At 60.4% G+C, this 56148-nt stretch carries 56 protein-coding genes, 1 tRNA gene and 2 riboswitches (1 of these 59 running past the window's edge); of the genes, 33 read left to right on the top strand and 24 right to left on the bottom strand.

Features of this window, described 5'->3' with window-relative positions; all coding sequences use genetic code 11:
• Window positions 1–190: the 5' end (the start) of a thiamine/thiamine pyrophosphate ABC transporter permease gene (thiP, locus tag PZ897_RS08020; RefSeq protein ID WP_275751488.1), read on the bottom strand. It extends 1433 nt beyond the left edge of the window; only the first 190 of its 1623 coding nucleotides appear in the window; the start codon lies at window positions 188–190; its stop codon lies off the left edge, out of view.
• Between the two features lie 10 nt (window positions 191–200).
• Window positions 201–1172, bottom strand: coding sequence for a thiamine ABC transporter substrate binding subunit (gene thiB, locus PZ897_RS08015; protein ID WP_275751599.1), 972 nt, complete (start codon window positions 1170–1172; stop codon window positions 201–203).
• 78 nt (window positions 1173–1250) lie between these two features.
• Window positions 1251–1358, bottom strand: a riboswitch (TPP riboswitch).
• Between the two features lie 62 nt (window positions 1359–1420).
• On the opposite strand from thiB, the gene PZ897_RS08010 reads away from it, so the two are divergent.
• A complete protein-coding gene (locus PZ897_RS08010; protein ID WP_275751487.1) occupies window positions 1421–2074 on the top strand; it encodes a thiamine diphosphokinase in 654 nt (217 codons plus the stop codon).
• Between the two features lie 2 nt (window positions 2075–2076).
• Window positions 2077–3909: an ABC-F family ATP-binding cassette domain-containing protein gene (locus tag PZ897_RS08005; RefSeq protein ID WP_275751486.1), complete on the top strand. Its 1833-nt coding sequence runs from the start codon at window positions 2077–2079 to the stop codon at window positions 3907–3909.
• A 1-nt stretch (window position 3910) separates the two neighbouring features.
• Here the strand turns inward: PZ897_RS08005 and PZ897_RS08000 are convergent, their stop codons facing one another.
• On the bottom strand, window positions 3911–4285 hold the full coding sequence (locus PZ897_RS08000; protein ID WP_275751485.1) for a hypothetical protein: 375 nt from the start codon (window positions 4283–4285) through the stop codon (window positions 3911–3913).
• Between the two features lie 166 nt (window positions 4286–4451).
• On the opposite strand from PZ897_RS08000, the gene PZ897_RS07995 reads away from it, so the two are divergent.
• From PZ897_RS07995 to PZ897_RS07960, 8 genes are all read left to right on the top strand, one after another.
• Window positions 4452–5294 (top strand): MoxR family ATPase, encoded by an 843-nt coding sequence (locus PZ897_RS07995; protein ID WP_275751484.1) that lies wholly within the window; start codon window positions 4452–4454, stop codon window positions 5292–5294.
• Between the two features lie 75 nt (window positions 5295–5369).
• Window positions 5370–6551 carry a diguanylate cyclase gene (locus PZ897_RS07990; protein ID WP_275751483.1) on the top strand — a complete coding sequence of 394 codons (1182 nt, stop codon included), beginning with the start codon at window positions 5370–5372 and terminating at the stop codon, window positions 6549–6551.
• A gap of 109 nt (window positions 6552–6660) precedes the next feature.
• A riboswitch (SAM riboswitch) is annotated at window positions 6661–6738 on the top strand.
• Between the two features lie 58 nt (window positions 6739–6796).
• A complete protein-coding gene (gene metA, locus PZ897_RS07985; protein WP_275751482.1) occupies window positions 6797–7744 on the top strand; it encodes a homoserine O-succinyltransferase in 948 nt (315 codons plus the stop codon).
• Entirely contained in the window at window positions 7741–8205 is a 465-nt protein-coding gene (locus PZ897_RS07980; RefSeq protein ID WP_275751481.1) for a GNAT family N-acetyltransferase, read from the top strand. Before metA ends, PZ897_RS07980 begins: the two co-directional genes overlap by 4 nt.
• Before the next feature lie 186 nt (window positions 8206–8391).
• Complete coding sequence (locus PZ897_RS07975; RefSeq protein WP_275751480.1) at window positions 8392–8895, top strand: hypothetical protein; 504 nt, start codon at window positions 8392–8394, stop codon at window positions 8893–8895.
• A gap of 42 nt (window positions 8896–8937) precedes the next feature.
• On the top strand, window positions 8938–10119 hold the full coding sequence (locus tag PZ897_RS07970) for a VWA domain-containing protein (protein ID WP_275751479.1): 1182 nt from the start codon (window positions 8938–8940) through the stop codon (window positions 10117–10119).
• Window positions 10120–10298: 179 nt separating this feature from the next.
• Window positions 10299–11309: an aldose epimerase family protein gene (locus PZ897_RS07965; RefSeq protein ID WP_275751478.1), complete on the top strand. Its 1011-nt coding sequence runs from the start codon at window positions 10299–10301 to the stop codon at window positions 11307–11309.
• A gap of 137 nt (window positions 11310–11446) precedes the next feature.
• On the top strand, window positions 11447–12352 hold the full coding sequence (locus PZ897_RS07960) for a PfkB family carbohydrate kinase (RefSeq protein WP_275751477.1): 906 nt from the start codon (window positions 11447–11449) through the stop codon (window positions 12350–12352).
• A gap of 132 nt (window positions 12353–12484) precedes the next feature.
• Here the strand turns inward: PZ897_RS07960 and PZ897_RS07955 are convergent, their stop codons facing one another.
• On the bottom strand, window positions 12485–13066 hold the full coding sequence (locus PZ897_RS07955) for a histidine phosphatase family protein (RefSeq protein ID WP_275751476.1): 582 nt from the start codon (window positions 13064–13066) through the stop codon (window positions 12485–12487).
• A 214-nt stretch (window positions 13067–13280) separates the two neighbouring features.
• Window positions 13281–14042, bottom strand: coding sequence for a GntR family transcriptional regulator (locus PZ897_RS07950; RefSeq protein ID WP_275751475.1), 762 nt, complete (start codon window positions 14040–14042; stop codon window positions 13281–13283).
• 105 nt (window positions 14043–14147) lie between these two features.
• On the opposite strand from PZ897_RS07950, the gene PZ897_RS07945 reads away from it, so the two are divergent.
• From PZ897_RS07945 to PZ897_RS07930, 4 genes are read left to right on the top strand one after another with little or no spacing between them, the layout of a single operon-like run.
• The gene (locus tag PZ897_RS07945) at window positions 14148–14435 is read left to right on the top strand and encodes a UxaA family hydrolase (protein WP_275751474.1); all 288 of its coding nucleotides are present in this window, start codon (window positions 14148–14150) and stop codon (window positions 14433–14435) included.
• A 10-nt stretch (window positions 14436–14445) separates the two neighbouring features.
• Complete coding sequence (locus PZ897_RS07940) at window positions 14446–15627, top strand: UxaA family hydrolase (RefSeq protein ID WP_275751473.1); 1182 nt, start codon at window positions 14446–14448, stop codon at window positions 15625–15627.
• Between the two features lie 19 nt (window positions 15628–15646).
• Entirely contained in the window at window positions 15647–16579 is a 933-nt protein-coding gene (locus PZ897_RS07935) for a hydroxyacid dehydrogenase (RefSeq protein ID WP_275751471.1), read from the top strand.
• A complete protein-coding gene (locus tag PZ897_RS07930; RefSeq protein ID WP_275751469.1) occupies window positions 16576–17580 on the top strand; it encodes an Ldh family oxidoreductase in 1005 nt (334 codons plus the stop codon). The genes PZ897_RS07935 and PZ897_RS07930 overlap by 4 nt, the downstream gene beginning before the upstream one ends.
• A gap of 142 nt (window positions 17581–17722) precedes the next feature.
• Here PZ897_RS07930 and PZ897_RS07925 read toward each other — a convergent pair whose 3' ends face one another.
• The 4 genes from PZ897_RS07925 to PZ897_RS07910 all read right to left on the bottom strand — a co-directional run bounded on the left by PZ897_RS07925 (window position 17723) and on the right by PZ897_RS07910 (window position 21987).
• Window positions 17723–19045 (bottom strand): TRAP transporter large permease, encoded by a 1323-nt coding sequence (locus PZ897_RS07925; protein WP_275751467.1) that lies wholly within the window; start codon window positions 19043–19045, stop codon window positions 17723–17725.
• Window positions 19042–19572, bottom strand: a complete 531-nt coding sequence (locus PZ897_RS07920; protein WP_275751466.1) for a TRAP transporter small permease — start codon at window positions 19570–19572, stop codon at window positions 19042–19044. Before PZ897_RS07920 ends, PZ897_RS07925 begins: the two co-directional genes overlap by 4 nt.
• Window positions 19565–20860 carry a flavin-dependent oxidoreductase gene (locus tag PZ897_RS07915; protein ID WP_275751464.1) on the bottom strand — a complete coding sequence of 432 codons (1296 nt, stop codon included), beginning with the start codon at window positions 20858–20860 and terminating at the stop codon, window positions 19565–19567. Before PZ897_RS07915 ends, PZ897_RS07920 begins: the two co-directional genes overlap by 8 nt.
• A gap of 77 nt (window positions 20861–20937) precedes the next feature.
• A complete protein-coding gene (locus tag PZ897_RS07910) occupies window positions 20938–21987 on the bottom strand; it encodes a TRAP transporter substrate-binding protein (RefSeq protein WP_275751462.1) in 1050 nt (349 codons plus the stop codon).
• Between the two features lie 537 nt (window positions 21988–22524).
• On the opposite strand from PZ897_RS07910, the gene PZ897_RS07905 reads away from it, so the two are divergent.
• The 3 genes from PZ897_RS07905 to PZ897_RS07895 all read left to right on the top strand — a co-directional run bounded on the left by PZ897_RS07905 (window position 22525) and on the right by PZ897_RS07895 (window position 26366).
• On the top strand, window positions 22525–23016 hold the full coding sequence (locus tag PZ897_RS07905; RefSeq protein ID WP_275751460.1) for a (2Fe-2S)-binding protein: 492 nt from the start codon (window positions 22525–22527) through the stop codon (window positions 23014–23016).
• 182 nt (window positions 23017–23198) lie between these two features.
• Window positions 23199–25547 (top strand): xanthine dehydrogenase family protein molybdopterin-binding subunit, encoded by a 2349-nt coding sequence (locus PZ897_RS07900; RefSeq protein ID WP_275751459.1) that lies wholly within the window; start codon window positions 23199–23201, stop codon window positions 25545–25547.
• 18 nt (window positions 25548–25565) lie between these two features.
• Complete coding sequence (locus PZ897_RS07895) at window positions 25566–26366, top strand: xanthine dehydrogenase family protein subunit M (RefSeq protein WP_275751458.1); 801 nt, start codon at window positions 25566–25568, stop codon at window positions 26364–26366.
• 118 nt (window positions 26367–26484) lie between these two features.
• Here the strand turns inward: PZ897_RS07895 and dxr are convergent, their stop codons facing one another.
• The 3 genes from dxr to PZ897_RS07880 all read right to left on the bottom strand — a co-directional run bounded on the left by dxr (window position 26485) and on the right by PZ897_RS07880 (window position 29517).
• Window positions 26485–27672 carry a 1-deoxy-D-xylulose-5-phosphate reductoisomerase gene (gene dxr / locus PZ897_RS07890; protein ID WP_275751456.1) on the bottom strand — a complete coding sequence of 396 codons (1188 nt, stop codon included), beginning with the start codon at window positions 27670–27672 and terminating at the stop codon, window positions 26485–26487.
• 72 nt (window positions 27673–27744) lie between these two features.
• A complete protein-coding gene (locus tag PZ897_RS07885) occupies window positions 27745–28638 on the bottom strand; it encodes an NAD(P)-dependent oxidoreductase (RefSeq protein ID WP_275751454.1) in 894 nt (297 codons plus the stop codon).
• Window positions 28639–28755: 117 nt separating this feature from the next.
• Complete coding sequence (locus PZ897_RS07880; protein WP_275751452.1) at window positions 28756–29517, bottom strand: SapC family protein; 762 nt, start codon at window positions 29515–29517, stop codon at window positions 28756–28758.
• A 169-nt stretch (window positions 29518–29686) separates the two neighbouring features.
• Here PZ897_RS07880 and PZ897_RS07875 point away from each other — a divergent pair, with 169 nt between their 5' ends.
• From PZ897_RS07875 to PZ897_RS07860, 4 genes are all read left to right on the top strand, one after another.
• Entirely contained in the window at window positions 29687–30907 is a 1221-nt protein-coding gene (locus PZ897_RS07875; RefSeq protein ID WP_275751450.1) for an MFS transporter, read from the top strand.
• 673 nt (window positions 30908–31580) lie between these two features.
• A complete protein-coding gene (locus tag PZ897_RS07870; protein ID WP_275751448.1) occupies window positions 31581–32564 on the top strand; it encodes an ABC transporter substrate-binding protein in 984 nt (327 codons plus the stop codon).
• 190 nt (window positions 32565–32754) lie between these two features.
• Entirely contained in the window at window positions 32755–33783 is a 1029-nt protein-coding gene (locus PZ897_RS07865; protein ID WP_275751446.1) for an ABC transporter permease subunit, read from the top strand.
• A 12-nt stretch (window positions 33784–33795) separates the two neighbouring features.
• Window positions 33796–34878 (top strand): ATP-binding cassette domain-containing protein, encoded by a 1083-nt coding sequence (locus PZ897_RS07860; RefSeq protein ID WP_275751445.1) that lies wholly within the window; start codon window positions 33796–33798, stop codon window positions 34876–34878.
• Window positions 34879–34929: 51 nt separating this feature from the next.
• Here PZ897_RS07860 and PZ897_RS07855 read toward each other — a convergent pair.
• A tRNA-Arg gene (locus PZ897_RS07855) sits at window positions 34930–35005 on the bottom strand.
• 153 nt (window positions 35006–35158) lie between these two features.
• Window positions 35159–36325, bottom strand: coding sequence for a M20 aminoacylase family protein (locus PZ897_RS07850; RefSeq protein WP_275751443.1), 1167 nt, complete (start codon window positions 36323–36325; stop codon window positions 35159–35161).
• Window positions 36326–36524: 199 nt separating this feature from the next.
• Between PZ897_RS07850 and PZ897_RS07845 the strand changes: the two genes are divergently transcribed.
• Together PZ897_RS07845 and PZ897_RS07840 are read left to right on the top strand one after the other, a co-directional pair.
• Window positions 36525–37718, top strand: a complete 1194-nt coding sequence (locus PZ897_RS07845) for a D-alanyl-D-alanine carboxypeptidase family protein (RefSeq protein ID WP_275751441.1) — start codon at window positions 36525–36527, stop codon at window positions 37716–37718.
• 21 nt (window positions 37719–37739) lie between these two features.
• Window positions 37740–38894, top strand: a complete 1155-nt coding sequence (locus PZ897_RS07840) for a GTP-binding protein (protein WP_275751439.1) — start codon at window positions 37740–37742, stop codon at window positions 38892–38894.
• A 112-nt stretch (window positions 38895–39006) separates the two neighbouring features.
• On the opposite strand, the gene PZ897_RS07835 is transcribed toward PZ897_RS07840, so the two are convergent.
• The 5 genes from PZ897_RS07835 to PZ897_RS07815 form a co-directional block, all read right to left on the bottom strand.
• Window positions 39007–39240 (bottom strand): sulfurtransferase TusA family protein, encoded by a 234-nt coding sequence (locus PZ897_RS07835; protein ID WP_275751437.1) that lies wholly within the window; start codon window positions 39238–39240, stop codon window positions 39007–39009.
• Window positions 39237–40481, bottom strand: coding sequence for a murein L,D-transpeptidase family protein (locus PZ897_RS07830; protein ID WP_275751435.1), 1245 nt, complete (start codon window positions 40479–40481; stop codon window positions 39237–39239). The genes PZ897_RS07835 and PZ897_RS07830 overlap by 4 nt, the downstream gene beginning before the upstream one ends.
• 238 nt (window positions 40482–40719) lie before the next feature.
• Window positions 40720–41676, bottom strand: coding sequence for an acetyl-CoA carboxylase carboxyltransferase subunit alpha (locus tag PZ897_RS07825; RefSeq protein WP_275751434.1), 957 nt, complete (start codon window positions 41674–41676; stop codon window positions 40720–40722).
• Between the two features lie 102 nt (window positions 41677–41778).
• A complete protein-coding gene (locus PZ897_RS07820) occupies window positions 41779–42720 on the bottom strand; it encodes a site-specific tyrosine recombinase XerD (protein ID WP_275751433.1) in 942 nt (313 codons plus the stop codon).
• Window positions 42721–42737: 17 nt separating this feature from the next.
• A complete protein-coding gene (locus PZ897_RS07815; protein ID WP_275751432.1) occupies window positions 42738–42881 on the bottom strand; it encodes a histidine kinase in 144 nt (47 codons plus the stop codon).
• A gap of 148 nt (window positions 42882–43029) precedes the next feature.
• On the opposite strand from PZ897_RS07815, the gene PZ897_RS07810 reads away from it, so the two are divergent.
• The 3 genes from PZ897_RS07810 to PZ897_RS07800 are packed head-to-tail and all read left to right on the top strand — an operon-like array spanning window position 43030 to window position 46042.
• Window positions 43030–43629, top strand: coding sequence for a shikimate kinase (locus tag PZ897_RS07810; RefSeq protein ID WP_275751431.1), 600 nt, complete (start codon window positions 43030–43032; stop codon window positions 43627–43629).
• The gene (gene aroB, locus PZ897_RS07805) at window positions 43626–44750 is read left to right on the top strand and encodes a 3-dehydroquinate synthase (protein WP_275751429.1); all 1125 of its coding nucleotides are present in this window, start codon (window positions 43626–43628) and stop codon (window positions 44748–44750) included. The genes PZ897_RS07810 and aroB overlap by 4 nt, the downstream gene beginning before the upstream one ends.
• A complete protein-coding gene (locus PZ897_RS07800) occupies window positions 44750–46042 on the top strand; it encodes an HlyC/CorC family transporter (protein ID WP_275751598.1) in 1293 nt (430 codons plus the stop codon). Before aroB ends, PZ897_RS07800 begins: the two co-directional genes overlap by 1 nt.
• A gap of 51 nt (window positions 46043–46093) precedes the next feature.
• On the opposite strand, the gene PZ897_RS07795 is transcribed toward PZ897_RS07800, so the two are convergent.
• Window positions 46094–46396: a BolA family protein gene (locus PZ897_RS07795; protein WP_275751427.1), complete on the bottom strand. Its 303-nt coding sequence runs from the start codon at window positions 46394–46396 to the stop codon at window positions 46094–46096.
• 145 nt (window positions 46397–46541) lie between these two features.
• Between PZ897_RS07795 and PZ897_RS07790 the strand changes: the two genes are divergently transcribed.
• The 4 genes from PZ897_RS07790 to PZ897_RS07775 all read left to right on the top strand — a co-directional run bounded on the left by PZ897_RS07790 (window position 46542) and on the right by PZ897_RS07775 (window position 51159).
• The gene (locus PZ897_RS07790; protein ID WP_275751426.1) at window positions 46542–47159 is read left to right on the top strand and encodes a DnaJ domain-containing protein; all 618 of its coding nucleotides are present in this window, start codon (window positions 46542–46544) and stop codon (window positions 47157–47159) included.
• A gap of 72 nt (window positions 47160–47231) precedes the next feature.
• Complete coding sequence (gene cobS, locus PZ897_RS07785) at window positions 47232–48227, top strand: cobaltochelatase subunit CobS (RefSeq protein WP_275751425.1); 996 nt, start codon at window positions 47232–47234, stop codon at window positions 48225–48227.
• An 11-nt stretch (window positions 48228–48238) separates the two neighbouring features.
• Window positions 48239–50137: a cobaltochelatase subunit CobT gene (cobT, locus tag PZ897_RS07780; protein ID WP_275751424.1), complete on the top strand. Its 1899-nt coding sequence runs from the start codon at window positions 48239–48241 to the stop codon at window positions 50135–50137.
• Window positions 50134–51159: an esterase-like activity of phytase family protein gene (locus PZ897_RS07775; RefSeq protein WP_343217448.1), complete on the top strand. Its 1026-nt coding sequence runs from the start codon at window positions 50134–50136 to the stop codon at window positions 51157–51159. Before cobT ends, PZ897_RS07775 begins: the two co-directional genes overlap by 4 nt.
• Window positions 51160–51180: 21 nt before the next feature.
• Here the strand turns inward: PZ897_RS07775 and PZ897_RS07770 are convergent, their stop codons facing one another.
• On the bottom strand, window positions 51181–51807 hold the full coding sequence (locus PZ897_RS07770; RefSeq protein WP_275751423.1) for a queuosine precursor transporter: 627 nt from the start codon (window positions 51805–51807) through the stop codon (window positions 51181–51183).
• An 88-nt stretch (window positions 51808–51895) separates the two neighbouring features.
• On the bottom strand, window positions 51896–52192 hold the full coding sequence (gene rpmB, locus PZ897_RS07765; RefSeq protein ID WP_275751422.1) for a 50S ribosomal protein L28: 297 nt from the start codon (window positions 52190–52192) through the stop codon (window positions 51896–51898).
• Between the two features lie 277 nt (window positions 52193–52469).
• Between rpmB and PZ897_RS07760 the strand changes: the two genes are divergently transcribed.
• The 3 genes from PZ897_RS07760 to PZ897_RS07750 all read left to right on the top strand — a co-directional run bounded on the left by PZ897_RS07760 (window position 52470) and on the right by PZ897_RS07750 (window position 54852).
• The gene (locus PZ897_RS07760; protein ID WP_275751421.1) at window positions 52470–53255 is read left to right on the top strand and encodes a DUF3108 domain-containing protein; all 786 of its coding nucleotides are present in this window, start codon (window positions 52470–52472) and stop codon (window positions 53253–53255) included.
• Between the two features lie 86 nt (window positions 53256–53341).
• Complete coding sequence (locus PZ897_RS07755) at window positions 53342–54208, top strand: DMT family transporter (protein ID WP_275751594.1); 867 nt, start codon at window positions 53342–53344, stop codon at window positions 54206–54208.
• A complete protein-coding gene (locus tag PZ897_RS07750; protein ID WP_275751420.1) occupies window positions 54205–54852 on the top strand; it encodes a lysoplasmalogenase in 648 nt (215 codons plus the stop codon). The genes PZ897_RS07755 and PZ897_RS07750 overlap by 4 nt, the downstream gene beginning before the upstream one ends.
• On the opposite strand, the gene PZ897_RS07745 is transcribed toward PZ897_RS07750, so the two are convergent.
• A complete protein-coding gene (locus PZ897_RS07745) occupies window positions 54830–55300 on the bottom strand; it encodes a cupin domain-containing protein (RefSeq protein WP_275751418.1) in 471 nt (156 codons plus the stop codon). The two genes, PZ897_RS07750 and PZ897_RS07745, sit on opposite strands and share 23 nt — an antisense overlap.
• Window positions 55301–55302: 2 nt before the next feature.
• The gene (gloB, locus tag PZ897_RS07740) at window positions 55303–56073 is read right to left on the bottom strand and encodes a hydroxyacylglutathione hydrolase (protein ID WP_275751416.1); all 771 of its coding nucleotides are present in this window, start codon (window positions 56071–56073) and stop codon (window positions 55303–55305) included.
• Window positions 56074–56148: the final 75 nt, after the last annotated feature.

The following is a 56148-nucleotide window of genomic DNA, read 5'->3' as shown; positions in this document are numbered from 1 at the left end:
TCGATAACCCGGCCTGCATCAGCGTGAACCGGGTGATCCGCAACAGGTACTCGCCCTGGCTGGCTGACAGGCCGGTGCCCGCGCCTTGAGCGACCAGCACCAGCACCGGCACCGCCAGGGCCAGGCCGATGCACAGCAGGGCGGCAAGTCCGGCCGCCCGTGCTGCGCGATGCTCGGTCCGGGTCAGCATGGCCGCGGGATCAACGGCTCATGGCGTCGAGCCATTCATCAATCCAGGCGGCGCGGTTTTCAGCCGCGTCCTCAGGCGAATAGAGGAAGCTCTTTTGCGGAGACACGAGGGTTGAGAAGGCCTCGGGCAGATCGATACTGGTGGCCGCGACGGGCATCATCCAGTTGTTGGTGGGGATCTCGTTCTGGAAACCCGGCGTCATCATGAAGGACAGGAACTGACGGGCCAGTTCCTTCTCGGGCGCATGGGCCAGCAAGCCCGCCACTTCGATCTGCAGATAATGCCCCTCGGCAAATTCGGCGGCCTGATAGCGGTCTGTCTCCTCGGCCACCATGTGGTAGGCGGGCGAGGTGGTGTAGGACAGAACCATCGGGGCTTCGCCAGAGGTGAACAGGCCATAGGCTTCCGACCAGCCCGGGGTGACTGTCAGCACGCGCTTGGAGAGCTTCTCCCAGGCAGCTTTTGCATCGTCGCCATAGACCGACTTCATCCAGAGCAGCAACCCAAGGCCCGGTGTTGACGTGCGCGGATCCTGGATCACGATCTTGTCGCGGGGATCGCCCTCGACCAGATCCTTGAGGCTGGCAGGCGGTGCAGAGATTGCCTCGCTGTCATACACCACGGCAAAATGGCTGTAATCGTATGGGATGAAGACAGTGTCGCTGAAGCCGCCGGGAACGGAAACCGATTTGGTTTCAAGCCCATGCGGCTCGAACAATCCGGTGTTTTTGGCTTCGGTGACAAGATTGGTGTCAAGTCCCAAAACCACTCCCGCCCTGGCTTTCTCGCCCTCGAGCTTGAGGCGGTTGAGAAGGGCCACGCCGTCAGCGACACCAACCCATTTCAGGTCGCAATTGCATTCGGCTTCAAAGGCTGCTTCGATCTTGGGACCGGGTCCCCAGTCGGAGACGAAGCTTTCATAGGTGTAGACGGTCAGCGTCTTTTCGGCGCTTGCGGCCGGAGAGCTGCTGAACGCCAGCATGGTTGTCAGAGCAACAGGTAGAACATGAGATATACGCATTGTTGGCGCCTCCTTGAGCATGACTGGATAGGAATAGGCGCATGGAGCACGTCTAATCCCTCCGCCGGTACAAACCGGATCAGGTTCTTCGGGTTGACCATCTGGTCTCTCAGTGCGGCAGAACGCCGGACACCCCGTTAGAGCAAGGTCACACATAGAATGTCTGCCAGACGCTGGCAAGTCCGGCCAAAGCTGCTATGGGCTTGCCCATGACAACTCATTCAACATTTGCAATCCTGCTCGGCGGCGCGCTCGAGATCGATGATCGTGTCCGCGCGCTCACACAGGGTGCACGCGCCATCGCCGCGGATGGCGGTATGGTCTATGCCGAAGCTCTGGGGATGACCCCTGAACTCTGGGTTGGCGATTTCGATTCCACGTCGTCGACGCTCATGGAAAAGCATGCCCAAACGGAGCGCCTGTCGTTTCCTGCCGAGAAGAATCTCACGGATGGTGAACTTGCCATTGAGCAGGCGATCGAGCGCGGCGCCAAGCGCCTGGTGCTTGTGGGCGCGTTTGGCGGCGAGCGCACCGACCATGCCGTGTCGCATCTGCTGCAGGCTCTCACCCTGGCCGAGCGCGGTCTGGATGTTGTGCTGACATCGGGGGTCGAGGAAGCATTTCCGTTGCTGCCGGGATCGCGGGAGATCGACCTTCCCGCCGGATCACTGTTTTCCGTGATCGCATTTACACCCCTGACCGGGCTCAGCCTGTCAGGGGTCAAGTATCCGCTCGACAAGGCTGACATTGCATTTGGGGCATCTCGCACCATATCGAATGTCGCCGGCGGTCGGCTGTCGGCCAGCCTGATTTGCGGACGCGCCCTGATTGTCGCCCGCCCTCATGATTATTCCGGAGCCTGAACATGGCACCCCCCATTTTGAAACTTGACGACATCCTGCTTTCGTTTGGCGGCGCGCCGCTGCTCGACGGCGCTGAACTGCAGGTGGAGCCGGGCGACCGGATTTGTCTTGTCGGCCGCAACGGATCGGGCAAGTCGACGCTGCTGAAGATTGCCTCCGGCCAGGTTGAGCCGCAATCGGGCGAGGTGTTCCGGCATCCGTCGTCGACCATCCGCTATTTGCCGCAGGCGCCCGACTTTGAAGGCTTCGAAACGGTTCAGGCCTATGCCGAAGCCGGTCTGGGCCCCAATGACGATGTGCACCGCGTCACCTACCTTCTCGAACATCTGGGACTGGATGGCGAAGCCGATCCGCAGACGCTTTCGGGCGGAGAAGCGCGACGGGCGGGGCTGGCGCGGGTGCTGGCGCCGGAACCGGATATCCTGCTTCTGGACGAGCCGACCAACCATCTCGATCTTCCGACGATTGAATGGCTGGAAGAGGAGTTGCTGCGCAGCCGCAGCGCGATTCTGGTGATCTCGCATGACCGCCGCTTTCTTGAGCGGATCAGCCGGGTGACAATCTGGCTCGACCGTGGCCGGTCGTTGCGGCTCGATCGCGGCTTTGGCCATTTCGAGGCCTGGCGCGACAGCGTGCTCGAAGCTGAAGAGCTGGAGCAGCACAAGCTGGGCCGGCAGATCGAACGCGAAGAGCATTGGCTGCGCTATGGCGTGACCGCCCGGCGCAAGCGCAACATGCGGCGGTTGTCCGATCTCAAGACCCTGCGTGCCGACCACCGCGGTCACAAGGGACCCCAGGGACGGATCAACGCGCAAGTTGCCGAGGGGCGTGAATCAGGCAAGCTGGTGATCGAAGCCGAAGGTATTGGCAAAAGTTATGGCAGCGAGCCGGTGGTGCGGGATTTCTCCATGCGCATCAATCGTGGCGACTGCATCGGCATCATCGGCCCAAATGGCGCCGGCAAGACGACGCTTCTCAAGATGCTGATCGGCGAACTCGAGCCTGACACAGGTTTTGTCCGGCACGGCTCGAAGCTCGACATCGCGGTGCTGGACCAGCGCCGGGAAGTGCTCAATCCCGAGGAAACGCTGGCGCACTACTTGACCGACGGGCGCGGCGACAGCCTGATTGTCAATGGCGAAGCCAAGCACGTCACCGGCTATATGAAGGACTTTCTGTTCCAGCCCGAGCAGGCCCGGACGCCGATTCGCAATCTCTCCGGCGGTGAGAAGGCGCGGCTGGTGCTGGCGCGCATTCTGGCACGACCGACCAACCTGCTGATCCTGGACGAGCCGACAAATGATCTCGACATGGAAACCCTGGATCTGTTGCAGGAAGTCGTGGCCTCCTATCCCGGCACGGTGATCCTGGTCAGCCATGATCGCGATTTCCTGGATCGTACGGTCACCTCGACTCTGGCACCGGCCAACCCGTCGGCTCCCGATGGCCGCTGGATCGCCTATGCCGGCGGCTACACCGACATGATGGCGCAGCGTGGCACCGAGGCGCGGGAGAAAAAGGCGCGTTCCGCCCAGGAGGCCACCGCCCGCGCTGCATCTGCACCAAGCGCCAGGTCACCTGTCCGCGATCCCGCGCGCAAGATCTCCTACAAGCAGAAATTCGCGCTCGAATCGCTTCCCGGCAAGATCAGGGAAGCACAGGCCAAGCTGGCCCGAATCGAATCCGAAATGGCGGACCCGGCGCTGTTCTCAAACGACCCGGACGGATTTACCGCCCGAGCCAAAGCCCACGATGCGCTTCGATCGGATATCGAGAGGATGGAGGGCGAATGGCTGGAGCTTGAGATGCTGCGCGAGGAAATCGAAGGAGCCTGACTCAGTCGATCTTCGTGACGGAAGCGATGACGAAGGTGTGCAGTTCATCCTCGCCATGATCGCGAATCGAGATGTATTCGCCGGTCTTGAAAGTGTGGTTGGACAGACGGAAACCGGTTTCGTCGTCATCGTCGTCGTCGGGATTGTAATCGAAAATCCAGCCTCCTTTCGGCTGATGGACGAGATGACCCAGTTCTGAGCGTTCGCCATCCCAGAAGCGCACGACAGTTGAAGCGGAGGGCGATCTCTCCCAAGCCTGCTTGTCGAGATGACCATCTGCATCCAGCGGCGCATGGATGTCATAACCGCGGTGAAGATTGCCTTCGGGAAATTCCTTGTTGCGGGCCATGACCAGGTGGATGTGGTGAAGCGTCATGTCATTCTCCAATTCATGCGATGGCTGGAATTCCATCCTGTGGTCCAGGCCGGCGCGCCGCCTTGATCTGGCGCAAACCAGTGTCGCGGGTTGCGTTGGAGGGGCGAGTATGATGTTGAGACCAGGAACAAACCAAGCCGCCGGGAGTGTGGCGCATGGAGGAAGTATGCAGTTTGAAGGCACATCCGCCTATGTGGCGGAAAAGGATCTCACGGTAGCAGTGAATGCAGCCATTCGACTCGAGCGGCCGCTTCTGGTCAAAGGCGAGCCCGGCACAGGAAAAACCGAGCTTGCCATCCAGATTGCCCAGGCGCTTGGCCTTGAGCTGATCGAGTGGTCGGTCAAATCCACCACCAAGGCACAGCAGGGGCTTTACGAATATGACGCAGTCAGCCGGTTGCGCGACAGCCAGCTTGGCGACGAGCGGGTCAATGATGTCGCCAACTACATCCGGCGCGGCAAGCTCTGGGACGCGTTTGACGCGGACAGGAAAACAGTGCTGCTGATTGATGAAATCGACAAGGCAGACATCGAATTCCCCAATGATTTGCTGCAGGAACTCGACCGCATGGAGTTCTTTGTCTACGAGACCGGTCAAACCATCCGGGCCCGGCAGCGGCCGATCGTCATCATCACTTCGAACAATGAGAAGGAACTGCCGGATGCGTTTTTGCGCCGGTGTTTCTTTCACTACATTCGGTTCCCCGACATGGAAACCCTGCAGCGAATCGTCGATGTGCATTATCCTGGCATCAAGCAGGCTCTGGTGCGCGAGGCGCTCAACCAGTTCTACGAGATCCGTGAGACCCCGGGGCTGAAGAAGAAGCCATCGACTTCCGAGGCGCTCGACTGGATCCGGCTTCTGGTGTCCGATGATGTGGAGCCGGAAACTTTGCGTGGAGATGCCAGGAATGCATTGCCGAAACTGCACGGGGCTCTTCTGAAAAACGAGCAGGACGTGCATTTGTTTGAAAGGCTGGCATTCTTGGCGCGGCAGCGCGGCGGTTAGTCCGGGCTGGTAATCAATTGGCGATGTTTGGCTGATAGCGTGAGCTTGTCCTGAACATCGCGAGAGGCAATTTTATTGCTGAATGCCACCCTGTCCTATGAATTGCTTGGGCCCGTGATCCTCGTGGCGGCTGGCAGTGCGTTTCTGTTGCTGTTTCTGCATGATCGCAAGCAACTGCCTGCCCTGAGATTGTCTGGAGCCTATTTTCTGTCGCTCGCCGGCTATCTCGCGGTCATGCAGGTCGACGGCGAGCCTCAGCCCGCAACGCTGGCGGTTATTCTGGCCTCGCTTTTTTGCGGGCACTTTCTGTTGGTCTGGGGTGTAAGCTCGCTTTTCGGAAGGGATTTTCCCCGATGGCGCTTCGGGTTTGCGGTCCTGTTGGCCGGGATCCTCATCCTCTACGCCAGTGTCAGTGGGCCGCTGTTCTGGCTCCGGTTTGCGGCTGTCAGCGGGTTCACTGTTGTGGTCAACCTCATCTGCTGTGCGCTGGTCTGGAAGGCAAGAAGCCACCGGGTCGACATGATTGTCGCTTCGGTCTTTCTGATCCAGGCGGTGCTGACGGTAAACAGGATCGTTCAGGTCCAGTTGTCTGAGATTGACCTGACAGCGCACAGCGTTTTCAAGAACTCCCACTTTGCGCCGTCAATGCAGACCGAGAATGCAATATTTGCGATTGTGATCGGCCTTGCATTGTTTGCCCGCAATTCGGTGACCCTGGTGATGAAGCTCAAGCACCTTGCGGAAACCGATCCGCTGACAGGACTTCTCAACCGCCGTGCATTCGAAGCCAGGGCCCAGGCGTTGCGCTCAGCAGCAGCACCGCTGCCCACCGGCCTGATCTTTTGCGATATCGATCACTTCAAACGTGTCAATGACAGCCACGGGCATGAGATGGGAGACCGGGCCCTCATCGCATTCGCCAGGCAGCTGGAGCGTGAGACGCCGGATACCGCGATATGCGCGCGGCTCGGCGGAGAGGAATTCTGCGTTCTTGTCGCTGGTGTCAATGACGAGACGATCCGGCTTCAGGCGACACATCTTCGCAGCGCGGTCGAATGGCTGCAAATTCCCACCAGTACTGGACGTCTCGGGCTAACGGCGAGTTTTGGCTATTGCAGGCTGGATCCGGGTGATGACCTGCAGGCGGCGATGGCAAGTGTCGACGCAGCCGTTTACAAGGCAAAGAGCGATGGTCGCAATCAGGTGCGGGAGGCGGCGCCGTCTGCCGGCAATTCCGGCCTGGTGCACATCGTCTAGGCTGGCGGCCGACCCTGATGATCCGTCGTTCAAGCAGGGGAAGAGGTTGTCAGTGTGGTGCAAAATCGGCGTGCTTTAGACTGATTGACCAAATGGCCTTGCGATCCTAAATTGGGGCCGTGGTGATTTGGCCGGCCGGCTTGCAGCCACGTTAAACAACTTGCTAAATGGCCGACGGGGCGTGTTCCCAACGGACCGGCAGTGTTGTCTTCGCGGCCGGTTTTCTTGTTGGAGCTCAGAGCCTCATGCCAATCCGAATCCCAGACGGACTTCCCGCCCGCAATGTGCTGGTGCGTGAGGGTGTGCAGATCCTGGATGAATCCGTTGCCGTGCGGCAGGATATCCGGCCTTTGCACATCGGCCTTCTCAATCTCATGCCCAACAAGATCGCCACGGAAACACAGATTGCGCGGCTTATCGGGGCGTCCCCGCTCCAGGTGGAATTGACGCTGGTGCGGATCGGGTCGCACACTGCCAAGAACACATCCGAAGAGCATCTGATCAATTTCTACCATACCTGGGACGAGGTGAAGCACCGCAAGTTTGACGGGTTCATCATCACCGGTGCACCGATTGAAACCTTGCCGTTTGAGGACGTGACCTATTGGCGCGAGCTTGAGGATATCCTCGACTGGACCACCACGCATGTCCATTCCAGCTTTTTTGTCTGTTGGGGCGCGATGGCTGCAGCATGGCATTTCCACCGCGTGCAGAAGCGCGCTCTGCCGGAGAAAGCCTTCGGTGTCTATCGCCACCGCAATCTTAATCCGGCCTCGCCATATTTGATGGGGTTCTCGGACGATTTCCAGGTGTCGGTGTCGCGTTGGACGGAGGTTCGTCGCGAAGACCTGACGCCGGATTTTGAGGTGCTTATGGAAAGCGACCAGACCGGCTTGTGCCTGTTGCATGAGGCTTTCGCCAACCGGCTCTATATCTTCAATCACATCGAGTACGACTCCGGGACGCTGGCGGAGGAGTACTTCCGCGACGTGAAGGCAGGCATGTCGATCAAGCCGCCCCACAATTATTTCCCCGATGACAATCCCGACAACAAGCCGTCAAATCGGTGGCGCAGCCATGCCTTTCTCCTGTTCGGCAACTGGATCAATCAGGTCTATCAGACCACGCCATTCAACATCGAGGAGGTTGGTGAGGATCGAGCATCCAGGCCGGCAAGGGGAGTAGATGGATGACCGGAAAATTCGACATACGGCCGATCAGCGTGGCGGATGAGCCGGAATGGCGCAGGGTGTGGACGCATTATCTGGAGTTTTATGAAACGCGCGTGCCGGAAGAGGTGTACCGGACAACGTTTGCGCGACTGACCGGCGAGCATGTCGTTGGCGCAGCGTCGTTTTACGAGCCACGCGGATTGCTGGCGCTGCTGGACGGCAAGCCGGTCGGTCTGGTGCATTATTTCTATCACCGGCACGGCTGGAAAGTGGAGCATGTCTGCTATCTGCAGGATCTCTATGCAGCCGAAGAGGTGCGCGGCACCGGGCTTGGCCGGGCGCTGATTGAAGCGGTCTATGCGCGCGCCGATGCGGATGGCTGTCCGGCTGTCTACTGGATGACGCAGGAGTTCAACGCACAAGCGCGCAAGCTTTATGACCGGATCGCCACGCTGACGCCCTTCGTCAAATACAGCCGTTGAGGCCAAACAAGGTCAGACAGCGGCGGTGGAGCGCTTTGAAGGAATGCGGCAGGCCTCCTCCGCGCGCAGGCTGCGTCTGCCTGAGATGATCTGAACACGCGCGCTGAGCGGCTGGCTTCCGCGAGCCTGTAATGTGTGGCACACTGCCGTTCTGCATGCGAAATTGCCTCGGCGCCGGCGTGTGAGATGACTGTACGCGAAGACAGGACATTTGAAAAAATCGTTGCGGGAGCCATCGCGCTTGTGCTGGTTCTGCTCGCGATCGGGCTGGCATTTCGTGACGACCCGGCGGAGAAGCCGCCCATCGCGATCGCCGGTGGTGGCTTCATCTACAATTACCGTGAAGCAGATGTTTTTTACGGTTTTACCGCGCAGGTGCTCAAGCCGCTGCCGATCGGGTGCTGGCTGATTGCCGAGTTCGAGGACCCCGGCGGCGGGCCGGCGCTGGTGGTCGAAACCCGGCTTCATGCGCGCAGCAGCCGTTACGGTGTGCGCTCACCAAGCCTGCGAGGGGTGAAAGCCGGAAAGCCATACCGGGTCTCGGTCCGGCTTTACGATTATACCCGCACCGACCTGATCTGGTCCGGACAGAAGGTCTTTGCCAGCCTGATTGACGATACGGTCGTCCCCGACAGGCCGCTGACCATCGGTCCTGGCTATTTCCCCAATCCGGAGCTGACCGGCGGCTAAACCGGTTGGCAACAGACCGGTGTTGCGGCTAAGGTCGCGCGCATGTTCCTGCCATTTTTTCTAGAGCTCAAAGCAGCCAAGGTTCCCGTCTCGCTGCGCGAATACCTCACCCTGATGCAAGGTCTTGAGGCCGGTCTGGCCCGTTATGATGTCGAGGGGTTCTATTATCTGGCCCGTGCCGCACTGGTGAAGGATGAGCGCCATATCGATCGCTTCGACAAGGTGTTCTCGCACTATTTCCGCGGCGTCGCGGCGGTGGCCGGGGAAAGCGGGGTGGATGCGCGCAACCTTCCCGAGGATTGGCTGCGGCGGATGGCGGAAAAACATCTGACCGGAGAAGAAAAGAAGCTGATTGAATCCCTGGGTGGATTTGACAGGCTGATGGAGACGCTCAAACAACGGCTGGAAGAGCAGCAAGAACGGCATCAAGGCGGATCAAAATGGATCGGCACGGCGGGCACGTCGCCGTTCGGCGCCTATGGCTACAACCCGGAAGGCGTTCGTATCGGCCAGGATCGCAGCCGTCATCGCCGGGCGGTCAAGGTCTGGGACAGGCGCGAATTCAAGAACCTTGATGACACAGTGGAACTTGGCACCCGCAACATCAAGGTTGCGCTGAGACGGCTCAGGCGCTGGGTGCGTCAGGGGGCAGCCGAGGAGTTCGACCTGGCGGGCACCATTCAGGCGACCGCCGAGCATGGCTGGCTGGATGTGAAGACCCGCCCTGAACGGCGCAATGCCGTCAAGCTGCTGATGTTTTTTGATGTCGGTGGATCGATGGATGATCATGTCAAGGTGGTCGAAGAGCTGTTTTCGGCAGCCCGTTCGGAATTCCGGCACATGGATTATTTCTACTTCCACAATTGCCTCTATGAAGGTGTCTGGCGGGACAACGACAGGCGGCAGCAGGTGCTGCCGACGGAAGAGCTGCTGCGCACCTATGGATCGGACTACCGGGTGATTTTTGTTGGCGATGCGGCGATGAGTCCTTACGAGATCGTCAGTCGCGGCGGCTCGGTGGAGCACTGGAACGAGGAGCCGGGGCAGGTCTGGCTCACGCGGGTGCTCGATCATTTCCACAAGGTTGCCTGGCTCAATCCGACACCGGAGGCGTATTGGACCCATACCCACTCCACCGGGATGATCAGGCAGCTGTTTTCCGACCGGATGTTTCCGATGACGCTGTCCGGGCTGGAAGCGGCGACGCGGCAGCTGACGCGCTAATGCAGGTTGCGTTCAAACCTGTTGAGTTGGACGGTACCGCACATGCCGTGATTCAATGAAATACAGCATCCTTGGCGCATCCGATCGGATGCGCGGCGCTGTCGCGATTTTGCGCCGCATTGTAATCTTGTCAGGCTCGATCCGATACTATCCGAAACCGAATCAACGGGAGACGCGGCATGGCGATTGAAGCTTTTGGCCAGACAGCAGACGGGCAGACCGTGCACCGGATCCGGCTGGAAGGCGGCGGCCTGACGGCCAGGATCATGACCTGGGGGGCGACCTTGCAGGATCTGAGGCTGGAGGGGCATGACGCGCCGCTGACACTGGGGTTTCCCGATTTTGCCAGCTATCCGGCGCATTCCCCCTATTTCGGGGGAACCCCGGGCCGGCATGCCAACCGGATTGCCGGTGGCCGGTTCAGCCTGGATGGCGTGGATTACCAGCTCGAGCTCAACGAGAACGGCATCAACCACCTGCATGGCGGCAGTGCCGGGATAGCCAAGCGATTGTGGACGCTGGACAGCCACGGCGTCGATCATGCGGTGTTTTCGATTATCGATCCGGACGGGCAGTCGGGCTATCCGGGAACCCTGAAAGTCGAGGCCCGGTACGAGCTGCGACCTGGCGGCTGCATGGCGATCACCTATACCAGCGTCACGGACCGGCCGACCCTGGCCAACATCGCCCATCACAGCTATTTCAACCTTGATGGCTCGGACACTGTGCTCGATCATGAGCTGATGATTGCCGCCGATCATTATCTTCCGGTCAACGACCATCAAATACCGACCGGCGAGATCAGGGCGGTGGAGGGCAGCGATTTCGATTTTCGCGAGATGCGGCCGATCCGTCGATCGGGCGCGGAGGGTCAGGTGGCTTACGATCACAATTTCTGCCTGTCATCGGAACGTGTCGGCGTGCGCACCATTGCCCTTGCGCATTCGATTGACTCCGGCATCGCCATGGAGCTGCGCTCGAGCGAGGCGGGGTTGCAGTTCTACACCGGCTTCAAGATCATGCCGTCGGTGCCTGGGCTGGCCGGCAAGCCCTATTCGGCTTGTGCCGGGTTCTGTCTTGAAACCCAGAGCTGGCCAGACAGTCCCAATCATCCCGGGTTTGCGGGCGCCGTGTTGCTGCCTGGGGAAAAGCGGGTCCAGCACACCGAGCATGTGTTCATTCGCAATTGAGGATGTGGCCGGCGAATAGGGTCCGCAGGTCCGTTACGGGGTAACGCATCGGTCTTGTGTCTCGGATCAGGCTTGGTAAAGTCGACCGCAGGCGGGGGCATTCCGCGGTCGGACGGTGTCAGGGATCAGTTTTTGCAATGACCAAGATCGTGACCACCGGGGTCGCTGTTGTGGATTTTGTCTTCTTTCTGGATGAGATGCCGCGACAGGCGGAGAAATACCGGGCGCGGGCTGCCGAGATCACGGGCGGCGGAGGGGCAGCGAATGCCGCTGCGGCCATTGCCCGGCTGGGTGGGCATGCGATGCTGGCCACTCGGCTCGGCTCGGATCAGGTGGCCGACATCATTGCCGCGGGGCTTGAAGCCGCTGGTGTCGACTGCGCCTTGCTTCGCCGGTTTGAGGGGCGGCGGTCTTCCTTTTCTTCGGTCTTCATCGATCAGTGCGGCGAGCGCCAGATCGTCAATTTTCGTGATCCCGAGCTGCCGATGGATGCGGGCTGGCTGACGTCAGCCCTGCCGGATGATTTTGACGCTGCGCTTGCCGATACGCGCTGGCCGGATGGCGCCGAAGTGCTGATGCGAAGGGCACGTGAGCGCGGACTGCCAGCGGTGCTCGATGGAGAGGCGCCAATCCGGGAGGCGGAAGCGGCGCTCCATCTGGCCAGCCATATCGCCTTCTCCGCGCAGGGGCTGCGCGACTGGGGCGGGCATGACGATCTTGGCGCGGCGCTCAACGATGTCGCAGCGCAGACCGGCGCCTTCGTCTGTGTCACCGATGGCGCAAAGGGGGTGACCTGGCGGCACGGAACTCAATCCGGGTTCGAGCCTGCGTATGCAATCAGCCCGATCGACACGCTGGGTGCGGGTGATGTCTGGCATGGCGCCTTTGCGCTCCAGCTGGGCAAGGGAGCGCAGCCGCCCGCCGCAATCCGGTTCGCCAATGCGGTGGCGGCGATCAAATGCACGCGGGCCAATGGCCGTGACGGCTACCCCACGGCAGCGGAAACCGAAGCTTTCATGAAAGAGGCTCCCAGGTTCGCCTGAGCCGAGCTGCTTCCAGAGCCCACATTGTCTGCCGGATGGGGCCGGATTGCTCAGGATGACGATGGCCGATTCTCGCCGTGGGCCCCGATCGCGCCCGAGCTGTTGTTATCCTGGCTGGATGCGGGCGCTGGCTCAGTCGAGCAGCAGGCGATTGACAACACGTGGCTTGTCGCCCGGATTTTCTCCCGGCGCGATGATGATGGCTTCACCCTGGCGCGGCGTTGTTCCGGCGATGGCCTTGATCAACAACGGATGGGTGACCATCAACAGGTTGCCGGCGCCATAGAATTCTTCAACGGCCGTGATCAGCTCGGCCGGGATCTCATCAGGGTCGGCGCCGCCGACAATTGAATTGAGATAGGCCTTGGTTTCCACATTGCTGCGGCCAAACGCGAGTTCAGCCGTCTCCACGGCGCGGCAGAATTCGCCGGCATAGATCGCGTTGATCGACACCGCGCGGGCGGCAAAGCGCATGCCGATGCGGCGGGATTCCTGGATGCCCCGATCGGTCAGGCTTTTTCGGCTTTCGCAATCACCGAGATCCGGCCTCAGCGGCTCGCCGCCGCCCGGGGTGCGCGAGTATCCAAGCAGTATTGTGTAACCGCCTTGCGCCAATCGCGCCCAGGCGGCTTCGGTTGCAAAGCCTTTGGTGGGCTGGGCAGTGGCGACGATGGCCATCGCAAGAATCAAGGCCGCAGGCCAACGTCTCAACATCAATCTCATCCCTGTAATCTAATGCTTTTACCGGGTGATGTAAGGGGGCATGTTGAAGTCTGGTGAAACTCTGATGATCGCGGCGCCGCCGCCCGCATGCCAGGCCTTCAAAGTGGCTTTGTCCGATGGTTTTGCGGGTGGATGCAGGGATGCGGAATTGGCGTCATCGGCGGAGCGATCAGCACAACCGGCGAGGCGGTCTTTCTTGCCGCTATCAGCGCAGATTGACCGCATAATGAATGTCGCGGGAAATGCAGCGTGACCATCTGAGTTCGACTGGGCGTTTTTCCAGATCGCGCGCCAGCCGGCTGATGAGCAGCAGCGGCTCGCCCTGATCGCAGCCGAGTTTGGCAGCATCGCGGGTGCTGGCCGCAATGGCCTTGAGGCGCTCCTCGGCACTGGCGATGGTAATTCCCCAGCGCTCCGAATAGAGCCGGTAGAGATTGTTGGGGATGATCGTCAGGTGATCGAAATCGGGAAAGCGGCTGATAGGCAGCGTGATGGTCTCAACCAGGATAGGCTGACCGGAGAGCGAACGGATACGTTCGATGCGAAAGACTTTATCGCCTTTCTCCAGATCAAGCGCATCGGTCTCGGCCTTGGTCGGCTTGGCGTGTCCGGTGCTCAGAACACGGGAATCGGGGAAGCTGGGGTTGCCCTGGTCCGGCGACAGCCGGAAGAACTGAAACAAGATACGGCTTTCCTCAGGCTCGGCGACATAGGTGCCGCGGCCTTGGCGGCGCAGCAGCAAATTGTCCGCGGTCATCGAATCGAGCGCCTTGCGCACCGTTCCCTGACTGACTTTGAGCTGTCGCGCCAGTTCCGTTTCGCTGGGGAGAAGCATGCCTGGCGACCATTCGCCGTCGACCAGGCGGCGCACCAGCCTTTCTCGCACCTGAGCATAGAGCGGCTTGAAGCCGATCGGCTCTCCGGTGTGGCTTTCGGCGTCTTGCGGCCCTGATAATTTCTTTTCCATGTCCAACCCCGGTTGACATTCTGCGTCCGCTATATCTTATATCTTATATAAGACCTGTCCATCAAAAGGTGACAGCGTCCACATTATCTACCCAGGAGGACACTCGTGAGCACCCCTCATTTGTTGGTTCATGATCACGCGGACAATGTCGGCGTTGTTGTTGTTGAAGGCCTGGCCGCGGGCACCAAGATGCTGTGCGTGATCACGCATGACAATTCGAGCTTCGAGCTGGTGTCGAAGTCAGATGTGCCGATCGGCCACAAGATCGCGCTCAAGGACATTGGCTCGGGCGACACGGCGATCAAATACGGTGAGGACATCGGCAAGTTCGTCGCCGACGTGGAGAAGGGCGCCCATGTCCACACCCACAATCTCAAAACCAAGCGCTGGTAGGAGGCCGATCATGGCAACGAGTTATTCCAACATGACGTTTCAGGGCTACCGTCGCGAAAACGGCCGGGTGGGGGTTCGCAATCACGTCATCATCCTGCCGGTGGATGATATCTCCAATGCGGCCTGCGAAGCTGTCGCCAACAACATCAAGGGCACGCTGGCCTTGCCGCATGCCTATGGCCGGCTGCAGTTCGGCGAGGATCTGGATCTGCATTTCCGCACCATGATCGGCACCGGCGCCAACCCGAATGTCGCCGCGGTGGTGGTGATCGGCATCGAGCCGGGCTGGACCAAGAAGATTGTCGATGGCATTGCTGCCACCGGCAAGCCGGTGAGCGGTTTCTCGATCGAGCAGAATGGTGATCTCAAGACCATCATGGACGCTTCGCGCGTGGCCAAGGAGTACGTGCATTTTGCCTCCGAGTTGCAGCGCGAGGAATGTCCGATCTCGGACTTGTGGATTTCAACCAAATGCGGCGAGAGTGACACCACGACCGGGCTCGGCTCCTGTCCGACTGTGGGCAATATGTATGACAAGCTGCTGCCTGAAGGTATCTATGGCTGCTTTGGCGAAACCTCGGAAATCACCGGGGCGGAGCACATCTGCAAGGCCCGCGCCATCAGTGATGAGGTCGGCGACCGCTGGTATGCGATGTGGAAGGCCTATCAGGACGACGTCATCTTCGCTCACCAGACCGACGATCTCTCCGACAGCCAGCCGACCAAGGGCAATATCGAGGGCGGCCTGACCACGATCGAGGAAAAGGCGCTGGGCAATCTCGAAAAGATTGGCCGGACGTCGAAATATATCGACATCCTTGAGCCGGCGGAAGCGCCTCAATCGGGCAAGGGGCTGTATTTCATGGACTCTTCCTCAGCGGCGGCGGAATGCGTGACCCTGATGGCGGCGGGCGGCTATGTGGTGCACACCTTCCCCACAGGTCAGGGAAATGTGGTCGGCAATCCGATCGTGCCGGTGATCAAGATCAGCGCCAACCCGCGCACGGTCAGGACCATGAGCGAGCATGTCGATGTCGACGTCTCGGGCATTCTGCGCCGGGACATGACCATCGACGAGGCCGGGGACGCGCTGATCGAGATGATCATCCGCACGTCCAACGGTCGCGCCACCGCAGCCGAAGCGCTCGGGCACCGCGAATTCTCCATGACGAAACTCTATCGCAGCGCCTGACCAACAGACCGAGTTCATCATGGCTGATATCGTCATCACTGAATTCATGGACGAGGCGGCGGTTGCCCGCCTCGCTCAGCTTTACGAGACACATTATGATCCGGAACTGGTCGACGATCCGGCGGCACTGCATTCTCTGCTGACATCAGCGCGGGCCCTGATCGTGCGCAATCGCACCCAGGTGGGCGAATCTGTTTTGAGCATGGGGCCGAAACTGCGTGTCGTGGGACGGCTGGGCGTCGGGCTCGACAATATCGATGTCGCGGCCTGCAGGGCGAGATCGATCCCGGTGATTCCGGCCACCGGAGCCAATGATTTGTCGGTCGCCGAATATGTCATCACCACCGCGTCGATGCTGTTGCGCGGTGCGTTTCTGCGTTCGGCCGAGGTCGCGGCGGGTGGCTGGCCGCGCCAGTCGCTGATGGGGCGCGAACTCGCCGGCAAGACCATCGGTCTTGTCGGCTATGGCTCGATTGCACGCGAAGTCGCCTGGCGGGCGCATATGTTGGGCATGCACGTTGTCGCCTGCGATCCCTATCTGTTGGCCGATCATCCTGGCTGGCAGATCGCCCGCAATGTCTCGCTCGATGCAGTGCTGGAACTTGGTGATGTGGTCTCGCTGCATACGCCGCTGACGGAAGCGACCCGGTACATGATTGACGCCAGGGCGTTGTCGAGCATGAAGTCGGATGCAATCCTCATCAATGCAGCGCGGGGCGGTCTCGTCGATGAACCGGCGCTCGCAGACGCGTTGAAGGCGGGCGCGCTGGGTGGAGCCGCGCTCGACGTGTTCGAAGCCGAGCCGCTGACCAAGGAAGCCGGCGCAAAGTTCAAGGGTCTCGGCAATCTGGTGCTGACACCGCATATCGCCGGCGTTACCGACGAATCCAATCTGCGGGTCAGTCATCTGATCGCCGAGAAAGTGCTGGAAGCGCTGGGGAGCAAGACATGAGCGACATGGTGACAATGACGCCCGATGCCGTCACCGCGTTGATAGTTGCAGCGCTCAGGCGTAGCGGCACGTCTGAGGCCAATGCGGCTTCGGTGGCGCGGGCGCTGCTGGCGGCCGAACTGGCCGGGCAGAGTGGCCACGGGCTCAGGCGGGTTGCGGCCTATTCGGCGCAGGCAAAGGCGGGAAAGGTCGACGGTATGGCCATACCCACGGGTGAGACCCTGCGGCCGGGCGCGCTGGCAATCGATGCCGGCAATGGCTTTGCCTATCCGGCACTCGATCTGGCACTCGACTGGCTGCCCGATGCCGCAAAAGCGCAAGGGATTGCCATCGCCGGTATCCGCCGGTCGCATCATTGTGGTGTGGCGGGAGTGATTGTCGAGGCGCTGGCCGAGCGTGGTATTGCCGCGCTGATGGTCGCCAATGCACCGGCGGCGATGGCGCCATGGGGCGGCAACCGGGCGCTGTTCGGGACCGATCCGATTGCCTTTGCGGCGCCGCTGTCTGATGGCGCCCCGGTGGTGATCGACATTTCGCTGTCGAAGGTGGCGCGCGGCAAGATCATGGCTGCGGCACAGAAGAACGAGGCAATTCCGGAAGGTTGGGCGCTGGATCTTGACGGCAACCCGACGACCGATGCCAAGGCAGCGCTTGCCGGTACGATGATCCCGCTGGGAGATGCCAAAGGCACAGCTCTGGCGCTGATGGTGGAGCTGCTGTGTGCGGGGCTGACGGGCGCCAATTACGCCTGGCAGGCCACATCCTATTTCGATGACAAGGGCGACCCTCCGGGGACCGGTCAGGCGATCATCGCCATCGATCCCGATGCCTTCGGGCCAGGGGGGGCTGAGCGAATGGCGTTGATGGCCGGGATGGTGGCAGGCACCGAAGGCGCGCGGCTGCCAGGCCGCCGTCGGCAGCAGATCCGCGCCGGTTATGTCGAGAACGGGATCCCGGTGGAGGCAGACCTGGCAGAGTCCATTCGCGGCATCGGTCTCTGAGACCGCTAAAACGCGCCGCATCAAACCGGTTCCGGGTGACGCGCCTTAGGCTCCTTGTTTACGCATGTCGTTGCCGCAAAACCGCTGCACAGTTTTGCGTGACATGCATGCGCATGAGGGCCCGAATTTCGTTGCGGCGGGTTCAGTAAAGCAACCTGACAGCAACAAGCGTGATGGCCGGGAACATGGTCAGGATGGCGACGCGGACGATGTCAGTGAGCACGAACGGAAACACGCCTCGATAGGTGGCTGAGAGAGGCGTGTCCTTTGCCATGGAATTGATGACAAACAGATTCATGCCCACCGGTGGTGTTATCAACCCGACCTCGACCACGATCAGAACGATGATGCCGAACCAGAGCGCGAATTCCTCGGGCGTCAGGCCGAAATCCAGCGCCGCCATGATCGGGAAGAAAATCGGCACGGTGAGCAGGATCATCGAGAGCGAGTCCATGATGCAGCCGAAGACGAGATAGAGCAGCAGCACCACAACCATGATCAGCCAAGGATTGAAGTCCTGGTTGCCGACATAGGCGGCAGCGGTCTGGGGCAATTGGCTCAGCGCCAGAAATGCATTGTAGACCCCGGCGCCAAAGACGATGAGAAAGATCATGCCGGTGGCGCTGGCAGTGGCGAGAATGGAGGTCACCAAGGTCGACCGGTTCAGCCCGCGATTGAACAGTGCAATGACGCCGGTGCCGAACGCGCCGATGGCGGCGGCTTCGGTCGGGGTGAAAATGCCGCCGTAGATGCCACCGACGACGGCGATGAAGACGATGAGAACCGGCCCGACCGCGATCAGGCTGCGGAACCGCTCGGAATAGGACGCGCGTTGCCGGCTTCCGGCAGAGCCCGGCTTCAGCCGGACATAGATGGCAATGGCGATCATATAGCCGATCGCCGCCAGAATGCCCGGGATGAAGGCGGCAACAAACAGTTTGGCGATGTTCTGTTCGGTCAGAATGGCATAGATGACGAGGATCACCGACGGCGGAATCAGAATGCCGAGCGTGCCGCCGGCGGCCAGTGCGCCGGTGGCGAGCTCACCGGAATAGCCGTAACGCTTGAGTTCGGGCAGGGCGACCTGGCCCATGGTCGCGGCGGTGGCCAGTGATGAGCCGCAGATAGCGCCAAAGCCGGCGCAGGCACCAACCGCCGCCATGGCGACGCCACCCTTCTTGTGCCCCATCCAGGTCTCGGCCGCCTTGAACAGGGCCTGGGACATGCCACCCAGGGTGGCGAACTGGCCCATCAGCAAAAACAACGGAATGATGGACAGAGAGTAGCTGGAAAACGTGCCCCAGGTCAGGTTCTTGAGCTGGGCGAAAATCATCAGGAACGAGCCGTTGATGAAATAGCTGCCGCCAATGCCGGTGATCAGCATGGCAAGTCCGATCGGAATGCGCAGGAAAATCAACAGCAGCAGAACCGGAAAGGAGAGAAGTGCAATGTCTATATTGCTCAACGGACTATCTCTCCTTGGGCCTGATCACGGCCTGTGACAAGCGCTTTTACGCTCAGAACCAGACACCAAAAACTGATGACGACAAAACCGATCGCGCCGACCAGGCCGGATGCATAGGCCCACCAGAGCGGATACTGGATGATGAATGTGGTTTCGCCATAGGCGAATTTGTCGAGGGTCCCTTGCCAATGCTTCCAGGTCAGCAGAAGCGCAATGGCAACCATCAGCAGATCGGCAACCAGATCGATAAGCCGGTTGATGCCGTCACTCATATGCATGGTGATGATTTCCACGGAGGCGTGTTGGCGGTTTATCTGTACCCAGGGCAGAAACGAGAAGACGGCAAAGCCGGTGCCCAGTTCGACAAGCTCGAAATCCCCGCGGATCGGACCCAGCCCGATCCAGAGCAGTGCACGTCCGGTGATCGAGGTCACGGTGGCCAGTATGACCGCGATCAGCGCCAGCCCGCCCAGAATGGCCAGCAGGGCGGCAAACGACCGCATCAGACGGTCTGTGCGCTCAAACATGAGCTGCATTCCCGATGCCACCGCCAACACGATCATTTTGCGAGATCAACGGCGGACGCGCGTTGAGTGTTTGGAGATCGAACCCGGCCAGAGCCTTGTAACGGGCGGCATGATCGGCGAGGTCCTCAGCGCTCATAATATCGGTGATGGCGTCAAACATCCCCTGGCATTTGTCTTCGACAACTTGCATGATCTGGTCCGGTCCGTTTCCTCGGTTGGCGACGACGATCTTGCTGGTCGCCGGCCGACGTTCGTCTTCATAGGCGATTAGAGCAGCCGGGGACAGCCCTGATCTGACCAGATTCCGGCCCAGAATGCGCGCATCAAGGATTGCCTGGGACGCTCCGTTTGAGCCGATCGGGTACATTGGATGGGCCGCGTCGCCCATCAGCGTGACGGCTCCGTCCGTCCAGCTGTCGAGCGGATTTCGGTCGACCATGGGATACTCATAAATCTGTTCGGCAGTTCCGATCAGCGCGGGAATGTCGAGCCAGTCAAACTTCCAGTTTTTGAACGCGGGAAGAAAATCGGCCACATCGCCAGGGCGGTTCCAGTCCTCGCGGTTCCAGGCTGCATCGGGCGCCTTCTTGATTTCGGCCACCCAGTTGATGTCGGCGAGGCCTGATCCGGGATCTGCTTCCGAGATCGGATAGGTCACGAACTTTTGCCATTCATGGCCGACCATGGCCATGGTGGCGCCGGTCAGGAACGGCTTGGCACGGCTGGTTGCGCGCCACAGCACGGCCCCGCCCCAGATGGGCGAGCCTTCTTCGGGGTTCATCTGTGCGCGGATTGCCGAATGAATTCCGTCGGCTGCGACCAGCACATGGCCGCGTTCCGTTCTGGTCTGACCCTTGCGATTTTCAAGATGCAGGGTTGGCCCTTCGGCGTCCTGCGAATAGCCGGTGGCCTTCCAGCCGGTTTCGATAGCGCCAGGACCAAGCCTGGCGCGCACGGCCTGCATCAGCATGAGTTGCAGCTTGCCGCGGTGGACCGACCATTGCGGCCAGTCATAGCCCGCCTCGAGCCCGCGCGCCTCGGACCAGATCGGCCGGCCATGCTTGGAAAAATAGGCAACTTCGCGGGTGCGGATGCCGATGGCTTCGAGTTCGCCTTCCAGGCCAAGCTCGGTCAACTCGCGGATCGCATGTGGCTGAAGGTTGATGCCGACTCCGAGCGGGCGGATTTCATCGACCTGCTCGAACAGCTTAACCCGAAGGCCAATCTGATGGCAGGTGAGTGCAAAGGTCAGCCCGGCAATGCCGGCGCCTGCAACAAGTAAGGTCATGGTCGAAACCCGCAATATGGTTCCGGCAGGGTTAGCTGGAACCGGCTATCCCCGCCGGCATTCTAAAAGCTGTCGACTTATTTGGTATGCTTGGTGATCAGTTCCTGCGCCTTGGCGAAGAGTGCCTCACCGTCGATACCCTTTGATTCCATTTCCTCGAACCAGTCATCGCGGACCTTCTCGGCGACATCTTTCCAGCGTGCCACTTCTGTTGCATCAAGCTCCAAGAAGACGTTGTCCGTGGCCTCGGCAATCTTGCGGCTTGGTGCGTCGAAGCCGGCCTGGGTCAGGCCTGCATAGCCGGAGAATTCCAGACCGGAGTTGTCGTCGATGACCTTCTTGAGGTCGTCGGGCAGGCTGTCATACTTGGCCTGGTTCATGGCCAGAACGAAGGCTGCGGTGTAAAGCGCGTGGTCACCCGAGAATTCGGTGTGCGTATCGACAAGTTCCGCAATTCTGAGTGCCGGGGTAACTTCCCACGGGATCACGGTGCCGTCAATGACGCCCTTGGAGAGGGCTTCCGGAATTGCCGGCACCGGCATGCCAACCGGCTCGGCGCCGAGTTCAGCAAGCAAGCTGTTGATCACGCGGGTTGGGCCGCGCATCTTCTTGCCTTCCATGTCCTCCAGCTTGCGCACACCGTCGCCCTTGGCATGAATGACGCCGGGACCATGAACCCAGGTGCCGAGAATCTTGACGCCTTTGAATTCGGTGGTTTCCATGTCGGACTTGAACAATTCCCAATAGGCGCGCGACGTGGCTTCCGCGTTGGTCATCATGAAAGGAAGTTCAAACACTTCGACACTGGGGAAACGGCCAGGCGTATAACCGGGAAGAGTCCAGACAATGTCGACCACGCCATCGCGTGCCTGGTCCATCAGCTGCGGCGGCGTGCCGCCGAGCGACATTGAGGAGAACACCTCGACCTTGATGCGTCCGCCCGAGTCGGTGCCAATCTTTTCAGCCCACGGAATGAGAATGCCAGCCGGCACACTGGCCTGCGCAGGCAGAAACTGGTGCATGCGCAGTGTGACTTCCTGAGCAAGAGCGCTGACCGACGATGCGCCAAAGGCGGAAACTGCGAGTGCAGCAATCGCTGCGGATTTCAAGAAATTACGTTTTAACATTGGACCCTCCCAGATTAATTTTGCGGATTCTAAGCCGCGACTTCCCCGAAAACTAGGGGATTAATTTGTAACTGCCTAGTGCCACTTGCATATCTCGCACTTGATCGCCACGAAACCCGGACTTGGCAGGATCGATCATGTTGAAAGCCGATACACGATGGGTTGAACAAGGTTCGCGGACGGGCCGCCCTCACACCCCTGTCAGCGGACTTCCTATCGAATTAACCGACCGATTGGTCAATCTATAAAAGCAAACCCGCGAGCTGACAACCAGTTTGTTGTAGCCTTGCGCGTCGATCGAGCGGTGAAGCCGACCCCGCCGGGACCCCCAGTTTGCTGCGCCGCGTGACAGAAAGCTTCCGTGTCACCCGTGCGGCGGCCTGGCTTCGGCCCAATGCAGACAAGCCGGGTGACCGGCTTTGACCGCTGTTTGTGCCGAAGCGGCGCATTATTCCAGATTTGGCAGTTGATCCTTTTGCAAAATCGGAAATGATGGATGAAGGTAGGTGGAGGCCTGACACGCAAGGGAGGAATGAGATGACGACTGTATCAATGACGGTGAACGGGCGAACCGTTTCCGGCCAATGCGAGGACCGGACACTTCTGGTTCAGTTCATCCGGGAAAATCTCGGCCTGACCGGAACTCATGTCGGTTGCGACACGTCCCAGTGCGGCGCTTGTGTCGTGCATGTGGACGGCAAGGCGGTCAAATCCTGCACGATGTTGGCTGCACAAGCCAACGGCTCGGAGGTCATGACCATAGAAGGCCTGGCTTCCGGCGGAGACCTGCACCCGGTTCAGGCGGCGTTTCGTGAACATCACGGTCTGCAGTGCGGTTTTTGCACACCCGGCATGATCATGTCGGCTGTCGACATGATCAACCGTTATGGCGGGCAGCTCGACGAAAAGACCGTTCGCGCGGAGCTGGAAGGCAATATCTGCCGCTGCACCGGCTACCACAATATCGTCAAGGCCATTCTCGACGCCGCGTCCAAAATGGGCGACGGGGCGAGAGTTGCCGCTGAATAGACAGGCCTGAACAGGCAATGGCGAAAGGCGGCGGACTTTGAGCAGACGGGATTGGTGCCAGTGATCTGAAATGAGCAAGCGGGATAGGCAAACCGGCTTGAACACTGTTTCCGACTCCGGCGATCCTGCCGAAACACCCCGCAACGGCTTTTCTCCAGCACTCAACCGGAGGAGTTTGAGACATGGGAATGGAAGGCATCGGCGCCCGCGTGGAGCGCAAGGAAGACAAACGTTTCATCACCGGCAAGGGACGATACACCGACGACATGGTGGTTCCGGGCATGAAGCATGCCCATTTCGTTCGTTCGCCGCATGCGCATGCGAGCATCAGGAATATTGACACATCGACGGCGATGAAAATGCCGGGTGTGATCGGGGTTCTGGCCGGAGACGAACTGGCCAGTGACGGAATCGGCTCGCTGATCTGCGGCTGGATGATCCACTCCAAGGACGGTTCGCCGATGAACATGGGCGACTGGCGTCCTTTGGCGCAGACCAAAGTCCGCTATGTCGGAGACGCGGTCGCGGTTGTTGTCGCAGACACCAAGGCCCAGGCACGCGATGCTGCCGAGGCAGTCATCGTCGATTACGATGTATTGCCAGCGGTTACCGAAGCCGTCGACGCGTTGAAGGATGGCGCGCCGCTGATCCATGACAATGCGCCCGGAAATCTGATCTACGACTGGGAGATCGGCGACAGTGCCGCGGTCGATGCTGCGATTGCCGGCGCCGCTCACGTCACCCGGCTCGACCTGGTCAACAACCGGCTTGTGCCCAACGCCATGGAGCCGCGGGCTGCGCTCGGCCATTATGACGAAGGCGAAGATCACTACACCTGCTGGACCACCTCGCAGAACCCGCATGTGGCGCGGCTGGTGATGAGCGCTTTTTACAATGTTGCCCCCGAAAACAAGCTGCGGGTGATCGCACCCGATGTCGGCGGCGGCTTCGGCTCGAAGATCTACATCTATCCGGAAGAAATCGTCTGTCTGTGGGCGTCAAAGAAGACCGGCGTTCCGGTCAAATGGGTTGCCGACCGCACGGAAAGTTTCCTGACCGACGCGCATGGCCGTGACCATGTGACGACGATCCAGATGGCATTCGATGCTGACAACAAGATGCTGGCGGTGAAAGCCGACACGATCGCCAATCTGGGCGCCTATATGTCGCTGTTTTCCTCCGTGGTGCCGACCTTTCTGCACGCGATCCTGTATTCGGGGCAATATGTCATTCCGGCGATCCACTGCAACATGCGCACGGTTTACACCAACACCGCGCCCGTCGACGCCTATCGTGGCGCCGGGCGGCCGGAAACGACCTTTGCTCTGGAACGGGTGGTCGAGACGGCAGCGCGCGAGCTCGGCATCTCACCGGCCGAATTGCGCCGCAAGAACTATATCCGCGAGTTTCCCTACCAGACGCCGGTTATCCTTTGTTACGATTCCGGCAACTACGAAGCCTCGCTGGACGCGGCAATGACTGCTGCCGATTACAATGGCTTTCCCGGCCGCAAGGCGGAAGCCGAAGCCCGCGGGATGAAACGCGGCATCGGCATGAGCAGTTACATCGAGGCCTGCGGTATCGCTCCATCGGCGGCAGTGGGATCGCTTGGCGCTGGCGTGGGGCTGTGGGAATCGGCGGAGGTCCGGGTCAATGCGGTTGGTACGATCGAAGTGCTGACCGGATCGCACAGTCATGGACAGGGGCACGAAACCACCTTCGCCCAGCTTGTGGCGCAGCGGTTCGGCGTCGGGATCGACAGTGTTTCCATTGTTCATGGCGACACCGACAAGGTGCAGATGGGCATGGGCACCTACGGCTCGCGCTCGGGGGCAGTCGGCATGTCGGCAGTGGTCAAGGCGCTCGACAAAGTCGAGGCCAAGGCCAAGAAGATCGCTGCCCATCTGATGGAGGCCGATGAAGCCGACATCGTCATCGAGGGTGGGCAGGTCAAGGTTGCGGGCACCGACAAGGCGCTCGGATGGCACGAAGTGTCGCTCAACGCCTACACCGCTCACAACCTGCCGGACGGTATGGAGCCGGGGCTGAAAGAGGGGGCTTTCTTTGATCCGACCAACTTCTCCTTCCCGGCCGGTTGTCACATCTGCGAGGTCGAGGTTGATCCGGAAACCGGCAAGACCGAAATCGTCCAGTTCGTGGCTGCCGACGATTTCGGCAACATCATCAACCCGATGGTTGTCGAGGGGCAGGTGCATGGCGGCGTCGCGCAAGGCATTGGCCAGGCGTTGCTGGAGGGCACGCATTATGATCCGGAGACCGGGCAACTGCTGACGGCAAGCTACATGGATTACACCATGCCGCGAGCCGACGATCTGCCGGGCTACACTGTGTCCAATACGGTGACACCGGCGACGACAAATCCGCTCGGGATCAAGGGCTGCGGCGAGGCTGGCGCCATTGGCGCTCCTCCGGCGGTCATCAACGCCATTACAGACGCAATCGGCAACAACGACCTGGCAATGCCTGCGACCCCGCAAAGGGTCTGGGCAGCGCTCCGGTCAGCACAATAGAAAAGGGAGGCAGACATCATGTATGCAACCAATTATCACCGCGCCTCCTCGGTCGAGGACGCCGTCAATCTGGTCTCGACTTCGGATGAAGCCAGGTTCCTCTCCGGCGGGCAGACACTGCTGCCGACCATGAAGCAGCGGCTGGCTGCTCCTTCTGATCTCGTCGACCTTCGCCATGTCGCCGCGATGAAAGGCATTTCGGTGAGCGACGGCTCGATCCGCATCGGTGCTGCGACGACGCATGCGGAAGTGGCGGGCTCTTCGGAGATTGCAAAGGCCTGTCCGGGGCTGGCGCATCTTGCCGCCCATATCGGCGACCCGCATGTGCGGCACATGGGCACCATTGGCGGCTCGATCGCCAACAATGACCCGGCGGCGGATTATCCCGCTGGCCTGATGGCGCTCAATGCCACGATCGTTACCAACACGCGCTCGATCAGCGCCGACGATTTTTTCACCGGCATGTTCGAAACCGCGCTTGACGACGGAGAGCTGGTGGTGGCCGTGGAAATCACGGCGCCGGCGAAATGCGGCTATGCCAAGTTTCCAAACCCGGCCTCGCGCTATGCCATGACAGGGGTGTTTGTCGCCAAACACGGGGACGGTTCGGTCCGCGTCGCGGTCACCGGAGCGGGCTCGGATGGTGTGTTCCGGCATCAAGCCATGGAGCAGGCCTTGGCTCAGAACTTCTCGGCCGAGGCGCTGAGCGGCGTCGCCGTCGACGATTCCGATCTGATGGCGGACATTCATGCTTCGTCGGCCTATCGCGCCAATCTGGTCAAGGTCATGGCCAAGCGGGCGGTCACCGCCGCGGGCTGATCCGGCTCAAGGCATCACCAATGCACCCTCGGGCGGATCTTTCGATCCGCCCGAGGGTGCTGCATGGTTGACTAAAACCATTCTGCGGGCCGGTCTGGTTCAGGCCCAAGGGAAACGATCAAGCAGATTTGCGCAGCAGCGACGCCGCGACGGCCCGCGCGTCCCGATCCGTCGCGTAGACATCGTCGATTGACCGGGCAACGCGGCCATCGTCGAGCCTGTCCATCACCGCGGCAACAATATCGGCCATGACGAGGAAGCCGATCCGGCCGGCGATAAAGGCTTCGAGTGCGATTTCCTTGGCGCCATTGAGAATGGCGCCTTGCAGGCCACCGCGCTGCATGGCGATGCGGGCGAGCGTCAGGGCGGGGAACCGCTCCTCGTCGGGGGCGAAGAAATCGAGCCGTGCCAGCTTGGCGAAATCAAGCCGCTCGACCGGCAGGCTCGCGCGGCGGGGATGGGAGATCGCATAGCCGATCGCATGGCGCATGTCCGGAACGCCGAGCTGGGCAAGAACCGAGCCGTCGCAATAGCCGACCATGGAATGGATGACCGATTGCGGATGGATGACAACCTCGATCTGGTCCGGCCTGATGCCGAACAGGTGGCGGGCCTCGATCATCTCGAGAGCCTTGTTGAACATCGATGCGCTGTCGATGGAGATCTTGAGGCCCATGGAGTAATTCGGGTGCGCCGCCGCCGTTTCCGGTGTAACCGCAGCCATCCGGGCGCGGGTGAAATCGCGGAACGGACCGCCGGACGCGGTCAGGATGATTCGATCAACAGCGTGGTGCTGGTTTTCCTCCAGCACCTGGAAAATGGCGTTGTGCTCGCTGTCTACCGGCAGCAGTTTGCCGCCGCCTCGGGTGATGGCCGCAGTAAACAGGTCGCCGGCGGAGACCAGGCATTCCTTGTTGGCAAGCCCGATGTCCGCACCGCCGGCCACGGCTGCCAGCGTCGGCTCCAGTCCGGCGATACCGACAATGCCGGCAATCAGCAGATCGGTGTCGCGGGCGCCGGCCTCGATCAGCGCCGTGGGTCCGGCGCCGGCCTCGATGCCCGTTCCCGCAAGCGCCGATTTGAGCTCGGCGTAACGATCCGGATCCGCCGTGACAGCGAAAGCCGCGCCGGTCTGCTTTGCCTGCTCGACCAGACGCTTGATGTTGCCCTTCCCGGTAATGGCGGGCACCTCGAAGACCTCCCGGCCACCGAGATGGGCCATGACATCAAGAGTGTTGCATCCGATCGAGCCTGTGGCGCCGAGTATGGAGATACGGCGCCGGTTTGTTGTCGGAGCATTGCTCATGAAAACACCATTGTGGACTTGGGGTATGCGGTCAAGCCGGCTTCGGGTGCAGGCTGACCGTTGCGTCTTTGGCTAAACCCGCGGAGTTGCGGGACGGCCATTGAGTTCAAGCAGTTCGATGAACAGAGCCGAATGATCCAAATTGCCGCCGCCGAGATCGGTCGCCAGGCGCAGGAAGCGGTCCCGAAGAGCCTCAACCAGCGGCAAGCTGATATCCAGTTCAGCCGCCTCGGCCAGCACATTGTCGAGATCCTTGATCTGCACCGAAACCCGCCCGCCCGGTTCGTACTCATGGGTTTGCATCCGCGCGCCATGCAGCTGCAGAATTGTCGAATCGGCGAAACCGCCGGCGAGGGCGCTGCGAAACGCAGCCAGATCGCCGCCGCCTTCGGAGACCAGCAATGTCGCCTCGGCCACAGCGCCGATGGTGATGGCGACAATCGCCTGGTTGGCGAGCTTCGCAAGCTGCCCGGCTCCCGAAGGACCGACCCTTGTGGCCCGCCCCATGGCCTTGAACAGATCTTTCGCCGCATCGAAGACCGGCTGGTCGCCTCCCGCCATGATTGCCAGTGTTGCCTGTTCGGCGCCTTTGGTGCCGCCGCTGACCGGTGCATCCAAATGGGCAATGCCATATTTTGCCAGCCGGACGGCGTGATCACGAGCCTGCGACGGGCGGATTGAACTCATGTCGACAAGCGTGGCGCCCCTCGACATTGCCTCTGCGGCGCCGGACTCGAACAGGACGCTCTCGACAACGGCACCATCGGTCAGCATGGTGATGACATGGCTCGCCTCCTTCACCGCGTCCGCGGCGCTGGCAGCCACTCGGGCGCCGTCAGCGATCAAAGGCACGGCTTTGGCCTGATCGCGGTTCCAGACGGTCAGTTCAAAGCCGGCGCCGAGCAATCGACGCGCCATCGGTGCCCCCATCAAACCGGTGCCGAGCAATGCAATTTTCGTTTTCATATCTGGTTTCCCGCAATGCGTATCAATGTCCGGAATGATCTACAGAAGCCTGAGGCAAACGGCAATTAATTCCGGGGATGTCATCATTTCCTGATCGGTTACGGCGGCGATGGTTGATCAGTGACTGCGCAGGCTGGCCTGATGTAAAAGTGAAGTCCAGCTGTTCATTGACGCCAGGTGGCAATAGATTGTCGCAAGGGCATCGGACTTGCGCAAAGTGAGAAACTCCTCGTCACCCAGCGCCCGGAGCCTGGCCTCGTCGACCAGATGAAATCCGGTGATGTTGAAGCTTTTGCCATCCGCCAGGGTGATCTTGCTGGTGCGTTTTGCCAGCAGCCCGCTGCCGGCGATCAGCTTCATGATCTGGCGGGTCTTGACGACCATTGCCTGGTACTGCTCGCAAAACGCCAAGGCGCTGGTGATGGCTTCAGCCTGCTTTCCATTTTCGAACAGGGGATTGATGTCCTTTTTCGGCTTGGCGCCGATGGTCTTGAGCCGTGCGGGATCATTCTCGATGCACAGGGTGAGACGGTCATCGGTCTCGTTCCCGGCCAGAATAAAGGGATAGCGCCTTATATAGGCGGGCACATAATGCGGCTCGGCCCACTTGCCGTTAGCATCTATGAACAGGTTTTCGCCCTCCTTGATCCCGGTGATCATCATCGGCATGAAATCCGGGCCGGAAAAGATGATGGGATAGGAGCGCATTGCCGCCGGCATCTCGGCGGCCATCAGCGGTATGACAATGGCCGAGGCGGCAAAGCTGAAATTCGTACTTTGCGCCAGCCCCTTGTTGCCATGCTGCTCCGGGCTGACAGCTTCGGGTGCGGTGTAAAAAAGTGGAAATGTGTCTGGTTTTTCAAGTGTCCTGTCAGGCAATGGTCGTCCCCCCATTTGGCCCAGCCACGCCGGTTTCTCCGTTTTGGTGCGGGCTGCAATGCAATTTAACACCAATCTTTTGTTGTTGTTAACAGCTGCTGCAACTTGGATGGCTTTTGCGCGCCCCGGTCATCTGTACAAGCGAGATCGCCGCTCCTAACGTGGCCGCATGAGTGAGTCGCAAATCCTTGACAGTCGGTATTCGTGGTTGCGGCTGGGTGTGACCCTGGCGATTGCCGTTCTCGGCAATGTCGGGATGTGGGCGATCATCGTCATCATGCCGGCGGTGCAGGGCGAGTTCGCGGTCGCCCGGGCTGACGCTTCAATTCCCTATACCTTGACGATGATCGGCTTTGCACTGGGTAGCCTGGTGATCGGCCGGGCTGTCGACCGGTTCGGGGTGACCGTTGCCCTGACAGGGTCGGCGGTGATCATGGCGGCGGGCTTTGGCCTCGCAGCCGTGAGCAACTCGGTCGTGATGCTGGCGACCATGCAGTTCATCATCGGGTTTGGCACGGCTGCCGGCTTCGGGCCGCTGATTGCCGATATCTCGCACTGGTTTTTTCGCCGGCGCGGCATTGCTGTGGCAATCGCGGCAAGCGGAAACTACCTGTCAGGTGCGATATGGCCGTTGCTGCTGAGCGGCGTGCTGAGCGAGTTTGGCTGGCGGAGCGTCTATGTCGTGCTCGCCGTCGTGCCGGTTGCGTTGATCATCCCGCTGTCGCTGCTGCTCAGGCGCCGGGTGCCTGAGGACGCGACAGCGCATGCCAACAGGTTGTCGCTGTCGAATGCTCGGTCGGTGAATTTTTCGCCAACCACGCTGCAATGGTTGCTGGGACTGGCCGGGATCGGCTGCTGCGTGGCGATGTCGATGCCACAGGTCCATATCGTCTCCTATTGCACCGATCTCGGCTATGGACCTACCGTTGGCGCTGAAATGTTGTCGTTGATGCTGATGGGCGGTGTCGTCTCGCGGCTGGTTTCGGGGTTGATCGCCGACCGGCTGGGCGGGGTCAAGACGTTGCTGATCGGCTCGACATTGCAATGTATTGCGCTGTTTTTATACCTGCCGTTCGATGCGATGGTGCCGCTCTATGTCGTCAGCCTGATCTTCGGCCTGTCACAGGGCGGAATCGTGCCGAGCTACGCGCTGATCGTGCGGGAATATCTGCCGGCACGGGAAGCCGGCGCGAGGGTCGGTTTTGTGATCATGGCGACCATCATCGGCATGGCCTTGGGTGGCTGGATGTCCGGCTGGATCTATGATCTCACCGGCTCCTACCAGGTCGCCTTCCTCAACGGGATCGCCTGGAACTTCCTCAATATCGGCATCATGGCGCTGCTGCTGTTCAAGTCCCGGGCAAGACGCGGCGAGGCAGTGCCTGCATGATGATGCCAGCGGGCGGTGGTGCGCAGGGTGGTGATCCCGGACCGCAGTCTGGTGGCGCGCCGCGCCACGCCAGTCCTGGCCGATGCGGACCACAAACCTGACCCGCCGAACACCCGTGGGGCGTCGGCGCGCGCAGCCTTCATGGGGCAGCGGAAAACCCGGTTTTATCCGCTTGATTTGCCTGTCCGGAAGCACGTTCGAACGACTCATGGTGCTATCCTCCTGGCGCGCATGAACGAGCCCCGAATTCGGTCTCCAAGAAATTCAAGGGTTGTCGTTCCGGGGTTTTTGATTTAACGCGGATGGATGCAAGTTAAATTGACGTATCGCTATAATAAGCTCATGTAATAAATGTCGGTGTAAATATTATATTGCGGCAAATTGTAATCTGCAAGTGACGGGCAAAAATCTATATTTCAAATACTGGTGGCCTGCAGGCGGCCTGATCTCTCCAAACATAATTCGATATTGGCAAAAAAAATAATATCCTCTCAATTTTTCGTCGAGGGGTTGAACTCCGGAGCGGAATTTGGTTGTTTGCGCCGCGTGGTGCCGATGTTGGACCAAAGCGTTCAACGCGCCTGCAAATTACACCAAGCTCGGATTTCTCCCACGTGCACATGAGCCTCGCTCGTTTGCCGGGGCGGAAATACGACGAATAGGAGACGCCGACATGAAGAAGTATCTATTGGGCACTGTCCTTGCACTCGCCATTCCCGGCGCCGCTATCCCCAGTGCTGCCATGGCTGCAGACCAATGCGGTGAAATCACGATGGCCGAGATGAACTGGTCCTCGGCCAAGATCGTGGTCGCGACCTCGAAATTCCTGCTGGAGCAGGGCTATGGCTGCGATGTCGCGGTCGTGCCGTCGGACACGACGCCCGCCGTCACCTCATTGGCCGAAAACAACGAGCCCGACATCGTGCCGGAACTCTGGCCCAATTCCGCCGGCGATGTCTATGACAAGCTGAAAGAGGGCGGCAAGATCGTTGAGTTGACCAGCGTTCTTGATCCCGGTGGCGTCGAAGGCTGGTGGATTCCGTCCTATCTGGCTGAAGCACACCCCGAACTGAAGACCATCGACGGCATTCTTGCGAACCCCGACCTGGTTGGCAGCATGTTCAACAACTGTCCCGATGGCTGGGGCTGTCGCACCGTCAGCGATAACCTGGCTCGCGCCTTCGATCTCGAAGGAAATGGCATCAAGGTCTTCAACCATGGTTCGGGCGAGACGCTTGCCACCTCGATGGCTTCGGCTTTTGAAAGCAAGGAACCATGGTTCGGCTACTACTGGGCCCCGACGACGCCGCTCGGCAAATACGACATGGTCAGCGTAGACCTGGGTGAATATGACCAGGCGGCCCACGAGGCCAACCAGAACCCCGATACGCCCGATCCGAAGCCGTCGGCGTTTCCGACTGCACCGATCCTGACCATCGTGACCAAGGATTTCAACGAGTCTCATCCCAAGGAGGCCGAGTTGTTGTCCAACGTGTCTTTCAAGACCGAAACGATGAGCAGCCTTCTGGCCTGGCAGGATGAAAACAACGCCACCTCGGAAGAGGCGGCGGTGTATTTCCTGCAGAACAACAAGGACGTTTGGGCCGGTTGGCTGAACGATGACGCCAAGGAAAAGCTGGCGAAATTGCTCAAGTAGCATCTCTGCACAACGGGGCGGCGCCATTCCGGCGCTGCCCTTTCTGATTTTTTACCGATAGTCACGCAAACGTTTCGAGGAACGTTCCCGGATGAAACCTTTGCGTGGTTGTCGGCACAGCTTGTCGGTAGCGGCGATAGCGTAACGCTCCCGATATGGACAATTCCCGGAAAAAACCGGAGAGGATATAATGGCAACCTACGATTTTCTGTTCGACAGTCTCGGTCTGCGCGGCTGGTGTGGCGACGACCAGGGCGGGCTGTCTTCGATGGCTGACCTGTTGGGCGAGACATCGGGGCAAGATGCAGACATCTCCGCATGGGACACACCTTTCCCATCGCTCGATGCGCTGCATGACGCTTGCTCCGCAATCCCGCAATCGCGTGCGCTCACTTTGGGGCTGGAGCGTGGATTCCTCGACATCAAGGACAGCCTCAAGGTCGTTGTCGATCCGCTGACGCAGCCGCTCAGCTGGGCGTTGAACGATGCCTTGTGGGTGATGCAGGCGGTGCCGTGGTGGATCATGATTCCGGTGCTGATGCTGATCGCCTGGGTGGTTGGCCGCTCGATCAAGCTGGTCGGCCTGGTCGCGGCTGTCTTCTGCCTGCTCGCCTTTGTCGATTATTATGATTACACGATGCAGACACTGGCGATCATATTCGTTTGCGCCTTCATTTGTGTGCTGTTCGGGGTGCCAATCGGCATCGCCATGTCGCGCAGCGACAGAGTGCAGCGCACGATGATCCCCATTCTGGACATGCTGCAGACGTTGCCGCCCTTCGTCTATCTGATCCCGCTGATCTTTCTCTTCAGCGTGACCGAACCCAAGCTCTACGGGATTGCCATCATCCTTTATGCAATTGTTCCCGTTGTGCGTCTGACCGATCTGGGCATCCGCCTGGTCGACAAGGATGTGATCGAGGCCGCCGATGCCTATGGCATGACCAAACGGCAGAAGCTCTTCGGCGTCCAGATCCCGCTGGCCCTGCCCAACATCATGGCCGGCGTGAACCAGACCATCATGATGAGCCTCGCAATGGTCGTCATCGCCTCCCTGGTATCAGCTCCCGGACTGGGCGTGCTGGTGCTGCGCGGCATTCGCAATCTTGAATTGGGCGTCGGGCTGCTTTCCGGTCTCGGCATCGTGCTTCTTGCGGTCATTCTCGACCGCGTGACCAAAGCAGCGCTGGAACGCATCAACTCGCAACAGCCGGGTTGAGGAGGACAACACATGAGTATTGACAACAATCCCAAAATCTCGGTTCGCAATCTGTACAAGATCTTCGGAGACAATCCGCAGGCAGCGTTGGAGCGCGTCAAGGAAGGCATCAGCAAGGCCGACCTTTTAACCGAAACCAACCATGTTCTGGGCCTCAATGACATCAATGTGGACATGCCCACCGGCAAGACCACCGTGATCATGGGTCTCTCGGGATCGGGCAAATCCACCCTGATCCGCCACCTCAACCGTCTGATTGAGCCAACCGCCGGTGAGGTGTGGATCGATGACGAAAACATTCTCGAGTACAACGAGAAACAATTGCGCAGTCTGCGCCAGCACCGGATGTCGATGGTGTTCCAGAAATTTGCCCTTCTGCCGCATCGCACCGTTCTGGAGAATGCAGGCCTTGCGCCCTCGATCAGCGGTGAAAGCCGCAAGCAATACAAGGACGAAGCCACCAAATGGCTCGATCGGGTCGGGCTGGAAGGTCAGGGCAACCAGTATCCCGTGCAGCTTTCGGGCGGCATGCAGCAGCGCGTCGGCATCGCGCGGGCGCTCACGTCGAACAGCGACATCATGCTCATGGACGAAGCCTTCTCCGCGCTTGACCCGCTGATCCGCACGGATATGCAGAATCTGCTGATCGACCTGCAGAACGAATTGCAGAAAACCGTGATCTTCATCACCCACGATCTGGACGAGGCGCTGAAGCTGGCGGACCATCTGGTGATGCTGAAGGACGGATGTGTTGTCCAGCAAGGGGAGCCGCAGGAGATTCTGCTGCGTCCCAATGATCCCTACATCGAGGATTTCGTCGCTGACATCAATCGCGCCCGGGTGCTGCGCGTCCGTTCGGTGATGGAAAAAACCGTGGGCGCGCCCGGCAATGTGGCCGGTGATGTCGACCATGAGGACACGCTTGAAACGGTGATCGCGCTATCGGAGGGCGACACGACGAAGCGCTACCGGGTAACTAGGGATGGCGTTCAGGTGGGCGTGCTGGATATGCGAACGCTGGTGCGTGCGCTGGTTCCACAGGGCGGTTCGAGCGAGGACCCGCGTCTGCCGGAGCTTGCTGGATCGGACGCATAGGTCTTCGGTATAAGCCGCAACCCATGTGTCCGGTATGGACCCGAAGAATGATGGTGATCCCGGAAGGATTCGAACCTTCGACCCCAGGATTAGGAATCCTGTGCTCTATCCCCTGAGCTACGGGACCACGAGAAAGAGTGCATACAGAAAAGCGGCCTGTTGTTCAACAAGAACAACCCTCGGGTCGAGATCGAATGACACTCGGGCAAAAGCGACGCCGCCGCGCATCCAATTGAATGCGCGGCGGCGTCAGATCTGGCGGTGATGGACGCGCTCTGAATCAGGCAGCGAGCGCCTTTTCGGCGAGCTTGACCCAATAGGATATGCCCACCGGAATTGCGTCATCGTTGAAGTCGTAGGCCGGGTGGTGCAGGCCGGCGGTGTCGCCATTGCCCATGAAGATGAACGCGCCGGGGCGGGCTTCGAGCATGAAAGAGAAATCCTCGCCGCCCATGGTCGGCGGCTGGTTGCGTTCGACCATTCCCTCGCCTGCAACAGCTTCGGCGATGTCGGCGGCAAAGTCGGTTTCGTCGGAATGGTTGAAGGTGAGCGGATAGTTTCTGAGATAATTCAGCGACCCTTCGGCGCCGTGAGCGGCGGCAACATCGCGCACTATCTCGCCGATCCGGGTTTCGGCCATGTCGCGCATGCCGGCCGAGAGTGTACGGACGGTGCCCGCCAGTTCAACGGTTTCGGGAATGATGTTGTAGGCCGAGCCGCCGATGAATTTGGTCACGGACACAACCAGGGGCTCCAGCGGATTGGCATTGCGCGAGGCAATCGATTGCAGCGACGAGACGACGGCCGCAGCAGCGACAATCGGATCGACAGTCTGGTAGGGCATGGCGGCATGGCCGCCACGGCCCTTGATGGTGATGTCGAATATATCCGTTGCCGCCATGATCGCTCCCTTGCGGATGGCGAATTGTCCGACCGGAAGGCCCGGCAGATTGTGCATGCCGAACACCTTGGCGATACCGAACCGCTCCATCATGCCGTCCTTGACCATTTCGCGGCCGCCGGCGCCGCCTTCTTCGGCGGGCTGGAAAATGACGGCGACGGAGCCGGTGAAGTTGCGGGTTGCTGCAAGATGGCGCGCAGCGCCGAGCAGCATGGCGGTGTGGCCATCGTGACCGCAGGCATGCATCTTGCCGGGCGTGCGCGAGGCCCAGGGCACGCCGCTGATTTCATCGATCGGCAGCGCATCCATGTCGGCGCGCAAACCGATGGCGGGACCGTTGCCACCCGGGCGGCCGTGAATGAGTCCGACAACGCCAGTCCGGCCAATGCCTGTGACGACCTCGTCGCAGCCGAATGATTTGAGCTTCTCGGCGACGAAAGCGGCCGTGTTGTGCACGTCATACAGCAATTCGGGGGCGGCATGAAGTGTGCGGCGCCAGGTGGCGACTTCGTCCTTCATGGAAACAACATCATCAACAAGCTGCATTTTTCACCTCTATGGCTTCATGATAGCAATGCCGGGCACCGCAAGAATATGCTCTCGCCTTTTGCCATCTGTCTGCCATATAGGCTAAGTAGTGAAGCATGACGAGCGAAAAGCTGCATCCTTACGGCTTCGCGCAGGCCGCTGAACGCCGAAGCTGCAGCAGGAACGGTTTGAAACACTGGAAAGTCGGGCGCATCGAATGAGCTTATTTTTGCAGTCGCGCCGGTTCGGCGCAGGGGTGGCCGCGGTGGTGCTGGCACTGCTGCCACCGGCCATGGCGCACGCCAATCCGAAAATTGCCGTCGATGTCAGGTCGGGCCGTATCGTCGAACATGAGCAGGCTTTCCAGCGCTGGTATCCGGCGTCGCTGACCAAGGTGATGACAGGCTATGTGGTGTTCAAGGCAATTCAATCGGGTCAGATGACCCTGGAAACGCCGGTAACCATGTCGGTCCATGCCGCCAAGGAGCCGCCGAGCAAGATGTACTTCAAGCCCGGCGAGCGGTTTCCGCTGGATTCGGCGCTCAAATATCTGATGGTCAAATCCGCCAACGATGTCGCTGTGGCAATTGCCGAAGCGGTATCCGGCACCGAGGAGGCTTTTATCGAAGAGATGAATGCCACAGCGGTGCGGCTGGGCATGACCTCCACCCGCTTTGTCAACCCGAATGGGTTGCCGGGTAAAGGCCAGTATACCACCGCCAGGGACATGGCGCTGCTGGCAGTTGCGGTGCGACGCGAGTTTCCGCAATTTGCGCATTATTTCAGCTATGAGGGCTTCGCCACCGGCACGAAGGCCTATATCAACTACAATCTGCTGATTGGCCGGTTTGCCGGTGCCGACGGCATGAAAACCGGGTTTATCTGCGCCTCCGGATTCAATCAGATCTCGTCGGCGACCCGCAATGGCAAGACGGTGGTCAGTGTTGTGCTTGGCGCACCGTCTCAGGAATCGCGGGCCGAGGACTCCGCACGGCTTTTGCAAAAGGCCCTGACCAGTCCGGCCGCGGGCGGCGACACCCTCCAGGGCATCGCGCCCTATGGGGACGGCCGCAACCAGGTGGCGGACATCTCGGGCAACATCTGCTCGGCCAAAGCTCGCGCTGCGCGTTACGAAGGGAGGGATGTCGAAGGCAAGATGGTCCTCAATTCGCCCTATCTCGTCGAGATGACACGCGAACCACGGCTGGTGCAGGCTCCCGCAGGATTGCCGCGCGCAAGTGTCGACATTGCCCTGTCGCGTATCCCGATCCCGGTTCCCCGGCCAGGCAGCACGGTTTCTGGTTACATCGAACCAGTCGCCGCATCGGCCTTCACGGCGCCGGATCCAGCGGCTGAAATGATCCCGCTGCGGCCGAGTGTGCCGGTGCCGGTTCCGCGGCCTGAAACCTGACTTGTAGAGATTGACCAAGTGATGACTGACAACAGTTCCCCAGCACGTGTCTGGAGCGCCCCGCGTGGCGTTCCGGTTTCGATTCTGACAGGCTTTCTGGGGGCAGGGAAAACCACATTGCTCAACCGGCTGATTGGCGATCCGTGGCTGAGCGATGCAGCGCTGATCATCAACGAGTTTGGCGATATCGGTATCGATCATCTGCTGGTCGAGAGTTCCAGCGATGGCGTGATCGAATTGTCCGACGGGTGCCTGTGCTGCACGGTGCGCGGCGAACTGGTCGACACGCTGGCCGATCTGATGGACCGCATGCAGTCGGGGCGCATCAGGCCGTTCTCGCGGGTGGTGATCGAAACCACGGGTCTGGCCGACCCGGTGCCGGTGATGCAATCGGTCATCGGCCATCCCGCACTTGGGCAATCCTACCGGCTCGAGGGGCTGGTAACCGTGGTCGATGCGGTGCATGGCCTTGCCGCACTCGGTGACCATGAGGAAGCACGCCGGCAGGTGGCGGTGGCCGATACGCTGGTGCTTTCGAAGACGGCGCTCGTCGACGATTGTGATGACCTTCGATTGCGGCTCGAAGCGCTCAATCCGTTGGCGCGGGTGGTCAAAGCGGACGCCCCGGATATCACGGCCCAAGGCCTGTTTGACACCGGTGCCTATGATCCGGTCGCCCGCAGTCTCGATGTGGCGCGCTGGCTGAACTCAGCTCACGACACTCACGCTCATGACCACGCCCATCATCATCAAGGCAAGGGGCGAGCGCATCGCCATGACGTGAACCGTCACGACGCGCATATCAGGGCAGATTCGATTGTCTTGGACACGCCGATCTCGCCGGAAGCGCTGGCGATGTTCATTGACCTGTTGCGCTCGGCGCACGGGCCAAATCTCTTGCGGATGAAGGGCATCATCCGACTGACGGACGATCCGTCACGCCCGCTGGTGTTGCACGCCGTGCAAAGCCTGATGTCCGAGCCGGTGCGGCTTTCCGCCTGGCCCGAGGGGGCCCGGCAGGAGACACGGCTGGTGGTGATCAGCCGGGACATGCCTGAAGGGTTCATCACAGAGCTGTTTTCGGCCTTTGCCAACGAACCCGGGATCGGACGTCCGGACCGGGACGCCCTGACAGACAATCCGCTGGCGATTCCGGGCATGCCGTCACGGCGCTGATCAGATCATGGCTGGATGAGGGAGGTCGACAGACCCGGACGTGGGCGCCGGATCTGGTCGATTCAATGCGTGTCATCTATCGTTCAAACGAAGATATTGACCGCGACACGCATCAGCCCTTTTCAATGACGAAGCTGTGGCCGCCATCGACGGTGGCGCTGCTGAGCAGTCGATGCCCGTTTTCCCGGCAGAAATGCGGGATGTCGATCACCGCCAGCGGATCGGTGGTGGCGATGACGATGCGCGAGCCCGAAGCCAGGTCGCGCATGTGCTTGCGGGTCTTGAGCACCGGAAGCGGGCATTTCAGCCCGCGCAGATCCAGGGCGTCACCATCCTTGCGGCTCAATTGCTGCTCCAGATTTTCCAGAATGGTTTACGGGATTGGTCTGCCGGTACCGGCTGGCCTGAAGTGGCAAGCTGTGGCGACGCGGCGGGGTTTGGCGTGGGCACCGGCACATCACCCGATGTCGAAGCCGCCGCCGGCGTTTCCTGCACTGCTGGCGACTGCGATTGCACCGTCGCCGAAGCTTCGGGCACTCCGAGCGGTGCGACGGCGCCAATATTGGGTGTGAGCGCCTTGAGCGGATTCCCGGTGGAAAACAGGCTGAGGACAGGTGAAGCCGGCGCCTTTCCGTCATTGGCCGCAATCTGGGCAGCCTTTGCTGCCTCGCGATTGGCACGCTGGGCTTCGGCTTCCGCCTTGGCTTTGCTGGCTGCGATCTGAACAGCCTCATTGCGTTCGAGTTTGGCGACTGCCTCGCTGAAGGACTGGTTCCAGTTTTTTTCATAAGCGAAATGTGCAGACGCCAGCGTGGCCGGAACACTTGCCGGCGGGCAGGCGGCAGTGGCCCGGAAGGAGGCGTTCTCGACCTCGGGAACCTGATTGAAAACGTATTGCCGTTCACAGACTTCAACCTGCGGCGGGCGTTTGGTCAGTTCGAAATGATCGTAGCCGACCTTGAGCATTTTCCAGAACTCGAAATGCTCGCTGTCGCGGTGCCGCGCCATGTTTTCAGGTGTCATGCGGAAAGGCAGCGCTTCCACCATGAAGAATTCCTGACCACCCTTGAAAGCGTCGCGGGCGAAGCCATAAATCTCCAGCACTTGCTCGTCTGTCATCGAATAGCACCCCGCCGAAGAGCACGCGCCATGAACCATCAGGTTTGATCCGGTACGGCCGTAAGACCGGTCATAGCTGTTCGGATATCCCATGTTGAACGACAGATAATAGCTCGATTTCGGGTTCATCTGTGCCGGGTAGATGCGGTAATAACCCTCGGGCGCCTGCCGGTCGCCTTCGGCAAATTTGGGGCCGAGCTTGCCGGACCATTTGCAAATTTCGTAGGACGCGATGATATCGTAGCGGCCATTGCCTTTCTGCTTCCAGACTTCAAGAACGCCTTCTTCCTTGAAAATCCGCATCATGATCGGCGACCGCGTGCTCATGTCGTGCGCCTTCATCTTGTTGACGAGCTTGGCGGGCAGCGGGTGTTCGACCTTGTTGGAAACGGAATCCAGCGCATCCTGACAGCCGCTCAGGCCAAGCAGCAGGACAGGGAGAAATCGCAGCGTTCGGATCGGGGTCATGGTGTCTCTTGGACTTCACAGTTGCCAGTTTCACGACTGGTTCAATGCTTGCAAGCCGATTTGAGGCCCGGAATATCGATGCGACATTACTGCCAATATGGTCAATGAAGCCTTACCAAAATGCAGGCTCGTGCCGATTGGCCCTGATTGTCGCACTCGTCTCCACGCCCCGCCGCGCAAGGCGGTGGGGCAGGTCCACACTATTGGCGGCGTAAATGTGGCCCGAATTGGGCAGTCGTCAGCCGATACGGCGGCCGATATCGAGGAATTTCTTGCGGCGCTCAGCGCGCAACTCATCGCCGGAGCGGCCCGACAGCTCTTCAAGGGCCTTTGCGATGGTGTCGCCGGCAGTGGAGATCACGCTTTCGTGATCGCGATGTGCACCGCCCGCCGGTTCACGAATGATGCCGTCGATGATGCCCAGACCGCGCAAATCTTCTGCGGTGATCTTCATCGCCGTCGCGGCATCCCGCGCCCGGGTCGGATCGCGCCACAGAATCGAGGCGGCGCCTTCCGGTGAAATCACCGAGTAGATTGAATGTTCGAGCATGTAGACCCGATTTCCGACCGCGATGGCGATGGCGCCGCCGGAGCCGCCTTCGCCAATGATCATCGAGATCAAAGGGGCGCGCAGGTTGAGACAGATCTCGGTTGACCGGGCGATGGCTTCGGCCTGGCCGCGCTCTTCCGCTCCGACACCTGGATAGGCGCCGGCCGTGTCGACCAGCGTGATCACCGGGATCCCGAACCTGTCGGCCAGTTCCATCACGCGAATGGCCTTGCGGTAGCCCTCCGGACGAGCGGAACCGAAATTGTGATGGATACGGGATTTGGTGTCGTGGCCTTTCTCCTGACCGATGACAACGACCGGCTGACCGCGAAAGCGGGCGAAGCCGGCCTGAATGGCGGCGTCCTCGGCGAACTTGCGGTCTCCGGCCAACGGTGTGAATTCATCGAACAAGGTCTTGGCATAGTCATTGAAATGCGGCCGGTCAGGATGTCTGGCGACTTGTGTTTTCTGCCATGGGTTGAGCTTGTTGTAGATGTCGATCGTGGCATCGCGGGCCCTGGTTTCGAGCCGGGCAATTTCATCGCCGGTATCGATACTCTCGTCCTCGCTGGCAAGTTTCCTCAACTCAAGGATCTTGCCCTCCAGGTCGGCGATCGGTTTTTCGAAATCAAGATAAGTGTGCATCGAGCTTTTTCCGCGCGGACAATCGCTTTTCCGGTCGCTGGGACCAGTCAAACGCAAACTGACTGTTGTGTCACGCTTTAGTTTGGCGTGGTGCGAGACGGCTTAATCGCGACTTTTTGTGGCTTTTGCAAGGGGGTGGTGCTCATTGACCAGCTGGCGTAACCGTTCGTCGAGCACATGGGTGTAGATTTGGGTGGTGGAAATGTCGGCGTGGCCGAGCAATTCCTGAACCGCGCGCAAATCGGCGCCGCCGGCCAACAAGTGGCTGGCGAAGGCGTGGCGCAGCACATGCGGCGAGACTTCAGCCGGGGGAATGCCTGTGCGCGCGGCGACATCCTTGAGTTCACGTGCGAAGACCTGGCGGGAGAGATGGCCTTCCGCCGAATTGGCCGGAAACAGATACCCCGCCTGCTCCGCGGCATCCCCGATCAGATCCAGCCAGGCCTCAAGTGCGGCGCGCGAGGGACGCGACATTGGAACCATACGCTCCTTGGCCCCCTTGCCACGTATAATCAGGAAACGGCCACCCTCGGCAAGCACCCGATAGGGCAGGCTGACCAATTCGCTGACCCGCATGCCGGTGGCGTACAGCAGCTCCAAAAGCGCACGAAAGCGGATACGCCGCAGGGCTTCTTCCCTGTCTTGGGCCAGGGCGATGTCGGTTTCCGCCTGGGCCAGCAATCGCGTGACGTCGTTGATGCTGAGCACTTTGGGCAGGGACCGGGATTTGCGCGGCGAATCGACGACGCCGGTCGGATCATCGTTTCTCAGGCCCTCCGCATGCAGAAACTTGTAGAATTGACGCAGTGCGGAAAGGTGCCTGGCCTGCGATGCCGGAGAAAATCCGCGCGCGGCGAGATCGCCGATGACTGCACGGATATCGCTGGCCTGCGCCTTGAGCAACGTGGTTCCAAGTGAAGCCAGCACCGCCGAAGCGTCATCAAGATCACGGCGATAAGCCTCAAGCGTGTTGCCGGCCGCGCCGCGTTCGGCGCTCATCATCTCAAGGAAGGCCTCTGCATTGGCGGCGCTCAGATCGCGCATGTGTCGACGCCATCCTGTCAGTTGTTGAGTTTTTCGGTCGGGACGCGCACTGTTACTTCACGGTCGACCGGTTCGACATAGAACACCAGAGCAAACATGGCGCCATAGACGATGCCGAAAAGCACTGCGCACAGGAAAAGGAACCGAAACAAGGATGGCATGGCTACTCCGGCGAACGAATATTGTAGCTGTTATGCGGCAGGGCGCAGGTTGATTCAAGGTGAATAGGGAAAACAGCACCTGCTTGACGCGCCGCCGGACATGGCCAATAGAAGGCCGGGATCAATGGCCTGAGCGCGGGGAAATGAGTTGACGGAACCGCAGGCAAGCGCGCCGGAAGACGAAATCAACAGGGCGCGGCGTGTGCTGGGCCAACGCAATCTGGTGTTCGTCGGCCTTATGGGGGCGGGCAAATCGGTTATCGGCAGGCTTGTCGCGCAGATGCTCGGGATCCCTTTCGTTGATTCCGATCACGAGATCGAGCGGGTGTCGCGCATGACCATCCCCGAATTGTTCGCGGCGTATGGAGAGCCTGAATTCCGCGCGCTGGAAACACGGGTGATCAGGCGGCTGCTCAGAACCGGGCCGCGGGTGTTGTCAACCGGCGGCGGCGCGTTCGTGAATGACGCCATCCGCAAAATGGTGCTGGCCAACGGTTTGTCCGTGTGGCTGGAGGCCGATCTCGAAGTCTTGTGGTCGCGGGTCTCCAAGCGGGACACCAGACCGCTGTTGAGAACCGCCGATCCCAAGCGGACCCTGTCGGATCTGCTTGATCAGCGGTATCCGATCTATCAAATGGCCGATGTGACGGTGCAGTCGCGGGACGAGGCCAAGGAAATTATCGCTTTGGAAACGGTTGCCGCGCTGGCGCAACTGGATCAAGGCCAGGAAACGGTGCCGACCTCATGACCCTAACCCTCCCGCGTGAAATTGTCCGCGTTGATCTTGGTGCGCGCAGTTACGATATTGTCATCGGCCCGGGATTGATCGCCCAGGCCGGAGCGGAGATTGCCGCGCGCAAACCGGGTGTACGATGCGCGGTTGTCACCGACAGCAATGTTGCCGCGGCGCATCTGGACACGCTTCTTGAAAGCCTGGCTGCAGGCGGGATCGAGGCTGCGCCTCTGGTGCTGGAGCCCGGTGAGAAAACCAAGCGTTTCGACCAGCTGATCGGGGTCTGCGACCATGTCCTGGGGGCCCGGCTGGAGCGGGGTGACTTGGTGCTGGCGCTGGGCGGCGGCGTGATTGGCGATCTGTCGGGGTTTGCGGCCGGGATCGTGCGGCGTGGCATGGGATTTGTCCAGCTGCCGACCAGCCTTCTGGCCCAGGTCGATTCTTCCGTCGGCGGCAAGACCGGAATCAATTCCGCCCATGGCAAGAACCTGATCGGCGTGTTCCATCAACCGGACCTGGTTCTGGCGGACACCGATGTGCTGGACACGCTACCGATCCGCGAATTTCGCGCCGGTTATGCCGAACTGGCGAAATACGGCCTGATCGACCGGCCGGAGTTTTTTGCCTGGCTTGAGGCGAACTGGCGTGACGTGTTTGCCGGCGGGGCGGCGCGGATTCATGCCATCGCTACGGGATGCCAGGCAAAGGCCGATGTGGTGGCAGCGGACGAACGGGAATCGGGCGCGCGGGCGCTGCTTAACCTCGGTCATACCTTCGGCCATGCGCTGGAGGCGGCGACCGGCTATGATGGACAGCGCCTGGTGCATGGCGAGGGCGTGGCTATCGGCATGGTTCTGGCGTATGAATTTTCGGCGCGGATGAACCTGGCGAGTCCCGACGACGCGGCGCGCGTCAGGCACCATCTCAGCCAGGTTGGCCTGCCAACCCGTATGTCGGATATTGAAGGTGAGCTGCCGAAGACCGATATACTGATGACACACATTGCGCAGGACAAGAAAGTCCGGCGCGGCGCGCTGACCTTTATTCTGACGCGCGGCATCGGCCAGTCCTTTGTGGCTGGTGACGTGCCGCAAGATGAAGTGTTTCGATTCCTGGATGACAAGCGGACATCATGATGCTGGAAACCATAGGCTCAATCCTGGCTGACCATGGCCTGACCGTCCTGGCGATTCTGGTCCTGATCGGCCTGTCGGGATTTTTCTCCGGCTCCGAGACGGCTCTGACGGCGGCCTCACGCGCCCGCATGCACTCGATGGAAACGAGCGGAGATGCCCGGGCGGCTACGGTGAACACGCTGATCGAGCGCAAGGACCGGCTGATCGGGGCACTGTTGATCGGCAACAATCTGGTCAATATCCTGGCGTCCGCGCTGGCCACAAGCGTATTGCTGTCGATCTTCGGCGATTCCGGGGTGGCGCTGGCGACACTGACCATGACGCTGCTGCTGGTGATCTTCGCCGAAGTGCTGCCCAAAAGCTGGGCGATTTCGGCGCCCGACCGTTTCGCCATGGTGGTCGCGCCCACGGTCAGGTTCTTTGTCGTCATTGTCGGACCACTGTCGAGTCTGATAAACTGGATCGTGCGCAACATCATGTCGATCTTCGGCGTCACATTCGCCTCGGAAACCTCGATGCTGTCAGCGCACGAGGAAATCCGCGGCGCAGTCGATCTGCTGCACCGGGAAGGATCGGTGATCAAGGCCGACCGTGACCGGCTCGGAGGTGTTCTTGATCTGGGCGAGCTGGAAGTCTCGGATGTGATGATCCACCGCACCTCGATGCGGATGCTCAATGCCGACGAGACACCCGAGGTCAACGTCCGGGCGGTGCTTGAGAGCTCGTTTACCCGGATGCCGATCTGGCGCGGCTCGACCGACAACATCATCGGCATCGTTCATGCCAAGGACGTGTTGCGGGGACTTGCCGAGGTTTCGAACGACCCGCAACGTATGGATGTTGTCAAGATTGCCCAGAAGCCGTGGTTTGTGCCCGATACCACCAGTGTTCCCGACCAGCTCAATGCGTTCCTGCGGCGCAAGGCCCATATTGCCATCGTGGTGGACGAGTATGGTGAGGTGGAAGGGCTGGTGACGCTGGAGGACATTCTCGAAGAGATCGTCGGCGACATTACCGACGAGCACGACACCGAGGTCCAGGGTGTCAGGCAGGAAGCGGACGGTTCGATCGTCGTTGACGGGTCAGTGCCAATTCGCGACCTCAACCGGGCGCTCGACTGGTCGCTGCCTGATGATGAGGCAACGACTGTTGCAGGTCTGGTGATTCACGAATCCCAGACGATCCCCGAGGAAAAGCAGGCGTTCACTTTTCACGGCAAACGCTTCATCGTAATGAAGCGCGACCGCAACAGAATCACCCGGCTGAGAATACGGCCGATGGACAAAGCCTGATGGCGGAAGCCTCACGCTACTCCTGAAGCTTGCGGTAGCAGGCCTGACGGCCTACCAACGGGTGGCTTCGCCCGGGGCCGAGGCTTCCACTGCCATGGCATGAAGCCCGCTCTCGAGTTCGTCCTTGAGAAGCGCGTTGACTGCCCGGTGGCGTTCGAGGCGGTTCATGCCGGCGAAGGCTGCAGCGATGATGCGGATGCGAAAATGAGTTTCGCCGGTGCCATCAAAAGACCCATCATCGCCGCTATCGGAATTGTGATGGCCAGCATGGAGGTGGCTTTCGTTGATCACCATCAGCCGTTCGGGCTGAAAGCGTTCTGTCAGGGCTGCTTCAATGCGATTCTGGCGGGACATGTATAGTTCCTGAGTGTTTGTCACCACCACAAAAACCGCCTGTTGCGATTTGGGTGGTGGCATTCGAAGTCGAGACGGGGTACGCAGCTTGAATCACCCTTGTCAATCCTTGTTCGCAAACCTGTAGAGCGTCATAGTCGTTGATATGAAACTGGATTCCAAATATTTTGACCGCATTCGGGTCCGCCGCAAAGGCGCGCGCCCGGAAGAGCCTGCGACACCGGTATGTCAATGGGACGGGTGCGCAAAGCCGGGCAATCACCGGGCGCCTGTCGGCCGTGATGCCGAAGGGCAGTATTTCATGTTCTGCGTCGACCATGCCCGGCAGTACAACAAAGGCTACAACTACTTTTCGGGACTCTCCGACGGGGAGATTGCGCGCTATCAAAAAGAGGCTCTGACCGGCAACCGCCCGACCTGGAAGATGGGTGTCGACAGGTCCGCGGCAAGCGGGCCGACGCAGTCAACCGCAAGATCCGGCTCGGCTGCGACCCAGGCACGGATGCGCGACCCGCACGGCTTCTTCAATGAGCCCCGGGCGAACCGCCCGGTTCGCGCGCGCAAGGTCAAAACACTGGAGTCAAAGGCGTTCGATACGCTGGGCCTCGCCGCAAATGCGACATCGGCGGAAATCAAGACCCGTTACAAGGATTTGGTCAAGCAACACCACCCTGACGCCAATGGCGGCGACCGCGGTTCCGAAGATCGCTTTCGCGCTGTCATCCAGGCCTACCAATTGTTAAAGCAGTCTGGTTTCTGTTAAGCGAACAGTCTAAGCAGGATCGGACAGGAGAGACGGCCCGCGGGCTTTTTTCAGCCAGGCCTTGGAGACATAATGAGCAAGATCGACCTTGATATTACCAATCTGCCGGACACCACCGTCAAAGTGCGCGACGTCTTCGGTATCGATTCGGACATCTCTGTGCCGGCCTACAAGGATCGGGATTCCTACGTTCCCGATCTGGATCCGGACTATCTGTTTGACCGCGACACCACACTCGCCATCCTTGCGGGGTTCGCCCACAACCGTCGCGTGATGGTTTCGGGCTATCATGGCACAGGCAAATCGACCCATATCGAGCAGGTCGCGGCGCGTCTCAACTGGCCTTGTGTGCGCATCAACCTCGACAGCCACGTGAGCCGCATCGATTTGGTGGGCAAGGACGCAATTGTTGTCCGCGACGGCATGCAGATTACCGAATTCAAGGATGGCATCCTGCCCTGGGCCTATCAGCACAATGTCGCGCTGGTGTTTGATGAGTATGATGCCGGCCGTCCGGATGTGATGTTCGTGATCCAGCGGGTGCTGGAATCTTCGGGGCGTCTTACTCTTCTCGACCAGAGCCGTGTCATCCGGCCGCACCCGGCGTTCCGGCTGTTTGCCACCGCCAATACAGTTGGCCTGGGCGACACCACCGGGCTTTATCACGGCACGCAGCAGATCAACCAGGCGCAGATGGACCGCTGGTCGATCGTCACCACGCTGAACTATCTGCCGCATGATCAGGAAGTCGATATTGTCGCTTCCAAGGTCAAGGAATTTGCCAAGGGTGACGGCCGCGACGCCATTTCGAAGATGGTTCGGGTGGCCGACATGACCCGCTCTTCGTTCATCAATGGCGACCTGTCGACCGTGATGAGTCCGCGGACGGTGATCACCTGGGCCGAAAACGCCGAAATCTTCGGTGATGTGGCCTTTGCCTTCCGCCTGACCTTCCTCAACAAATGCGACGAGCTGGAGCGGGCGCTGGTGGCTGAACATTATCAACGGGCGTTCGGCGTCGAGTTGAAGGAAAGCGCCGCCAATATCGTTCTCAGCGCAACTGCCTGACGGATAAAGCCATGGCAGGACGCGGCGACAACACCCGACCCAAAGCTAGCGGAATCGTCGACGCCGAGCCATTCCGGCGGGCGCTGACCGGTTGCATTCGGGCCATTGCCGGTGACCACGAACTGGACGTGGTTTTCGGAAATGACCGGCCGGGAATTTCCGGTGACCGGGCGCGTTTGCCGGACCTGCCGAAACGCCCGACGCGCAACGATTTTGCCATCACGCGCGGGCTTGGAGATTCGATGGCGCTGCGCAAAGCCTGCCACGACGATGCGGTTCATTTCCGCATGGCGCCTGAGGGCGTTGATGCACGTGCGGTCTATGATGCGGTCGAGCAGGCGCGGGTCGAGGCTATCGGCGCATTGCGGATGACAGGCGTCGGCGACAACCTCAGCTCGATGCTCGAAGACAAGTATCACAAGGCCAATTATCAGGGAATCGTCAGCCGCGAGGATGCGCCGCTGGAAGAAGCCGTGGCGCTGATGGTGCGGGAGAAGCTCACCGGCCGCAAGCCGCCGCAATCGGCGGGGCAGGTGGTCGAGCTGTGGCGCGATTTCATCGACAGCAAGGCCGGCGGCGTTCTTGATACGTTGGCGGGGTCGGTTGAGGACCAGCAGGCCTTTGCCCGCGTCGTGCGCGAAATGCTCTCGGCCATGGAGATGGCTGAAGATTACGGTGACGACGACGATCAGGACGATCAGGACGAGGTTTCCGACGACGACCAGCCGCAAAGCCAGGAAGACAACGAGCAGACCTCCCAGGAAGAGGCTGGCTCCGATGCCGCACCGGCCGAGGAAAGCGAAACCTCCGACGAGCAGATGGACGCCGGTGAGATGGACGGCGCGGAAGCCGGTGATGACGACACCATCGACGACAGCGATGACGACGCCGACACGCCAGGGGAGACACGCAAGTCCAGCGATCCGTTCGGCGATCTCAACGAGAAGATCGATTACAAGGTTTTCACCACCGAGTTCGATGAGGAAATCGCCGCGGAAGAACTGTGCGATGAAGCCGAACTCGATCGGCTGCGTGCGTTTCTCGACAAGCAACTGGCGCATTTGCAGGGCGTGGTCGGGCGACTGGCCAACCGGCTGCAACGGCGGCTGATGGCACAGCAGAGCCGGGCCTGGGACTTCGATCTCGAGGAGGGCTATCTCGATAGCGCACGGCTGACGCGGATGATCATTGATCCGATGCAGCCGCTGTCGTTCAAGATGGAGCGCGACACCAGTTTCCGCGATACCGTGGTGACGCTGCTGATCGACAATTCCGGCTCAATGCGTGGCCGGCCGATCACGGTGGCGGCAACCTGCGCCGACATTCTGGCGCGCACGCTGGAGCGTTGCGGGGTCAAGGTCGAACTGCTGGGCTTCACCACCAAGGCATGGAAGGGCGGCCAGAGCCGTGAAAAATGGCTGACCGGCGGCAAGCCGGCAACGCCGGGCCGGCTCAATGACCTGCGCCATATCATCTACAAGTCAGCCGACGCGCCGTGGCGCCGTGCCAGGCGCAATCTCGGCCTGATGATGCGCGAAGGCCTGCTCAAGGAAAACATCGACGGAGAAGCGCTGATCTGGGCCCATTCGCGGCTTTTGAGGCGGCCTGAGCAGCGCCGCATCCTGATGATGATTTCCGATGGCGCGCCGGTGGACGATTCCACCCTGTCGGTCAATCCGGGCAATTATCTTGAGCGGCATCTGCGCGCGGTGATTGAGGAAATCGAAACCCGGTCGCCCGTGGAACTGCTGGCAATCGGTATTGGCCATGATGTCACCCGTTATTATCGCCGCGCGGTGACGATCGTCGATGCGGAAGAGCTGGCCGGTGCCATGACCGAGCAATTGGCCGGCCTGTTTGCCGATGAAAGCAGCGAGCCGCAATCCCGCCGCGGACGCAAGCGGGCGTGAGCAGATCGGGGCGCATGGCGCGGCTTTCGCTGACTGCGTGTGCTTTTGCCGTGCTTGCCGCATCGAGCGTTCCTTCGGTCTATGCCGACACGGATCCCATCGACATCAGATCTCGGCTGATTTCCAATTTCAAGGTTGGATCTGACCAGACACGCTTTGGCGCGTTCGAGTTTACCGGCGGGCTCGAGCTGAGTTCCTCGAGCTCCAGGCTTGGCGCCATGTCAGCCATCAGGCTTGCCAACGACCGGTCAGGCTTTCTTGGCGTCATGGATACCGGTTACTGGTATGCCGGCCGTCTGCAACGCGATGACGGTGGAATCCTGACCGGCGTCAGCGACTTTACCGTCTCGCCGATTCTTGATGCCGAGGGCAGCGGCTCGGAGTTGAAATGGAAGTTTGACGCCGAAGGTCTGGCTCTGCGCGGCGATGAGGTGCTGGTCAGCTTCGAGCGGCGCAGCCGGGTCGACATCTATCCCGCCGCGGCGCCGGGCAGCTCCACGCCCACCGGCTCGCTGCCTGTGTTGATTCCGCTTGAGGAACTGCGCAACAACCGTGGCCTGGAGGCGATCATGGTTGCGCCCGGGACCTCGCCGCTGGCGGGAGATGTGGTTGTCGTCTCCGAGAGGAGCCTCAATGCCAACGGCGATATCTATGCCGCTGTGCTCACCGGGCCATCCAAGGGTGTCTTCTTTGTCAAGCGGCATGCGCCCTACGACATCACAGACGGTGACTTTCTGCCCAATGGCGACCTGTTGCTGCTCGAACGCCGGTTTTCGATCGCCGAAGGTATCGGCATGCGGATCCGCAAGATCGATGGCAGCCGGCTGGGGCCGGGAAATCTGGTGGATGGGCCGATTTTGCTGGAAGCCGGTTTCGGGAATCAGATCGACAATATGGAAGGTCTGGATGTGAGCACGGATGCCGCCGGCCAGGTGTTTGTGACCCTGGTGTCGGACGACAATCACTCGATCCTGCAGCGCAACCTTATTCTGGAATTCCGATATATCGGCGATGGTGAGTAAGCCGCACCACGTCTTGAAAGCTCAGGCGCGGTGGCGGGGGGCGAGAACCGGCAACAGCACGCCGTAGGGCAGCAACATCGACAACCCGACGATCATCTTGACCGCGAGGTCGCCCAGCGCCCAGGAGAGCCAACGCGGTGCTTCGGTGGCAAACAGACCGAACAAGGGCGCCCACTCGCTGGCAAAGGCATCTCCGGGGCCGATGACACCGGCGGCATCGGAAAATGCAAGGCCGAAAAAAATCATGGTGTCCAGGCTGGAGCCAATCAGCGTGGAGACCAGCGGCGGCAACCACCAGACCCGGTCGCGCAGACGGTCGAATACCGAGACATCGAGAAGCTGCGCTACCAGAAACGCCGAGCCGGAGGCCACCGCGATACGTGGTGTGGCAAGCCAGATCGACAGGATCACGGCCACCACGAAGCCGCAAAACACCACCTGACGGGCAGTGCCGGCACCGAAACGTCGGTTGGCGAGATCGGTGACCAGAAACGCCACCGGATAGGTGAACGCACCCCAGGTCAGCAGATCAGCCAGATTGAGCGAGCCGAGGACATACACCACCGGGAACTGGACCAGGTAGTTTGACGCCACAACGACAGCGGCCATAACAGCCATGAACGGCAATACGGAGGGGAGCACTCGCATTTTTTTATCCTGGGTTGATGCCACCAGCAGCAAAAGACGAAGGCGGGCGCCAAGGCCCGCCATCATAACTAAGGAGCGTCGGCCTAATTCAGGCTACAGCTTGTTCTTCGATCTTCTTTGCAATCTGCCGCTTGAGCAGACGCGCGCGCATCGACAGGTCAGCGTCCTTGGCCTTGACCAGGAATGCGTCGAGGCCGCCGCGATGTTCAACCGTGCGCAGAGCGTAGGCTGTAATGCGCAGACGGTACCGCTGGCCGAGAGCATCGGAAATCAGCGTTACATTGCACAGGTTCGGCAGAAACCGGCGACGGGTCCGGTTGTTGGCATGGCTGACATTGTTTCCGGACTGTACAGCCCTACCGGTCAATTCACAGCTGCGTGACATTTTGCACCTATTATCTCTTCGCCAGCGGACGGGCCGAGCCATATAGAAGGCTCACCCAAAGGACCGGAGGCCTTTATCGGAAGTCGCGTGTCTATAATCAGACCAGCCAGCCGCGTCAAGCCGAGTCAGGCATTGAAACGCGCTTATGTGGTCTTCGAGGCCGATCATAGCCGATTTTTATCGCTGTGGGCATCGAATTGTCGCATTGTCTCCTGAGCTTCGTGTGCGACAGGGCCGTGGGCAGATGCCCAGCGGACGGGATTGTCAGAGGGATAGAATGCGCCGTCATGTTTCCGTTCGTGTGGTCTTGATGATGGCGGCGATGCTGGCGCCTGGAGCAGTTGCATCGGCGCGGGCCGAGCCGGTGCAGATCAAGTCCACCTATTCCGTGTCGCTGCTGGGTCTGCCTGTTGCTTCTGCAAGGTTTCGCACCGTGATCGACGGCAAGTCCTACACGATATCGGGGGACGTTCGTACCACAGTACTTTCCGATATCGTGTCGAAGATCCGCGGAACAACCAGCGTCTCGGGGACAATGACGGAAGAGCGAATGCTGGCGTCGAAATTCCTGGTCAATTATGCGAGCGGCACAAAAACCTACCGGACCGAGATCATCTTTCACGGCGGCAATGTGAAATCCGTGATCAATCTGCCGAAACGCCGCGAGACGTCGGAGGACTGGGTGCCGTTGTCGGCGGACGACATGCGGGCGGTGCTGGATCCGTTGTCCGCCCTGGTGTTGCCTGCAGGCTCCAAGGTGTGCCCGCGCAGCCTGCCGATTTTCGACGGGCAATCCCGTGTCACCCTGCATCTGACACAAAAAGGCGTAAGGCCTTATCGGAACAGGGGCTTTGTCGGGGATGCGATTGTCTGTGCGGTCCGTTTCGATCCGAAAGCGGGCTACCGCAAGGGCTCTTCCGGAATCGAGTATCTGCGAGAACTCAGGACCATGGAAATCTGGTTCGCCCACCATGAGCGCGGCGGATTCTATGCACCGGTCTATGCCAAGGTGCCGACGAAGATCGGTCAGGTTATCATTGCTGCAACCCGGTTTGACGGCTAAACCCTGACTCCGTTGAGGGATCGGATCGGATTGGATGGTCCTGCCGATCGTGACGGGCGGAAAATTGGGGGCGAGACTTGGGAAACATGCCAACGCTGATCGGCTTTTCCGCCGTTGTCATGTGGTCGGCGCTGGCGTTGCTGACAGCGGCGTCCGGCACCATGCCGCCGTTTCAGCTCTCGGCAATCTGTTTCATGATCGGCGCCCTGATCGGTCTGACGGCGATGCTGCGCGACCCGACCCGTTTTCACGCCTTCCGGCAACCGGCCAAAGTCTGGGCTCTGGGGCTGTTTGGCCTGTTCGGCTATCATTTTCTCTACTTCACGGCGCTGAGGAATGCGCCTGCCGTGGAAGCCGGACTGATCGCCTATCTTTGGCCGCTGCTCATCGTCGTCGGATCGGCGCTGCTGCCGGGAGAGCGGCTGGGCTGGCATCACGTGACCGGGGCCTTGATGGGACTGGCAGGGACAGCCCTGATTCTGATGCGCGGGGCAGAAGGCGGATTTGGCGGCGGCAATCTGCTCGGCTACGGCGCTGCCGGCCTGTGCGCCTTGACCTGGTCGGGCTATTCGCTGATTTCGCGGCGCTTCGGTGCGACATCGACCGATGTGATTGCCGGGTTTTGTGTGATCTCGGCGCTATTGTCGGCGCTTTGCCATGCCTTTCTGGAAACCACGGTGTGGCCCGAAACGACGGTTCAATGGCTGGCGGTCATTGGCCTTGGTCTTGGACCAGTCGGTCTGGCGTTTTACGCCTGGGATTTGGGCGTCAAGAAAGGCAATATTCAGGTGTTGGGGGTGGCGAGTTATGCCGCGCCGCTGCTGTCGACGCTGATCCTGATCCTGTTCGGTCATGGCAAGGCCAGCATCGGCATTGCCATGGCCTGTTTGCTGATCACCGGCGGGGCCTTTCTGGCGGCCAAGGATCTGCTCAAGCGGAGAAAATCAGTATGACCGGGTTCCTCGATACTCTTGATCCGGCAGCAGCCGCGCTTTCGGCAATTTCGGTGCTGGGCTTCGGAATTTATCTGTTGCTGCTCAACCGGTCGACGTCCTTGATCCGGACAATTGCCAAGACGGTGGCTGTGGGCGCGCTGGCAGGTCTGGCGCTGCAGGCAGGCGGTCCGATGCTGCTGGTGCTGGCCCTGGCTTTGTCGGCGCTTGGTGATGCTTTCCTGGCCCATGAGGGGGATGGCGCATTTCTGGGCGGGCTGGGCAGTTTTCTCGCGGCCCACATCGCCTACGCGGTGTTGTTCTTTTCATCCGGGCCAGGCATGACCGCCGCAGCGCTGCCGGGCCTCATGGCGGTGGTGGTGTTTGCCATCGCAATGGGCAGCCTGATGGTGCGCAGGGCCGGCCCGCTTGCGCTGCCGGTGGCTGCCTATGTGCTGGCAATCGCCGGCATGGGGCTGGGCGGTGTCACGCTGGGCGGGATGGTGCTGTCCGGCGTCGCCCTGTTCATGGCGTCTGACGCGATCTTAGGCTCTGAAAAGTTCCTCATGGCAGGCACCAGCCCGCTGCGGCGGATTTCGGGGCCAGCGGTTTGGCTGCTCTATTATGCCGGGCAGTTGCTGATTACGCTTGGCCTTCTGGCTTGAGCGGCGCGCCCTTGAAGGGCGAAGGACGCCAGTCGGGCGGCGCCATTTCAAAGCTGGAGAATTCGAACCCAGGTGCCACGGTGCAGCCGACGAGTGTCCAGGCGCCGAGCGAGGCGGCTGATTGCCAGCAATTGGCCGGGACAACGATCTGCGGCCGCTCGCCGGCGGCAAGGTTCATGCCCAGGCGGTGAGCCTCGGCGTTGCAGCCGTCCGCCGAGAGGGTCAGCGCCAAAGGACCGCCACCATACCAGTGCCAGACCTCTGCGGCGTCGGTGACGCGGTGCCAGTGCGAACAATCACCACCTTCGAGCAGATAATAGATCGCCGTGGAGTGGCCGCGTGGTCCGCCAACCGGGTCGCGGAAGGTTTCACGATACCATCCACCTTCGGGATGTTGCTCCATGCCAAGGGTGGCAATGATTTCGCGGGCGGACAGGCTGGCGTTCATGGTCAGAAACTGTCCTTGCGCCGGCGCAATTCGGCAAAAACCTCGAGGTCACTGGCATTTTCCATGCCGAGATGCTTGCGGATCGAAGGATCAGCGGCGCGCATGAAGGGGTTTGTCCGTTTTTCAAACCCGATTGTCGTCGGCAAGGTCGGCAGCCGTTCTGAGCGCAGGTCATTGATCTCCTCCATGCGCTTGACGAGTTCGTCATTGTCCGGATCGACGGTTAGAGCGAAGCGGCCGTTCGACTGGGTGTATTCATGCCCGCAATAGATCCGTGTCTCATCCGGCAGTTGGGCAAGGCGTTGCAGGGAACCGAGCATGTCCTGCGGCGAGCCTTCGAACAGCCGGCCGCAGCCAAGCGCGAACAGCGTGTCGCCGGCAAACAGCAATTCCTCATCGGGGATATAGTAACAGATATGTCCTGCGGTATGACCTGGCGTCGAGATCACCTTTACCGTTCTGCCGGCAAATTCGAAGGAGTCGTCCTGACCGACGGTGCTGGTCAGTCCCTGAATCTTGCCTGCCTCTGCAGCGGGTCCAAACACCTCTGGCGCATAGGCCTGGGTCAGGGCGGCGATGCCTTCGACATGGTCGGCATGATGATGCGTGATCAGAAGGGATGTGAGCCGCCAGTTGCGTTGTCTGAGTTCGGCAGCGATGAGTGTTCCGTCCGGCGCATCGATGCTGGCGGTTTCGCCGGTCAGCGGATCGTGCAGGATGACGCCGAAATTGTCCTGTCTGCAGGTGAATTGTTCGATCATGAGGCTGGTCATGGGCTTTCTCCGGCAAACAGATGAATCAATTCGGCCAGCATAACTTGCGGGATGGGCCGCGTCACCTTGGATGGA

It is taken from the genome of Hoeflea sp. YIM 152468, assembly GCF_029210485.1.
In the GTDB taxonomy this organism is placed as follows: domain Bacteria; phylum Pseudomonadota; class Alphaproteobacteria; order Rhizobiales; family Rhizobiaceae; genus Hoeflea.
The sequence above is the reverse complement of the archived record's forward strand: the minus strand, read 5'-3'. Positions and strand labels throughout refer to the sequence as shown.

Excerpts from the sequence above, each read along its gene's own strand:
- thiB (WP_275751599.1), bottom strand. The coding sequence starts at position 1,172 with ATGCTGGCGTTCAGCAGCTCTCCGGCCGCAAGCGCCGAAAAGACGCTG.
- PZ897_RS08010 (WP_275751487.1), top strand. The coding sequence starts at position 1,421 with ATGACAACTCATTCAACATTTGCAATCCTGCTCGGCGGCGCGCTCGAG.
- PZ897_RS08005 (WP_275751486.1), top strand. The coding sequence starts at position 2,077 with ATGGCACCCCCCATTTTGAAACTTGACGACATCCTGCTTTCGTTTGGC.
- PZ897_RS08000 (WP_275751485.1), bottom strand. The coding sequence starts at position 4,285 with ATGACGCTTCACCACATCCACCTGGTCATGGCCCGCAACAAGGAATTT.
- PZ897_RS07995 (WP_275751484.1), top strand. The coding sequence starts at position 4,452 with ATGCAGTTTGAAGGCACATCCGCCTATGTGGCGGAAAAGGATCTCACG.
- metA (WP_275751482.1), top strand. The coding sequence starts at position 6,797 with ATGCCAATCCGAATCCCAGACGGACTTCCCGCCCGCAATGTGCTGGTG.
- PZ897_RS07980 (WP_275751481.1), top strand. The coding sequence starts at position 7,741 with ATGACCGGAAAATTCGACATACGGCCGATCAGCGTGGCGGATGAGCCG.
- PZ897_RS07975 (WP_275751480.1), top strand. The coding sequence starts at position 8,392 with ATGACTGTACGCGAAGACAGGACATTTGAAAAAATCGTTGCGGGAGCC.
- PZ897_RS07970 (WP_275751479.1), top strand. The coding sequence starts at position 8,938 with ATGTTCCTGCCATTTTTTCTAGAGCTCAAAGCAGCCAAGGTTCCCGTC.
- PZ897_RS07965 (WP_275751478.1), top strand. The coding sequence starts at position 10,299 with ATGGCGATTGAAGCTTTTGGCCAGACAGCAGACGGGCAGACCGTGCAC.
- PZ897_RS07960 (WP_275751477.1), top strand. The coding sequence starts at position 11,447 with ATGACCAAGATCGTGACCACCGGGGTCGCTGTTGTGGATTTTGTCTTC.
- PZ897_RS07955 (WP_275751476.1), bottom strand. The coding sequence starts at position 13,066 with ATGTTGAGACGTTGGCCTGCGGCCTTGATTCTTGCGATGGCCATCGTC.
- PZ897_RS07950 (WP_275751475.1), bottom strand. The coding sequence starts at position 14,042 with ATGGAAAAGAAATTATCAGGGCCGCAAGACGCCGAAAGCCACACCGGA.
- PZ897_RS07940 (WP_275751473.1), top strand. The coding sequence starts at position 14,446 with ATGGCAACGAGTTATTCCAACATGACGTTTCAGGGCTACCGTCGCGAA.
- PZ897_RS07935 (WP_275751471.1), top strand. The coding sequence starts at position 15,647 with ATGGCTGATATCGTCATCACTGAATTCATGGACGAGGCGGCGGTTGCC.
- PZ897_RS07930 (WP_275751469.1), top strand. The coding sequence starts at position 16,576 with ATGAGCGACATGGTGACAATGACGCCCGATGCCGTCACCGCGTTGATA.
- PZ897_RS07920 (WP_275751466.1), bottom strand. The coding sequence starts at position 19,572 with ATGTTTGAGCGCACAGACCGTCTGATGCGGTCGTTTGCCGCCCTGCTG.
- PZ897_RS07915 (WP_275751464.1), bottom strand. The coding sequence starts at position 20,860 with ATGACCTTACTTGTTGCAGGCGCCGGCATTGCCGGGCTGACCTTTGCA.
- PZ897_RS07910 (WP_275751462.1), bottom strand. The coding sequence starts at position 21,987 with ATGTTAAAACGTAATTTCTTGAAATCCGCAGCGATTGCTGCACTCGCA.
- PZ897_RS07905 (WP_275751460.1), top strand. The coding sequence starts at position 22,525 with ATGACGACTGTATCAATGACGGTGAACGGGCGAACCGTTTCCGGCCAA.
- PZ897_RS07900 (WP_275751459.1), top strand. The coding sequence starts at position 23,199 with ATGGGAATGGAAGGCATCGGCGCCCGCGTGGAGCGCAAGGAAGACAAA.
- PZ897_RS07895 (WP_275751458.1), top strand. The coding sequence starts at position 25,566 with ATGTATGCAACCAATTATCACCGCGCCTCCTCGGTCGAGGACGCCGTC.
- dxr (WP_275751456.1), bottom strand. The coding sequence starts at position 27,672 with ATGAGCAATGCTCCGACAACAAACCGGCGCCGTATCTCCATACTCGGC.
- PZ897_RS07885 (WP_275751454.1), bottom strand. The coding sequence starts at position 28,638 with ATGAAAACGAAAATTGCATTGCTCGGCACCGGTTTGATGGGGGCACCG.
- PZ897_RS07875 (WP_275751450.1), top strand. The coding sequence starts at position 29,687 with ATGAGTGAGTCGCAAATCCTTGACAGTCGGTATTCGTGGTTGCGGCTG.
- PZ897_RS07870 (WP_275751448.1), top strand. The coding sequence starts at position 31,581 with ATGAAGAAGTATCTATTGGGCACTGTCCTTGCACTCGCCATTCCCGGC.
- PZ897_RS07865 (WP_275751446.1), top strand. The coding sequence starts at position 32,755 with ATGGCAACCTACGATTTTCTGTTCGACAGTCTCGGTCTGCGCGGCTGG.
- PZ897_RS07860 (WP_275751445.1), top strand. The coding sequence starts at position 33,796 with ATGAGTATTGACAACAATCCCAAAATCTCGGTTCGCAATCTGTACAAG.
- PZ897_RS07850 (WP_275751443.1), bottom strand. The coding sequence starts at position 36,325 with ATGCAGCTTGTTGATGATGTTGTTTCCATGAAGGACGAAGTCGCCACC.
- PZ897_RS07845 (WP_275751441.1), top strand. The coding sequence starts at position 36,525 with ATGAGCTTATTTTTGCAGTCGCGCCGGTTCGGCGCAGGGGTGGCCGCG.
- PZ897_RS07840 (WP_275751439.1), top strand. The coding sequence starts at position 37,740 with ATGACTGACAACAGTTCCCCAGCACGTGTCTGGAGCGCCCCGCGTGGC.
- PZ897_RS07830 (WP_275751435.1), bottom strand. The coding sequence starts at position 40,481 with ATGACCCCGATCCGAACGCTGCGATTTCTCCCTGTCCTGCTGCTTGGC.
- PZ897_RS07825 (WP_275751434.1), bottom strand. The coding sequence starts at position 41,676 with ATGCACACTTATCTTGATTTCGAAAAACCGATCGCCGACCTGGAGGGC.
- PZ897_RS07820 (WP_275751433.1), bottom strand. The coding sequence starts at position 42,720 with ATGCGCGATCTGAGCGCCGCCAATGCAGAGGCCTTCCTTGAGATGATG.
- PZ897_RS07815 (WP_275751432.1), bottom strand. The coding sequence starts at position 42,881 with ATGCCATCCTTGTTTCGGTTCCTTTTCCTGTGCGCAGTGCTTTTCGGC.
- aroB (WP_275751429.1), top strand. The coding sequence starts at position 43,626 with ATGACCCTAACCCTCCCGCGTGAAATTGTCCGCGTTGATCTTGGTGCG.
- PZ897_RS07800 (WP_275751598.1), top strand. The coding sequence starts at position 44,750 with ATGCTGGAAACCATAGGCTCAATCCTGGCTGACCATGGCCTGACCGTC.
- PZ897_RS07795 (WP_275751427.1), bottom strand. The coding sequence starts at position 46,396 with ATGTCCCGCCAGAATCGCATTGAAGCAGCCCTGACAGAACGCTTTCAG.
- PZ897_RS07790 (WP_275751426.1), top strand. The coding sequence starts at position 46,542 with ATGAAACTGGATTCCAAATATTTTGACCGCATTCGGGTCCGCCGCAAA.
- cobS (WP_275751425.1), top strand. The coding sequence starts at position 47,232 with ATGAGCAAGATCGACCTTGATATTACCAATCTGCCGGACACCACCGTC.
- cobT (WP_275751424.1), top strand. The coding sequence starts at position 48,239 with ATGGCAGGACGCGGCGACAACACCCGACCCAAAGCTAGCGGAATCGTC.
- PZ897_RS07770 (WP_275751423.1), bottom strand. The coding sequence starts at position 51,807 with ATGCGAGTGCTCCCCTCCGTATTGCCGTTCATGGCTGTTATGGCCGCT.
- rpmB (WP_275751422.1), bottom strand. The coding sequence starts at position 52,192 with ATGTCACGCAGCTGTGAATTGACCGGTAGGGCTGTACAGTCCGGAAAC.
- PZ897_RS07760 (WP_275751421.1), top strand. The coding sequence starts at position 52,470 with ATGCGCCGTCATGTTTCCGTTCGTGTGGTCTTGATGATGGCGGCGATG.
- PZ897_RS07755 (WP_275751594.1), top strand. The coding sequence starts at position 53,342 with ATGCCAACGCTGATCGGCTTTTCCGCCGTTGTCATGTGGTCGGCGCTG.
- PZ897_RS07750 (WP_275751420.1), top strand. The coding sequence starts at position 54,205 with ATGACCGGGTTCCTCGATACTCTTGATCCGGCAGCAGCCGCGCTTTCG.
- PZ897_RS07745 (WP_275751418.1), bottom strand. The coding sequence starts at position 55,300 with ATGAACGCCAGCCTGTCCGCCCGCGAAATCATTGCCACCCTTGGCATG.
- gloB (WP_275751416.1), bottom strand. The coding sequence starts at position 56,073 with ATGACCAGCCTCATGATCGAACAATTCACCTGCAGACAGGACAATTTC.